We start from the raw sequence: 55,676 nt of genomic DNA, 5'->3' as shown, positions 1-55,676 counted from the left end.
CGGCTGATAGCGCCATTGCTTAATCGCCCCCATGGCCGCCCGCTCGAACTGACGCTTCGGCTTGGCCTCGACCACTTCCACATCCTGTACCCGGCCGTCGGCATCGACGCTGAAACGTAAGGTGACAGCCCCTTCGATGCCTGCCTGCTGGGCCCGATAGGGATAGACAGGCTCGATCCGCTGCAATGGAATCAGCATGTCACCGGCACCGATCCCGGCCCCCTGTTGCTGGCCATGGAAGTTGCCGCTCGCGACCGGGTTGGGGCTGGTCGCGACGCCGGGGGCATAGACCTGCACCGCGCTGAGGCTGGAGACCAGATCCAGGCTCGGCTGTACCGAGGGCAGCGGGGCCGCCGCCGGCATGGGCAGCGGCGTCGAGGCCAGGGCGGCAGGCGGCTCCGGCAGGGGTTCCGGCTCTTGGGGTACCGGGCGCTCGCGCACCTGTACCTCTGTCACCTCGTTCTGCATGTTGATGACGATGGACTTCTGCTCGGCGCTCGCCTTCTCCCCTCTGGGCGGCTCCACCAGGGTGGCCATGAACAACAGGATCCCCAGACTGAGGGCAATCCCCAGTCCCAGGCTCATCAGCTTGTATTTCATTTCGGTGCCACCGCCACGGCGATGTTGGCGATGCCCGCCGCCTTGGCCTCATCCATCACCCGCACCACCTTACCGTGGGGCACCCGCTCGTCGGCCTGGATCACCAGGCTGGCATCAGGCTGTTCCGCCAGCAGCCGGGCGACGCTGGTCTGTACTCGCTCCACGTCGATCTGCTTGCGGTCGAGGAATATCTGCCCCTGAGGACCGATCGCCAGCATGATGCTGGAGGACTTCTGCGCCTTGGCCTGGCTGGCCTGCGGCCTGTGCACCTCGAGCCCGGCTTCCCGCACGAAGGAGGTGGTGACAATAAAGAAGATCAGCATGATGAACACGATATCCAGCATGGGGGTCATGTCGATCTGCACTTCGTCGCGCTGGCGTTTGGATTGCCGTCTCATTGCATTACCTTCTCTTCTCGCAGGCCGTCCCGGGTCTTGGCCAGCGCACGCTTGGCCTGGCTCTCGAGCCGGCTGAGTAACAACACGCCGGAGAGCGCGACCACCATGCCAGCCATGGTGGGGATGGTGGCACGGGAGATCCCGCCCGCCATGCTCTCCGGGTTAAAGCGGTTGGCCGCAGCCAACGCATCGAATACCCCTATCATCCCGGTCACTGTACCCAGCAGCCCCAGCATGGGGCAGAGCACCACCAGGGTGCGGATGAAGATCAGATGACGATTGAGCTCAAGCTCGGCCTCGGCCAGCCAGCGTCCGCGAATCGCCCGAGCGTGCCAGCTGTGGCGCTCGCTGCGCGCCTGCCAGCGGTCGAGCAGCTGGCGCTGCAGCGGGGCAAACCCCAGGTTGAGGTAGAGCAGCCGCTCGATCATCAGAATCCACATCAGCACCAGCAGGGCCAGAATGACCCAGAGCACCGGGCCGCCACGGCCCATGAAGCTCTGCAGCTGTTGCCAGATGTCGAGCATCATGCCGCCCGCTCCATCCCGTCACGGTTGCTTTCGGCCCGCTCGGCCAGAATGCCGGCCACCTGCTGCTCCAGCACGTTGGAGAGCTCGGTGAAACGGGATTGCAGCAGGCTGTGGGCCAGGATCAGCGGAATGGCCGCCACCAGACCCTGTACCGTGGTGACCAGCGCCATGGAGATGCCGCCGGCCATGATCTTGGGATCGCCGGTGCCAAACTGGGTGATGGCCTGGAAGGTGCCGATCATCCCGGTCACGGTCCCGAGCAGCCCCAGCATGGGGGCGATGGCCGCGATCACCTTGACCATGCCGATGCCGCGCTCCATGCGAGGGGTCTCCTGCAGGATCGCCTCGTCGAGACGCAGCTCGAGGGTCTCCATGCTCAGCTCGGGATGCTTGTCGGCCACCGTCAGCACCCGACCGAGGGCGTTGTCGGCATGATACTCACCGCTCTTGAGCTGGCGGCGCACCAATGTCAGCTCACGAGAGAGGCTCCACAGCCGTACTCCAGCTATCCCCAGGCCGATGGCGGCCAGCAGCACTATGATGGCGCCGACCTGGCCGCCCTGCTGGACTTGCTGCCAGAAGGTGGGCGCCTGTGCCAGCATTGCCAGCAGGGTGCCATGGGAGGGATCCAGCGGCAGCGCTTCCCCTTCCTGGCCCTGATAGGCGGCCGCGGCGGAGAGCACGTTGCCGGGCAGGCCCAGCACAGGGCTCAGGCCTTCGACGGTTGGCTGCAGGAACCCCTGCTCGCCAAACAGGGCGAAGCTGCCGACCCGGGTCAGTGATTGCTCGCTGGCCGCACCCAGGGCATCCAGCACCTTGCCGTTGAACTGGGCAACCCGGCCCGACTCGCGGATCTCCTGCAACAAGGTGGCAGGCAGCAGGGCAAGGGCGGCACGATCCGGTACCTGCTTCTCCTGCGCCATCGCCTTGAGCGGCGCGAGGCGCTCGGGGTACTGGCCTTCGACCGAGGATTCGCTCAGCAGCTTGACCGCATCGCTGGCCCCCTGACGGGTCACCGCAAAGATCTCGTTCATGTCGCCGGAGGCTTGCTCCCACTGGGCATTGAGCTCCACCAGCTGCTTCTCATTGGTGGCGAACTGGCTGGCCAGCTCCTTGCTCAGGCGCTGGGCCTCGGCCAGCTTGGCGCGGGCACTGTTCAGCTCCTTGGAGACGGACGCCAGATCCTGCTGTGCCTGCTGTTCACGGGCCTGTTCCTGCTGCTGCCAGGCTTCCTCGGCCACGGCGGCAGTGGTGCCCAGAGTGAGGGCTAAGGCGAGGGGGAACCACTTCATGGTGACGCTCATGACTGGGCCTCCTGACTACGGCTGACGGAAAGGGGGACATTCAACAACTGGGGAACCTTCTTGTCGGCGGCCATCTCCAGCGCCTCGGCGATAGGGGAGAGCCACTGGCTGTCGAGGGACTGCCACTGCTTGCTCTGCGCAGACCAGCGCCACGCCTGGCTGCGATCGGCAGTCATGGCCAGCAGGGAGACGCGGCCCACCGCCAGCACGTCGACCCGGCGCGGTTCGCCGTCCAGTACAAGCTCGGCGACATAGCTGTCGAGCCGGCTGCCGTATTCGGCTTCGATCTGGTAGGCCTGCAGCAGCTGGCGGAATTTCTCCGCCTCGCTCACATCGGCCCTGGCCAGGGTGGCTTTCAGCTGTTCAACTCGCGCCATGCGATCTTCCTTGCGCAGCGGAATGTCGCTCTCCACCAGCTGTTCCAGGTCCGCCTGCATCTGCAGCATCAGCGGAACCAAACCCTGTCGAGTCTCCTGTACCGCCTCCAGTTGCTGGGTGAGCTTGCCCAACTCCTGCTGCTGATCGGCCACCAGCGTCTGCATGTAGCGGTTGTAGGCTTCCAGATCCCGCAGTTGCAGCTGCGCATTTTGCAGCTCCGCCCTGGCGGCAACGGCCGCATCGGCGGCTTTTTCAACACGCAATTGGGAAGACTTCCCGTCGGCTATGCTTTTTTTCAGTTCGGGCGCGACCATATCGTCGGCAGAGGCGACGAAATGAACGGCCAATGGCAACAAGGCCAGACCCCAAAACTTGTTCATGATATAAATCTTAACAATGATAACTATTCTCATTGTCTCAGAGAGTCGCGCCAGTGGCAATCAGATGATTTTCTTGGCCTGCGACCGAAAAAACAGGATACTTTTTAGACAAGTACGGGATTAACTGGCGTTGGAAGTCGCAACTCCATTCTAAATAACTAAAAAATGTCTTTTCGATCAGGATGATAAGTGGTCGAAAAAGGATATTTACATGTTTAACGATGCGATCTGGGAACACATAGATCGGTTCACGAAGGCCAAGAAGACTTGCGACATCCAGCAGCAACTGGAGCGTTTCAGTCACCAGATGGGTTTTGATTACTTCCGGCTGCTGATCATTTTTCCCATCAGCATGCAAAAGTCACATGTCGCCTTGTTCAACAACTGCCCCACCAGCTGGTTCGACGCCTACTCGGAGCGCCACTACCTGACCCAGGATCCCGTGGTCTTCCTGGGACTGAAGCAGACCCAGCCCATCTTCTGGAACAAGCTCGATTGCGACTCCCCCTGGTTGCCCAGTGCCAGCCAGGAAGTCATGAATCTGGCCGCCGACTTCGGAGTCAGAAACGGGGTCTCCTTCCCGCTCCACACCCCGCAGGGGGAGCACGGCATCCTCTCCTTCATCAGCAAGGAAAAATCCAGCTCCGACCTGATGTTTGAAAACGTTCCCTTGCTGTCGTTCTGCGCCAGCTACATCTTCAACTCGGCACTTCAGCTGATAAAAAGCAGGCCCGAGCTGATGAGGCACCTGACCGAGCTGTCGGATCGGGAGAAGGAGTGCCTGTTCTGGGCCAGCGAGGGCAAGACCTCCTGGGAGATCGCCACCATCCTCGGGATCAGCGAGCGCACCGTGAACTTCCACCTCAATCAGGTCACCAACAAGACGGATTCGAAGAATCGCAACCAGGCCATCGCCAAGAGCATCTCCAGCGGCATCATAGTGCCCTCCCTGGATGACGTGACCATCACCAACCTGCGGTTGTCGTGACGCCGGCCCGGCGGCACAGCCAATAAAAAAAGAGCCGCAATGCGGCTCTTTTTTCATTCATGACAATGGCTTATTCCACGGTCACGGATTTCGCCAGGTTGCGCGGCTGATCCACATCGGTGCCCTTGATGAGGGCGACGTGGTAGGAGAGCAGTTGCAGCGGCACGGTATAGACGATGGGGGCGATCACCTCTTCCACGTGGTTCAGGCACATCACTCGCATGGTCTCGTCGCTCTTGAAGCCGGTATCCGCATCGGCGAACACATAGAGGATGCCGCCGCGAGCACGCACCTCTTCCACGTTGGACTTGAGCTTCTCCAGCAGATCGTTGTTCGGCGCCACCACTATGATGGGCATCTCGGCATCGATCAGGGCCAGCGGACCATGCTTCAGCTCACCGGCAGCATAGGCCTCGGCGTGGATGTAGGAGATCTCTTTGAGCTTGAGCGCCCCTTCCATGGCAATGGGGTACTGGCTGCCACGGCCGAGGAACAGGCTGTGGTGCTTGTCGGCAAACTCTTCGGCCAGGGTCTCGATCTGCTTGGCCAGCGCCAGGCTCTCCTTGATGCGCAGCGGCAGGGCTTGCAGCGCCTTGACCAGCTCGGCCTCGGCGGCTGCGCTCAGGTTGCCACGGCAGTGGCCGACGGAGGCCACCAGCATCAGCAAACCCGCCAGCTGGGTGGTAAACGCCTTGGTGGAGGCTACCCCGATCTCGGCGCCGGCCCGGGTCATAAAGGCCAGGTCCGACTCGCGCACCAGAGAGGAGCCCGGCACGTTGCAGATAGCCAGGGAGCTCATGTAGCCGGACTCCTTGGCCAGGCGCAGCGCGGCCAGGGTATCGGCAGTCTCACCGCTCTGGGAGAGAGTCACCAGCAGGCTGTTGGGGCGCACCACGGACTTGCGGTAGCGAAACTCGGAGGCGATCTCCACGTCGCAGGAGACGCCGGCGATCTCCTCGAACCAGTAGCGGGCCACCATGCCGGAGTTGTAGGAGGTGCCACAGGCGACGATCTGCACGTGCTCGACCTTGTCGAAGATGGCGCGTGCGCCGTTGCCGAAGGACTCGACCACCACGTGATCACTGCCCAGACGCCCTTCCAGGGTGTTGGTGATGGCCTTGGGCTGCTCGTAGATCTCCTTGAGCATGTAGTGGCGGTATTCGCCCTTGTCACCGGCATCGTGGGAGAGCTCGGACTCCAGCTCCTCGCGCACCACGGCCTCGCCGTGGGTATCGAAGATATGCACGTCGCGGCGGGTCACCTCGGCCACGTCACCCTCTTCCAGGAAGATGAAGCGACGGGTCACCGGCAGCAGCGCCATCTGGTCGGAGGCGATGAAGTTCTCGCCGATGCCGCGACCGATCACCAGCGGGGAGCCGGAACGGGCCACCACCACACGGCTGTCGTCACGGCTGTCCATGACCACGGTGCCGTAGGCGCCGCGCAACTGCTTCACCGCGACCTGCATGGCCGCCAGCAGGCTGGGGGCGGATTTCAGTTCGTGGTGCACCAGGTGGGCGATCACCTCGGTGTCGGTGTCGGAGCTGAACACATAACCCAGCGCCTTGAGCTCTTCACGCAGCTCTTCGTGGTTCTCGATGATGCCGTTGTGCACCACCACGATATGCTCGGAGACGTGGGGGTGGGCATTGCGCTCGGACGGCTCGCCGTGGGTGGCCCAGCGGGTATGGGCGATGCCGGTACCGCCGTGTACGGACTGCTCTTCCAGCGCCTTGGCCAGCTCGGCCACCTTGCCCAGACGACGCACCCGCTGCAACGGACGATCGGCGCTGAACACGGCGACCCCGGCAGAGTCATAGCCACGGTATTCAAGACGGCGCAGGCCCTCTACCAGAATTTCAGCCACATCACGTTGGGCGACGGCCCCGACGATGCCACACATAGACTTCTCCTTGAGACGTAAGACGTTAATTCGATTGGATAATGGATTGTTCAGGTCAAACGGCCACGGGGGCGCAAATCAGCGTGATCCCCCTGGCCTGGATCTGTTCTCTGGCCTCACCAGCCAGCCCCTCATCGGTCACCAGGGTATGGATGCTGGACCAGGGCAGCTCGAGATTGGGGATCTTGCGGCCGATCTTCTCCGACTCCACCATGACGATGACCTCCCGCGACACCTCGGCCATGACCCGGGACAACCCCACCAGCTCGTTGAAGGTGGTGGTACCACGCTCAGGGTCGATGCCGTCGGCGCCGATGAAGAGCTGGTCGAAGTCATAGGATCGCAGCACCTGCTCCGCCACCTGGCCCTGGAAGGACTCGGAATGTGGGTCCCAAGTGCCTCCGGTCATTAACAGGGTAGGCTCATTTTCCAGCTCGCGCAGGGCGCCGGCCACATTGAGGGAGTTGGTCATTACGATGAGGCCGCGCTTGTTGCCCAGCATGGGGATCATGGCGCTGGTGGTGCTGCCGCTGTCGATGATGACGCGGTTGTGATCGCGGATCCGCTCGGCGGCGGCGCGGGCAATGGCCAGCTTTCGTTTCGAAACCTGATCTGGGTTGCTGTCCACCACCATCTCGCTAGGCAGGGGCACGGCACCACCGTAACGGCGCAGCAGCAGGCCACCGGTCTCCAGCACGGCCAGATCCTTGCGGATGGTCACTTCGGAAGTGGAGAAGTGCCTGGCCAGGGCGTCGACGCTCACTTCACCCTGTTCCTGTACCAGGCTGACGATGGTGTGGCGACGCTGTTGAGTGTTGCGTTTGGTCATCTTTAAGTTTCGATTCGAAAGAATGGCGAAATATTAATGCCTTTTCGGGAAAAATCAAACGGCAAATAGGATCCAATTTGGTTCGATGCCAGAATGGGCAAGCCGATTTGCGACGAGGACATCATGCAAAAACGACTCATCTGGCTGGTGGAAGACGAGGCCAGCATTGCCGACACCCTGATCTACGCCCTGCAGACCGACGGTTTCGAGGTGGAGTGGTTCCCTCTCGGCCAGCCGTTGCTGGCGCGACTGGAACAGACGCGACCGGACTTCCTCATTCTGGATGTGGGGCTGCCGGACATCAGCGGCTTCGAGCTGTGCAAGCAGATTAGGGCCCGTTGCGACGTTCCGCTGATGTTCCTCACCGCCCGCAGCGAGGAGATAGACCGCCTGATCGGGCTGGAGATCGGGGCCGACGACTATGTGGCCAAGCCCTTCTCTCCGCGGGAGGTGTGCGCCCGGGTGCGGGTCATCCTGCGCCGCAGCCAGCCGGTCGCCCCCCGGCAGGAGCACTTCCTGGTGCTGGACGAGGAGCGGGCCCGCATCTGCTTCCTGGGGCAGCCGCTGGCCCTCACCCGCTACGAATACCTGTTGCTCAAGACGCTCATGCAGTCCCCCGGCCGGGTCTACTCCCGCCAGCAGCTGATGGATCTGGTGTGGAGCGGGGCGGAGGAGAGCCTGGACCGCACCGTCGATACCCACATCAAGACCCTGCGCGCCAAGCTGAGGGATCGGGACCCGGAAGCCAACCTGATCCTGACCCACCGCGGGCTGGGCTACAGCCTGGAGCTGGCATGAACGCCCAGCTGCCGGGCACCTGCCGGAGGCTGACATGAGGATCGGACTGCAACTGCTGTGCGGGCTGGTGCTGATCTTTGCGCTGGCCGCCTGGTTCGTGCTGGAGATCTTCGTCGAGGAGATCAAACCCGGGGTGCGCAGCGCCACCGAAGACACCCTGGTGGACATGGCCCATATGCTGGCCCCCCTGGCCCTGGACGACATGCAGGAAGGGAAGATGGCGAATGGCCGGCTCGCCAGCGCCTTCGCCCGCCTCAACCAGAACCCCATCAACGCCCTCATCGACGGCCACCTCAAGCAGCAGGCGGAGTACCGCATCTATGTGGTCGACCGCTGGGGCAAGGTGGTTTACGACTCGGACGGGGTGGATCTGGGCAAGGACTACTCGCGCTGGAACGACGTCTACCTCACCCTGCGCGGCGAATACGGCGCCCGCAGCACCCGCAGCGATCCTGACGATCCCGCCAGCTCGGTGATGCACGTCGCCGCCCCGCTGCGGGAAGGGGACGACATCCTGGGCTCCCTCACCGTCGCCAAGCCCAACCGCACCCTGCTGCCCATGATAGCGCGCAGCGAGCACCAGTTGCTGCAGGGGGCGGCCCTGCTGCTGTGCATCTCCCTGCTCATCGGCGCCCTGCTGGTGTGGTGGCTCAACCGCGCCATCGGCAAGCTGGTGCACTATGCCGATGCGGTCAGCCAGGGCCAGCCCGCCACTCTGCCACGCCTCTACAGCCCGGAGCTGGATCGGCTCGGCCACTCCCTGGAGATCATGCGTCGCCAGCTGGACGGCAAGGCCTACATCGAAGCCTATGTGCACAGCCTGACCCACGAGCTCAAGAGCCCGCTGGCCGCCATCCGCGGGGCAGGGGAGATCCTGGCCGAGGCGCCGCCAGCCGAAATAGCGACGCGCTTTATCGGCAACATCAATCTGGAGACGGCCCGCATGCAGCAGCTGATCGAGCGGATGTTGCAGCTCGCCAGGCTGGAGTCGGGGCAGGGGCTGGACAGACAATCGGTGGAACCCGCCCGGCTGGGCAGGCGAGCGAGCGATGCCCGCCAGATCGCCGCCGAGCGTCGCCAGATCACCTTGTTGAGTGCGCTGGACGAAGCACAGAAACAGAAGTGGGATCCCCTGCTGGTGGAGCAGGCCCTCGGCAACCTGCTGGACAACGCCCTCGACTTCTCCCCCGTCGGCAGCACCCTCAGGCTGAGTGGCACCATGGAGGAGGGGGGTTACTGTTTCCGGGTACGGGATCAGGGGCCGGGTATCCCGGCCTACGCCCTGCCACGCATCTTCGAGCGCTTCTATTCGCTACCCAGACCCGACAAGGGCAAGAGCAGCGGCCTCGGGCTCAGCTTTGCCCTGGAAGTGGCGCGCCAGCACGGCGGCCGGCTGACCCTGACCAACCAGCCTGACGGCGGCGTGCTGGCAGAACTCTGGCTCCCCGCCAGCTAAGGCACTTCACACTGAACACACAGAGCCGGGCTAAGCTGCGCCCTCTCGATGCCGACCCTTCCCCGTCGATGCGCATTCCCATGAATCAAGGAGAGAGTGATGTCCCGTATTCTGTTGCCCGGCCTGTTTGCCGCCGGACTCTTCTGTGCCTTTCCCGCCAGCGCTGCCTCAGGCTGCACGCTGTTTGCCGATGGCACAGGCAAACCCCTCAGTGCCGAGGGAGAGTGTGCCGCCCAGCTGACCCCCGCCTCCACCTTCAAGATCCCGCTGGCCCTGATGGGTTATGACAGCGGCTTCCTGGTGGATGAACAGCTGCCCGCCCTGCCGTTCAAACCCGGCGATGCCGACTTTCTGCCCGAATGGCGTGAGACCGCCACCCCGAGCCGCTGGATGACCTATTCGGTGATCTGGTATTCCCAGCGCCTCACCGAATGGCTGGGGGAGGCGCGCTTCCAGCACTACGTCGACCGCTTCGACTATGGCAACCGGGATCTCTCGGGCAACCCGGGCAAGCACGACGGTCTGACCCAGGCCTGGCTCAGTTCGAGCCTGACCATCAGCCCCCAGGAGCAGGCCCGCTTCCTCGGCAGGATGGTGAGCGGCAAGCTGCCGGTCTCCGCCCAAACCCTGCAGTACACCGCCAATATCCTCAAGGTGAGCGAGATCGACGGCTGGCAGATCCACGGCAAGACCGGCATGGGCTACCCGAAAAAACTGGATGGCAGCCTCGACCGGGATCAGCAAATAGGCTGGTTCGTCGGCTGGGCCAGCAAACCGGGCAAACAGCTCATCTTCGTCCACACCCTGGTGCAGAAACCCGGCAAGCAGTTCGCCTCCCTCAAGGCCAAGGAAGAGGTGCTGGCCGCCCTGCCGGCCAAACTGAAATCCCTGTGATGCAAGACCGGCGCCCTGCGCCGGTTTTTTTATCCCCCTTCACCTCCACTTCACACAGCCCCATCCCCCCTTCACCCGCCCCAGTCACACTCGCGCCATCAACGAGGAGACGTGTCATGGTCAAACAGATATTCAGCCACAAGATCTTTCTGCTGCTGTTGCTCAGCCTGCTGCTGATGGTGCCGGTACATTCCATCATGGAGCTGAACCGGGAGCGCCAGGCCTATCGCAGCCAGGCCATCCACAGCATCATGGCCAGCAGTAGCGGGCCGCAGCGGCTGCTGGGGCCGGTCGTGGTGCAGCCTTATACCCGCACCGTCACGGTGGAACAGGATGGCAAGCGCTTCGAGCGCAAGCTACCGCTCTATCGCTACCTCTTGCCGGAGCAGCTGGATGTGCAGGCCAGCATGGAGGTGACCCCGCGCAAGCTCGGCATCTACCAGACCCAGGTCTATCACACCCGGCTCTCCCTCTCCGGGCGACTGCCTGCCGAGCTGAACGGTAAAACCCTGATCAGCAGTGAACCGGATCTGACCGTCGACGGGACCGATCCCGCGCTGGTGGCAGGCAAACCCTATCTGAGCCTGGTGCTGTCCGATGCCCGCGGCATCAACCGGGTACCCGAGCTGCAACTGGGGGAGCAGCGCATCCCGTTCGCCCCCGGCGCCTTGCTGGGTGACGGACTGGCCGGCATCCATGCGCCGCTCGCGGCCCTGCCGGGGGAGGGCGGCGCCTTTCACATCGAGCTGGATTTGCAGGGGATGAACCAGCTGGAAGTGGTGCCGCTCGGCCAGAACAGCAGGCTCAACCTCGCCAGCAATTGGCCCCACCCCAACTTCATCGGCGACTTTCTGCCGGGCAGCCGCACCCTTACCGCCAGCGGCTTCGAGGCCAGCTGGCAGAGCAGCTGGTTTGCCACCGACATGGAGAGCCGTTTCAACCGCATGATGCGGGGAGGGGACGAGCCGTTACCCAGCTTCAGCGTCAGCCTGGTGCAACCGGTGGATCACTACCAGCTGAACGAGCGGGCCGCCAAGTATGCGCTGCTGTTCATCGGCCTCACCTTCCTCAGCTTCTTCATGTTCGAGCTGCTCAGGGGGCTGCGGGTGCACCCGATCCAGTACGCCCTGGTGGGCATGGGGCTGGCCATCTTCTATCTGGTGCTGCTGGCGCTGACCGAGCATCTGGGCTTTGCCTGGGCCTATCTGGTTGCCGCCCAGGCCAGCGTGGCCCTCAACGGCTTCTACCTTAGCCATGTGCTGGGGGGGCCGAAACAGGGCATGGGATTCGCGGCCCTGCTGGGGCTGGTCTACGCCATCCTGTTCGGCTTGCTGCAGGCCGAGGAGATAGCCCTGCTGCTCGGCGCCCTGCTGTTGTTCGCCATCCTGGCGCTGGTCATGGTGCTGACCCGCAAGCTGGACTGGTATCGGGTGATGGGGAACGCCCCGACGCCCCCCGCCACCGGGCAGGAGAACTGAAAACAAAACCGGCGCCATCAGGCGCCGGTTTGCATTTCATTGATCGGGCATCACTTCTTTTTGACCGGGCGCGCCCAGTTCTGGATATGACGCTGGGGCACCCGGGTGATTACCAGCTCGTTTTCCGCCACGTCCTTGGTGATGGTGGAGCCGGCCCCCAGGGTCGCCCCCTTGCCGATCCGCACCGGCGCCACCAGCTGGGTGTCGGAGCCGACAAAGACGTCATCCTCAATGATGGTCTGGAACTTGTTCACCCCGTCGTAGTTGCAGGTGATGGTGCCGGCGCCGATGTTCACCTTGGCACCGATCTCCGCATCCCCCAGGTAGGTCAGATGACCGCACTTGGACCCCACTCCGAGCCGCGCCTTCTTCATCTCGACGAAATTGCCGACGTGGGCGTCCTGCTCCAGCACGGCGCCCGGGCGCAGACGGGTGAAGGGACCGACCGAGCACTGATCCGCGATCTGTGCCCCTTCAATGACAGAGTAGGGTTTCACCTCGGTGTGATCGCCGATCACGCAATCCTTCAGCACGGCTCCGGCCCCGATGCGCACGTGGTTGCCCAGTACCACCTTGCCTTCGATGATGACGTTGACGTCGATCACGACTTCTTCCCCGATCTCCAGGGTGCCGCGCAGATCGAAGCGGGCCGGGTCGATCAGGGTGGCGCCGGCGATCATCAGCTTCTCGGCCTGCATCTGCTGGTAGCTGCGCTCGAGTTGGGCCAACTGCACCCGGTTGTTGGCTCCTTCCACTTCCATGGCGCTGTCCGGATGAACCGCGGCGATGGGGCAGTTGTCGGCGTGGGCCATGGCAATGACGTCGGTCAGATAGAACTCGCCCTGGGCGTTCTTGTTGTCCAGACGCGACAGCCAGCTGCGCAGCTGGCCGCCGTTGGCCACCAGCACGCCGGTGTTCACCTCGCGGATGGCGAGCTGCTCGGCGTTGGCATCCTTCTGCTCGACGATGCCGACCACCTGGCCATTGCTGCGCACGATGCGGCCATAGCCGGTGGGGTTGTCCAGCACCACGGTCAGCAGGGCCATGCCATCGCTTGCCTTGGCCGCCAGCAGCCGCTGCAGGGTCTCGGGCTGGATCAGCGGGGTATCGCCGTACAGCACCAGCACGTCGTCTTCGTCGTTCCAGAACGGGATGGCCTGGGCCACCGCGTGGCCGGTTCCCAGCTGCTGGGCCTGCAGTACCCAGTTCACATCTTCCGCGACGATCCGCTCCTTGAGGAGCTCGGCACCGTGGCCATAGACCAGGTGCAACTGTTCGGCACCAATCTGGCGAGCGGTATCGATCACATGGGAGACCATGGGCTTGTTGGCCACGGGGTGCAGCACCTTGGGGAGAACAGAACGCATACGAGTACCTTTACCCGCAGCCAGGATCACGACATTGAGAGACATAGCTAGCCTTTGAAACAGGTGGAAATGCTGGGCGGAGTCTATCCAACGGGCAAAAAAAAAGCGACCCGAAGGTCGCTTTTTGCATCACCGTGATTAGCGGTAATTCTTTTTGACGATATCGATAACCCGCAGCTGGGCCATCGCTTTGGCCAGCTCGGCAGACGCCTGAGCATAGTCGATATCACCATGGGAGCTGTTGATCCGCTCTTCGGCACGACGCTTGGCTTCCTGGGCTTTCGCCTCATCCAGGTCATCGGCGCGAATGGCGGTATCGGCCAGCACGGTCACGGCTTCGGGTTGTACTTCCAGCATGCCGCCGGAGATGTACAGCACCTCTTCGCTACCATTTTGCTTGATCAAGCGGACCAGGCCCGGCTTGATGGCAGTCAGCAACGGAGCATGACCGTGGCGGAGACCCAGCTCACCTTCGGAGCCTGATACCTGGGCGGATTGCACGCGACCGGAAAACAGTTTTCCTTCGGCGCTCACCACATCCAGGTGAAAGGAGATCATCTCAGCCATGGGCCCTCCTATCGAGGCTTACAGTTTCTTGGACTTCTCGACGACTTCGTCGATGCCGCCAACCATGTAGAACGCCTGCTCCGGCAGATCGTCGTACTCGCCCTTCAGGATGCCCTGGAAGCCACGGATGGTTTCCTTCAGCGGCACGTATTTGCCCGGGGAACCGGTAAATACTTCGGCCACGAAGAACGGCTGGGACAGGAAACGCTCGATCTTACGGGCACGGGCTACGGTCAGTTTGTCTTCTTCTGACAGTTCATCCATACCCAGGATGGCGATGATGTCCTTCAGCTCCTTGTAGCGCTGCAGTACGGTCTGAACGCCACGAGCGGTCTCGTAGTGCTCCTTGCCTACCACCAGCGGATCCAGCTGACGGGAGGTGGAGTCCAGCGGGTCAACGGCCGGGTAGATACCCAGTGCCGCGATCTGACGGGACAGTACGACGGTCGCATCCAGGTGGGCGAAGGTGGTCGCCGGAGACGGGTCGGTCAAGTCATCCGCAGGCACGTAAACGGCCTGTACGGAGGTGATGGAACCAGTCTTGGTGGAGGTGATGCGCTCTTGCAGAACACCCATCTCCTCGGCCAGGGTCGGCTGGTAACCTACTGCGGAGGGCATACGGCCCAGCAGTGCGGATACTTCAGTACCGGCCAGGGTGTAACGGTAGATGTTGTCCACGAAGAACAGCACGTCACGACCTTCGTCACGGAACTTCTCGGCCATGGTCAGACCGGTCAGCGCCACGCGCAGACGGTTTCCGGGCGGCTCGTTCATCTGACCGTAAACCAGAGATACTTTGTCCAGTACGTTGGACTCCATCATCTCGTGGTAGAAGTCGTTACCCTCACGGGTACGCTCGCCTACACCGGCGAACACGGAGTAACCGCTGTGTTCGATCGCGATGTTACGGATCAGCTCCATCATGTTGACGGTCTTGCCTACACCGGCACCACCGAACAGACCAACCTTACCACCCTTGGCGAACGGACATACCAGGTCGATAACCTTGATGCCGGTCTCCAGCAGCTCGGTGCTGTTGGACTGATCTTCGTAGCTGGGGGCTTCGCGGTGGATGGACCAACGCTCTTCTTCGCCGATCGGACCCTTCTCATCGATGGGGTCGCCCAGTACGTTCATGATACGGCCCAGGGTCGAGGTACCGACCGGTACCTGGATGGCCTTGCCGCTGTTAACTACTTCCAACCCACGACGCAGACCGTCGGAGGAACCCATGGTGATGCAACGCACGACGCCGCCGCCGATCTGTTGCTGAACTTCCAGTACCAGACCCTGGCCTTGGCCTTCGCTGACAACCTTCAGTGCATCGTACACCTGGGGCACGGCATTCTGCGGGAACTCGATGTCCACCACAGCGCCGATGATTTGGACGATGAAACCGTTACTCATGTCAAATCCTCTAAACCTTTGATAACCCTTGCCTTACACCGCAGCAGCACCGGAAACGATCTCTGTCAGCTCCTGGGTAATACTGGCCTGACGGGCCTTGTTGTATACCAGTTGCAGATCGTTAATCAGGTTGCCGGCGTTGTCAGTCGCGGCTTGCATGGCAACCATTCGGGCTGCCTGTTCACTTGCCAAGTTTTCCACTACCCCCTGGTAGACCTGGGATTCGACGTAGCGAATCAGCAGGGTATCCAGCAGTTGCTTGGGATCCGGCTCATAGAGGTAGTCCCAGTGGTGCTTCTTGGCGAGCTTGCTGTCTTCTGTTACGGGCAAAGGCAGCAGTTGATCGACTTTTGGTTGCTGAACCATGGTGTTGACGAACTTGTTGTACACCAGATACAGCCTGTCAATCTCACCGTTGTCGTAAGCCTTCAGCATGACCTTCACTGAACCGATCAGGTCATTGACGCTCGGGTTGTCACCCAGTCCGGAGACGTGGGCTTTCACCTTGGCGCCGTGCCGTTCAAAGAAGTTGGAGGCCTTGTTACCGATCAATGCCAGGTCAACCTTGGCACCTTTCGCGCTCCATTGCTTCATATCATTGAGGGCAGCCTTGAACAGGTTGATGTTCAGACCACCACACAGGCCACGGTCGGTGGAGACGACGATGTAACCCACTCGCTTCACCTCACGTTCGATGAGGTAGGGGTGCTTGTATTCCAAGTTCCCCTGGGCGATATGGCCGATCACCTTGCGCATGGTTTCAGCGTACGGACGGCTGGCAGACATGCGTTCCTGCGCACGGCGCATCTTGCTTGCTGCCACCATTTCCATAGCGCTGGTGATCTTCTGAGTGTTCTTCACACTCCCGATCTTGTTACGTATCTCTTTTGCGCCGGCCATCTCTTCTCTCCATCAGGTGGCAGCTTGCGCTGCCACACACGCTTACCAGGTCTGGGTTGCCTTGAAGTCATCCAGCAACGCAGTCAGCTTGCCAACGATCGCGTCGTTGTAGTCGGCCTTGGCATTGATTTCAGCCATCAGCTCGGCATGCTGGGTATTGGCGTAAGAGAGCAGAGCGGCTTCGAAGTCGACGATTTTGCTCAGTTCGACATCGGCGAGATAACCCTTCTCGGCGGCGAACAGTACCAGGGACTGTTGTGCCACGCTCATCGGGGTGTACTGCTTCTGCTTCATCAGCTCGGTCACTTTCTGACCATGGTCCAGCTGCTTGCGGGTCGCATCATCCAGATCGGAAGAGAACTGGGCGAATGCGGCCAGTTCGCGGTACTGGGCCAGCGCGGTACGGATACCACCGGACAGCTTCTTGACGATCTTGGTCTGAGCAGCACCGCCCACACGGGAAACGGAGATACCCGGATCAACCGCCGGACGAATACCGGAGTTGAACAGCTGGGAGGTCAGGAAGATCTGGCCGTCGGTGATGGAAATCACGTTGGTCGGAACGAACGCGGACACGTCACCGGCCTGGGTTTCGATGATCGGCAGGGCGGTCAGGGAACCGGTCTGGCCTTTTACTTCACCCTTGGTGAACTTCTCGACGTACTCGGCGTTCACGCGAGCGGCACGCTCGAGCAGACGGGAGTGCAGATAGAAGACGTCACCCGGGTAGGCTTCACGTCCAGGCGGACGGCGCAGCAGCAGGGAGATCTGACGGTAGGCAACGGCCTGCTTGGACAGGTCATCATAGATGATCAGTGCGTCTTCGCCGCGGTCACGGAAGTACTCACCCATGGAGCAACCGGCGTAGGGAGCCAGGTACTGCAGGGCAGCCGCTTCGGAGGCAGAAGCCACGACCACGATGGTGTTGGCCAGGGCACCGTGCTCTTCCAGCTTGCGCACCACGTTGGCGATGGTGGAGGCCTTCTGGCCGATCGCAACGTAGACGCACTTAATGCCGGAGTCTTTCTGGTTGATGATGGTGTCGATCGCGATGGCGGTCTTACCTACCTGACGGTCACCGATGATCAGCTCACGCTGGCCACGACCGATGGGGATCATGGCATCGATGGCTTTCAGACCGGTCTGGACTGGCTGGTCAACAGACTTACGCTCGATAACGCCCGGGGCGATCACTTCGATCGGCGAGAAGCCGTCGTTGTCTACCGGACCCTTACCGTCGATCGGCTGACCCAGGGTGTTGACCACCCGGCCCAACAGACCACGACCGACCGGCACTTCCAGAATACGGCCGGTACCCTTTACTTTCATCCCTTCGGCCAGATCGGCGTAGGGACCCATTACTACGGCACCAACGGAGTCACGCTCCAGGTTCAATGCCAGAGCGAAGCGGTTGCCCGGCAGCTCGATCATCTCACCCTGCATGGCATCGGCCAGACCGTGGATACGAATGATGCCGTCGCTTACAGAAACGATGGTACCTTCGTTACGCGCTTCGCTTTTGACATCAAACTGCGCAATGCGCTGCTTGATCAGCTCGGCGATTTCAGTGGAATTCAGTTGCATGCTCTAATACCCCAATCAAGATTGCAGCGCATCGGCCATGCGATCCAGCTTACCGCGGACCGTGCCGTCGATAACCAGATCACCGGCCTTGATGAGCACCCCGGCCATCAAGGACGCATCTGTGCTGCAATTCAGCTTCACTTTGCGCGCGAGACGTTGTTCCAGAGAAGCCTGAATATTGGCTTTCTGCTGGTCGGTCAGTTCGATCGCCGAAATCACGTCAGCCTGAACCTCTTTGTCCAGTTCAGCCTTGAGCGCGACGAATTCGGCAACGACCGCCGGCAGCACACCCAAGCGACCATTCTCGGCCATCACCCGGATCAGGTTCTGACCGTGCTCGTTGAGCTGCTCACCGCAGACACCGACAAACAGCTTTGCCAGTTCTTCGGCAGCCACAGAGCCGTTTACCAGGCTGTGGATGGTCTCGTTTTCTGCCACCTGAGCGGCGAAATCGAGCATCTCCAGCCATTGGTCAACCGCCTTGTGCTCAACGGCAAACTCGAAAGCAGCCTTGGCGTAGGGGCGAGCGATTGTAGTCAGTTCAGACATAGCCCCGTTCCCGTTACAGTTCTGCTACCAGTTTGTCGACGATGTCGCTGTTGGCAGCCTGGTCGATTTGGCGTGCCAGGATCTTCTCTGCACCCGCGATGGCAAGAGCAGCAACCTGCTTGCGCAGTTCTTCTTTGGCACGATGACGTTCAGCTTCGATCTCTGCACGGCCCTGAGCCAGGATTTTCTCCCGCTCAGCTTGGGCTCCAACAGCAGCCTCATCAATGATCTGTGCCTTGCGTTTGTTGGCCTGATCGATGATTTCAGCAGCCTGAAGCTTGGCTTCTTTCAGCTGATCGGTGGCGTTGGCCTTGGCCAGCTCCAGATCTTTCTTGGCACGATCTGCAGAAGAGAGGCCGTCAGCGATTTCTTTCTGACGGGCTTCGATGGCAGCCATCAGCGGCGGCCATACGTACTTCATGCAAAACACTACGAAGATGAAAAAAGCAACTGCTTGGCCGAGGAGGGTGGCGTTGATATTCACAGCCGATGTCCTCTTTAGTTAGTTAATGGGTTCTGCGTGGGTCTTTACGACTTAGGCAACCGCAAACATCACATACAGACCCAGACCAACGGCGATCATCGGGATCGCATCCACCAGACCCATCACGATGAAGAACTGGGTACGCAGAACAGGGATCAGGTCAGGTTGACGAGCAGCACCTTCCAGGAACTTGCCACCCAGGATACCGATACCGATGGAGGCGCCGATAGCCGCCAGACCCATCATCATTGCAGCGGCGATGTACAGCAGGTCCATGTTCAAGTTTTCCATGAGGATCTCCATTTATTTAGATGTAATTGATTGTATAAAAAGGATTATTTGAGTTGCATCAACCATGGTCTTCCTGCGCCATCGACAGATAGACGATGGTCAGAACCATGAAGATAAACGCCTGCAGAGTGATGATCAGGATGTGGAAGATTGCCCAAGGCACGGACAGAATCCACTGTGACCACCAGGGTAACAAACCCGCAATCAGGATGAAGATCAGTTCGCCAGCATACATGTTGCCGAACAGTCGCAGACCCAATGAAACAGGCTTGGAAATCAACGTGACGGTTTCAAGGATGAAGTTAACCGGGATGGCAGCAGGGTGGTTGAAAGGCTGAAGCGTCAGCTCCTTCACGAACCCGCTGATACCCTTAACCTTGATGCTGTAATACAGGATCAAGAAGAACACGCCCAAAGCCATGGACATGGTGATGTTAACGTCAGCAGAGGGAACCACACGCAGATAGGGAACACCCATCAACTGTGCAGCGTGAGGGATAAAGTCAACGGGGATCAGATCCATCAGGTTCATCAGGAAGATCCACACGAACACCGTCAGGGCCAAAGGTGCGATGACCTTGTTGCGACCATGAAAGATGTCCTTGACGTTACCATTCACAAACTCGACCAGCATCTCCACAAAGCACTGAAGCTTACCGGGTACACCGCTGGTGGCCTTGACGGCAACCTTGCGGAACAACCAGATAAACAGGGCGCCTAGCACGACGGAAAATATCATGGAATCGATATTCACCGTCCAGAACCCGGACCCTACTTGCAGGTGGGTCAGGTGGTGGGAGATATATCCCTGAGGAGTCAGGACTTCTCCGGTTGCAGACATGAGTTTTCCTAATAGTGGTTGTTAAGCGTGAATGAAACTATCCACTGTACAACGAGGGCGAGGATATAAGTGGCGAAGAACGAAGCGGTGTCGACCTCGATCCCGGAGCCAAACATCAGGGCGAAAAGTCCTGTTGTAGTAATGAGCTTAATCCCTGCCCCACCATAAAAGTCCCGCAAGACCAGGCCCACGCTCTCTTTCGTCACCTTGCGGCGCAGAACCCAGAGAGTGAACAGGGCTTGAGGAACCCAGTACATCCCCCCTCCGTAGAGAGAGGATTGTCCGGCAAAGGCCCCCTTCTGGTAAAACCAGACGGAGCTGATTGCCAGGATCAGGACCAGCTGACAAACGAGCATAGCCAAGGCCAGCGTCAAACCTTCCAAGGCTATTTTCTGCTTCACCAACCTACCCCTGAACATTACAGAACTGTAAAAAATCGGGATCCGAAGACCCCAGGTTCACAGCTCAAAAAGCCGGTCAAATTATACCCGTGAAGACGGCTATTGCAACATGGCAAAAATCCTTAATTTTTGCGGCTTTCCGCGCGAAATTAAGGTTATGTTCATAACGAAAGGAATGGATGTTTTATTACTACAAAAAGCGTAAAAATCACGATTCTGACAGGCCAAAATAGCCCAATACTCGGTCCAAATCTGCCAAGTTATCGTAACTTATTACTAACTTGCCGCTATCCTTCTTGCCCGGCTGAAGTTGCACCTGATTGCCAATTTTTTCTGAAATCTGGCGCTCGAGGTAACCAAACTGCGGATCGCGGACGGGTTCACTCTTGGTTTTTGCCGGTTCCAGCGCTTTTTGCACCAGTTTCTCGGTATCTCGCACGGTCAGCCCCTTCTGGGCCACCAGTTTGGCCAGGTCGGACTGGGCCTGGCCGCTCAGGGCCAGCAGGGCACGAGCGTGGCCCATGTCGAGATCGCCGTGCTCCACGAAGCGCTTCACATCCTCGTTGAGCTGGTTCAGGCGCAGCAGGTTGGTGACAGTCGTGCGGGACTTGCCCACCGCTTCGGCCACCTGCTGGTGGGTCAGCTCGAACTCGGTCAGCAGCCGCTGCAGGGCCACCGCCTCCTCGATGGCGTTGAGGTCTTCTCGCTGGATGTTCTCGATGAGCGCGATGGCGACGGCAGCCTCGTCAGGCACGTCCTTGACCAGGCAGGGCACCACCTCGAGCCTGGCCAGCTGGGAGGCCCGCCAGCGCCGCTCACCGGCGATGATCTCGAAACGGTTCTCGCCGATGGAGCGTACCACTATGGGCTGAATCACACCTTGCGCACGAATGGAGTTGGCCAGCTCTTCCAGCGCATCCTGCGACATGTCCTTGCGCGGCTGGTACTTGCCGGACTGCAACCACTCCACCGGCAGCTTGCGCAGCTCCCCCTGGTTGGTGGGGGCCATGGCCTGCTCGGTGCGCTGGTCGCTCATCACCTGTTTCTGGCGGGCGGCCGTGCTGGTGCTGAGCAGGGCGTCCAGCCCCTTGCCCAGCCCACGTTTCTTCGGCGTCATATGCTCTCTCGGTCTGCGGTGATCGGCTGGGACTCCTGTTCCTGGCGACGCAGGATCTCGCCAGCCAGGGCCAGATAGGCCTTGGCCCCCACCGATGATTTGTCATAGTGCATGGCCGGCGCACCGAAGCTCGGTGCCTCGGCCAGTCTTACGTTGCGGGGGATGATGGTGCGATAGACCTTATCCCCGAAGTGCTGTTTCAGCTGATCGGACACATCATTGGCCAACCGGTTGCGATGATCGAACATGGTACGCAGCACCCCTTCGATCTTCAGCTCCGGGTTGACGACGGCCGCCAGCTTGCTGATGGTGTCCACCAGGGCGGTCAGCCCTTCCAGCGCGTAGTACTCGCACTGCATGGGCACCAGCACGGAGTCGGCGGCGGCCATGGCGTTGACGGTCAGCATGTTGAGAGAAGGCGGGCAGTCGATGAAGACGTAGTCGTACTTGTCCCGGACCGAGGCCAGGGCATTGCGCAGGCGGATCTCTCGGGCAAAAAATTCCATCAGGCGGATTTCTGCCGCGGTCACGTCGGCATTGGCGGCGATCAGGTGATAACCCCCGGTGGTTTCGGGGATGAGCACCTCGCCGATGGGGGTATCTTCGATCAGCAGTTCATAGGCCGTGCGCTCGACGTCGTACTTGTCGACACCGCTGCCCATGGTGGCATTGCCCTGCGGATCCAGATCGATCACCAGCACCTTGCGCCGGGTGGCGGCCATGGAGGCGGCCAGATTCACACAGGTGGTGGTTTTACCCACTCCACCCTTCTGGTTGGCTATGGCAATGACTTTTCCCACACTATCCCCTAAATGAATGCGGCGGCCCTATTCGGGCTGGATGGCTTTAAACTCCAGCAGATGGCGTTCGCCTTCCAGTTCCGGCACCACCAGTTTGTGGGTGGCGACCAGACGAATGCTGGCAGGCAGCTGTGCCAGTTCCTGCTCGGGGTATTGTCCCTTGAGCGCCAGGAAGCAGCCCTCGGGTGACGGCAGATGATGGCACCAGCTCAGCATGTCCTCCAGGGAGGCGAAGGCCCGGCTCAGTACACCATCAAATCCCGTCTCGGGTTGATACTCCTCCACCCGGGATTTGACGGGGGTCACATTGGTCAACCCCAGCTCCAGGATCACCTGGCGGATGAAGTTGATCCGCTTGCCCAGGCTGTCGAGCAGCACGAACTGTTTGTCCGGATTGATGATGGCCAGCGGCAGTCCGGGCAGACCCGGGCCTGTGCCCACATCGATGAAGCGCTCACCGTGCAGGTGAGGGCTCACCACCAGGCTGTCGAGGATATGCTTGACCAGCATGGCGTCCGGATCTCGCACCGAGGTGAGATTGTAAGCCTTGTTCCACTTGTGCAGCAACTCGACCAACTGCACCAACTGGGTCTTCTGGGTATCGGTGATAACAATTCCGGCCTGCATGAGCAGGCCGTTCAATCTTTCCAGCATGTTTTCCAACGGGGAATTCCTCAGGCGGTTTTACGCAGCAGGCCGTGTTTCTTCAGGTGCACCAGCAGAATGGAGATGGCCGCAGGGGTGATGCCGGAGATGCGGGACGCCTGGCCAATGGTCTCTGGCTTGGCATCGTTCAGCTTGGCGATCACCTCGTTGGAGAGACCGTTCACGTCGCGGTAGTTCATGTCCAGCGGCAACAGGGTGTTCTCGTTGCGCAGCTGCTTCTCCACTTCGTCGTGCTGACGCTCGATGTAGCCGGCGTACTTGATCTGGATCTCCACCTGATCCGCGGCGGCCGGATCGTTCAGGGCCGGACCGATCCCCTCGATGGCCATCAGGGCATCGTAAGTCACCTCGGGGCGGCGCAGCAGCTCTTCCAGGCTCTGTTCCCGGGTCAGCGGAGTGTTGACCAGGGCATTGACCGCTTCCAGGGAGGGATGTTGCGGGTGGATCCAGGTCGAACGCATGCGCTGGCGTTCCTGCTCCACCAGTTCCACCTTGGCATTGAACAGGCTCCAGCGGTGATCATCCACCAGACCCAGTTCGCGGCCGATAGCGGTCAGACGCAGATCCGCGTTGTCTTCCCGCAGCAGCAGGCGATATTCGGCGCGGCTGGTGAACATGCGATAGGGCTCGCGCGTTCCCAGGGTCGAGAGATCGTCCATCATCACGCCCATGTAGGCCTGATCCCGACGAGGGTGCCAGGCTTCCTTGCCCTGGGCGCGCAAGCCCGCGTTCAGACCGGCCATCAGCCCCTGGGCAGCGGCTTCTTCATAGCCTGTGGTGCCGTTGATCTGGCCGGCGAAGAACAGGTTTTCGATGCACTTGCTCTCCATGTTGGCCTTGAGATCCCGCGGATCGAAGAAGTCGTATTCGATGGCGTAGCCGGGGCGGGTGATGTGGGCGTTCTCGAAGCCACGGATCGAGCGGACGATCTGCACCTGCACGTCGAACGGCAGGCTGGTGGAGATCCCGTTCGGGTAGAGCTCGTGGGTAGTCAGCCCTTCCGGCTCGACGAAGATCTGGTGTGCCGTCTTGTCGGCGAAGCGGGTGATCTTGTCCTCGATCGACGGGCAGTAGCGCGGGCCAATCCCTTCGATCACCCCGGCGTACATGGGGCTGCGATCCAGGTTGTTGCGGATCACCTCGTGGGTCTGCTCGTTGGTATGGGTCACGTAGCAGGGCACCTGACGCGGGTGCTGACTGGCATTGCCGATGAAGGAGAAGACCGGACGAGGATCGTCACCGTGTTGTTGCTGCATCACGGAGAAGTCGACGGTGCGGGCATCGATGCGCGGCGGCGTGCCGGTCTTGAGGCGATCGATGCGCAGCGGCATTTCGCGCAGGCGCTGGGCCAGGGCGATCGAGGGAGGATCCCCGGCGCGACCGCCCTTGTAGTTTTCCATGCCGATGTGGATCAGGCCGTTCAGGAAGGTACCGACGGTCAGTACCACCGTCTTGCCGCTGATGCGGATCCCGCTCTGGGTAACGACACCCGCAACCCGATCCCCGTCCATGACGAGATCGTCGCAGGCTTGCTGGAAGATCTTCAGGTTCGGGTAGTTCTCCAGAGTCTGGCGAACCACGGCCTTGTAGAGCAGGCGATCCGCCTGGGCACGGGTAGCTCGTACTGCCGGGCCTTTGGAAGAGTTGAGCGTACGGAACTGGATCCCGCCGAGATCGATGGCCTGCGCCATGATCCCGCCAAGGGCATCCACTTCCTTGACCAGGTGTCCCTTGCCGATCCCGCCGATCGCCGGGTTGCAGGACATGTGTCCCAGCGTATCTATGTTGTGGGTCAGCAACAGGGTGTTGAGGCCCATCCGGGCTGCCGCTGTTGCTGCTTCGGTTCCTGCGTGACCGCCACCGACGACGATCACATCAAATTGTTCATGGTATTGCATTGGGGATCACCTTGATCTGCACGCCTGAAGATCTTTATTTGCCTGGTCTGAAGGGCGGATCATTCTATCTGTTTAGCATCCGGAGGGGAACGTCTACTTCAGGATCAGTATGGATCAGGGATCTCCTAAATAGATCTTAAGGATCTTTAGATCGATCTTTTACTGGATCTTTTATTAGGATCCGGAACTTCTGTTGATAAGCCATTTTTGATCATAAAGATCATTCGCTTAAAGGCGATCGCTGCTTGTGGAAAAGCTTGGATCCTGGGGCGGTGAACAGGGGGATAACCCGGGTTTTTATACACAGACCGGTCTTGGTTTGGATCTAATACATGAATAACTATAGGTTTTGCAGAGCTTTACACCGTAGTTATGCACATTTATCCGGAGGCGTCTGGGGAGCAGGCGGGAACAACTTCTGCGGATCTACCTGTTAATAACCTGGTGGATAGGGATCTGGGGATAAACGGGGGAGATCGGGGGCTGTGACCGGATCTCCCACCCTCTGATCAGGCGATCAAGGCCATCCAGTCGTGGATCCAGGCTTCGGCAGCATCTTCCGGGATCTCGTGCTGGGTGACATCTATCTCCAGACGGTCCCCGATCCTGGCGGCCCCGCACTCCGCCAGCAGACGATCCAGCGTCTTTCCACCCTGGCAGAAGGTGTCATAGCTGCGATCCCCCAATGCGATCACTCCATATTTCAATGTGTTGAGATCCGGGCGTTGGTCTGCAAGATCCCGGGCGAAGGGCTGCAGATTGTCGGGTACATCCCCTGCTCCATGGGTGGAGGTGATCACCAGCAGGATGGCCTGGGGCTCGGACAGGATCCTGGCCAGGCTGGCGGGGTTGTGGATCTCGGCTTGATGACCCGCCTGTTCCAGCAGGCTGGCCACATGATCTGCGACATATTCGGAGGCTCCCAGCATGGAGCCGACGACGAGGTTGAGTTTGGCCATCGAATGGATCCTGATGTTATCGAAAGGGTGAAGAGCCGGGATCTTACCGCCAAAGCATGTGGATAAATATGGATAAAGCTTGGGGATAAGGATCCTGCCCGACTTTTTCGGGTGAAACGGCCCCTGTGACCCTCATTTTCTCTCCTTCCTCTCCATCCCCATACGAATGAGTCCCTTCTTCGTGAAAACTCATCGTTGATATGACAGATAACAATACAGATGCAAATGATTAGCAATTATTGAATCGATTCGATCATGGCTCCTGTAGTAGCATGACGCTGCTTTATTCGCCTAAGGCGTCGGGCAGACCGGCAGCACAGGGCGCCAATAATAAGAAACCAAAACATAACTTGTTGATATTTGAGACACTTATATGATTGCGCAAAAAAATACCCCGAATGCAGTGATGCGAAAACGAGGTGCCCGGCTGTTGCCGCTCTCCTGCCTGCTGGCGACCCTGCCGGCGCTGGCTGCGGAGCAAGCGGATAAAGAGTTGCCCAAGGCCGGCGAGACCATGGTGGTGACCGGGACAGCGATGAAGGTCGAGGTGCCCATGGCCGAGACCCCGCGTGCCGTCTCCGTGGTCAATCGCGAAGACCTGGATCAACACGCCGTGCAGCAGCTGGACGAGTCCGTGCGTTACCGCTCCGGCATCCTCACCGGCCTCTATGGCTCCGACAACAACACCGACTGGTTCAAGGTGCGTGGCTTCGATGCTGCCTCCTATCTGGATGGCAACCGCCTGTTCGGCACCGGCTACTATGTCTGGACCCCGGAACCCTTCGGTCTGGAGAGTGTGGAAGTGCTGAAGGGCCCCGCCTCCATCCTCTATGGCGAAGCCCCTCCCGGCGGCGTGATCAATTCCATCAGCAAGCGTCCCACCGCGACTCCGCAGGGGCTGGTCAACCTGCAGTTGGGCAGCCGGGATCTGCGTCAGGTCGGGGTGGATGTCTCCGACGATCTGGCCGACAACAGCCGTTATCGCATGGTCGCACTCTATAAGGAGCGGGATGGCGTGCTGGACGGTACCTACAGCGAGCGCGCCTATCTGGCGCCCAGCGTGACCCTGGATATTTCGGATAGCACCAGCCTGACCCTGCTCTCCAGCTTCCTGCACGATGAAGGGGTGCCCACCAACGGCTTCTTCCCCGTCTACGGCACCCTGAATACCTCGGGTGGCCAGATCGATCCCAGCACCAACCTGAGCCAGCCGGGCTACGATCGCAACCGCAACACCCAGATCTCCGCGGGGTACGAGCTGACTCACCAGATCAACCAGACCTGGGAGTTCAAGCAGAACGTCCGCTTCAACTACAACGAGCTGCTGCTGCGCCAGACCTACATCTTCCCGACCTATCAGGGCACCACCGCCTATCGCGGTCTGGTCTACCGTGACGGCGACACCAAGAGTGCCACCATGGACAACCAGCTGGTGGGGTACTGGAACACGGATCGCACCGAGCAGACCCTGCTGATGGGGATCGATCTGCAGCGCCATGTGAATGAAGGGGACGAAGCCGACAACTACGGCATGGGCTCCATCAACACCATGAACCCGGATTACAGCGGCTTCCCCGGCTTCGACGAATCCACCGCCACCTATCAGAAAAACACCAAGGGTCAGAGCGGCCTCTATGCCCAGCACCAGATCCGCTGGGACGACCGCTGGTTGCTGACCGCCGGTGGCCGCTTCGACTATGTGGAGACCCATAACGTCAGCGAGGCCACCAGCAAGAACGAGAAGCAGTATGACGACAACCTCTCGCTCTCCGGCAGCCTGATGTACCTGGCCGACAACGGCCTCTCCCCGTACTTCGCCTATGCGGAGTCGTTCGAAGTGTTGCCGGGCATAGACCCGAACACCAAGAACTCCTACAAGCCGCTGGAAGGCAAGCTGTACGAGACGGGCATCAAGTACGCCCCCAGCTTCCTCGATGGCTACATCAACCTGGCACTGTTCGATCTGGAGCAGACCAACTCCCTCGTCTCCACCGGATCCGGCCAGCAGACCCAGGCGGGTGAAGTGACCTCCCAGGGCATCGAACTGGAAGGGAGCGTGCAGGCCACCGAGGCCCTGCGTCTGACCGCTGCCTATACCTACACCGATGCCAAGACCAACGACACCGGCAACGGCGATCGCCGTGCCAGCCTGATCCCGCGTCACCAGGCCTCCTTCTGGGGCAACTACAAGGTGCAGCAGGGTCCGGTCGCCGGGCTGGAAGTGGGCTCCGGGGTGCGTTACATCGGTTCCAGCGTCGGCATAGGTGCCGTGGATGCCAATTACAATCCCATTTATGGCTCCGCCGAAGTGCCGGCCCAGACCGTGTGGGATGCGATGATCGGGTATGACTTCGCCAAGAACTGGCGTGCCCAGATCAACGTGAACAACCTGCTGGACGACACCTATGTGGCGAGCTGTGACTACTACTGCTACTACGGCGAGCCGCGCAGCATAGTCGGCTCCGTCAACTACCGCTGGTAAGATCCAGGCCGGGCGGGGGCATCAGGCTCCCGCCCTCCTTCTTTCTGTCTACAGGCCTGTCATGGAACTCTTGTCACTGGTTTACCGCCAATACCGTTGGCCCTTCATCGCCATCGTCCTGCTCAGCCTGCTCAGTGCGGTGAGCGGCATAGGCGTCATTGCCTTTATCAATCAATCTCTTATCGAATCTTCTGGCGATCCGCTGCCGATCCTCGGCCAGCTGCTCGGCCTCATTGTCCTGCTGCTTGTTGTCACCCTGGGCGCCCAGCTGGCCCTGACCACCCTGGGTCATCACTTCGTTTATCAGCTGCGCGGTCGCCTGCTCAAGCAGCTGCTGGATACCGACGTCGCCCGCATTCGCCAGATAGGGCAGGGGCCGCTCCTGGCCTCCCTCTCCAGCGACATCGGCCAGATCACCATCGCCTTCGTGCGCCTGCCGGAGCTGGTGCAGGGGCTGGTGCTGACCCTGGGATCCGTCATCTACCTCGGCTGGCTCTCTCCCTCCCTGCTCACCGTCACAGCGCTCTGGGTCACCGTCACCATGGTGGTGGGCTGGCTGCTGGTGAACCATGTCTATCGCCATCTGTCGCGCATGCGGCTCGCGGAAGACAAGCTCTACCAGAATTACCAGTCCATCATCGCCGGCAGCAAGGAGCTGGCCCTCAATCGCGAGCGGGCGCATTTCGTCTACCACCAGCTCTATGAACAGAATGCCCGGGACTACCGCCAGGAGATCATCCGCGCCGACACCTACCACCTAAGCGCGGTGAACTGGTCGAACATCATGATGCTGGGGGCCATCGGCCTGGTCTTCTTCCTGGCGAACGGCCTGGGCTGGGCCAACACCAATGTGGCCGCCACCTTTGCCCTGACCCTGCTGTTTCTGCGCACCCCCTTGCTGCAGGGGATCGGCGCCCTGCCGACCCTGATTGCCGCCCAGGTGGCGTTTGACAAGATTGCGGCCCTGACGCTGGCCGAGCCCAGATCCGAGTTCCCGCTGCCGCCGGCCCCCCGCGCCTGGCGGCGCATCGAGCTGGAGCAGGTGAGCTTTCACTATCCGGGGGAGGGCGGCTTCGCCGTGGGCCCCGTCAATCTGGCCATCGAGAAGGGAGAGCAGATCTTCATCATCGGGGGCAACGGCTCCGGCAAGTCGACCCTGGCCATGCTGCTGACCGGGCTCTACCAGCCGGTCTCTGGCCGGATCCTGCTGGACGGGGAGCCCATCGCGGATCGCAACGCCTACCTGGCGCTCTTCTCCGCCATCTTCACCGACTACCACCTGTTCCAGCACCTGCTGGGGCCCGAGCCCAAGGACGCGCTGATAGCCGAGTGGCTGGAGCGTCTGCAGATGGGGAGCAAGTTGCGCATCGAGGATGACTTCATCACCGACATCGACCTCTCCCAGGGACAGCGCAAGCGGGTTGCCCTGCTGCTGGCTCTGGCGGAGCAGCGCGAGGTGATGCTGTTCGACGAATGGGCTGCGGATCAGGATCCCCAGTTCCGCCGCATCTTCTATCAGGTGCTGCTGCCGCGTCTCAAGGAGATGGGCAAGACGGTGATCGCCATCAGCCACGACGATCTCTACTTCTCCCAGGCCGATCGCCTGCTGGAGATGCGCCAGGGCCGGCTCACCGAGCTGCTCGGCGAGCGGCGCGAGCAGGTGAGCCGGGATGCGGTCGCCCACCTGGATAGCGAAGTGCCGGCCTGAGCCGGTCACGAGGGGCGGGCAGACCTGCCCCTGTAGTACAGGAACAGATTATGTTTGAGATGAAAGCGGCCAGCTTTGTGGTGAACGATCGCCCATTGCTCCACCCCACCGACCTGCGCTTCGAACAGGGCCAGGTCTATGGCCTCATCGGCCACAACGGTTCGGGCAAGTCGACCCTGCTCAAGCTGCTGGCCCGCCAGCAGCCCCTGAGCGGCGGCGAGATCCGGTTCGACGACAAGCCGCTGTCCGAGTGGGGCAACCGGGACTTCGCCCGTCAGGTAGCCTATCTGCCCCAGCACCTGCCAAGCGCCGAGAACCTGCTCGGCCGCGAGCTGGTGGAGATGGGACGCTACCCCTGGCGCGGCCTGCTGGGACGCATGGGGGCTGAGGATCACCGCCAGGTGGATCGGGCCATCGCCCTGACCCACACCGAGACTTTCGCCGATCGGCTGGTGGATACCCTCTCCGGCGGCGAGCGGGGCCGGGTCTGGCTCGCCATGCTGCTGGCCCAGGAGAGCCGCTTCATCCTGCTGGACGAGCCCCTAGCCGCCCTGGACGTGGCTCATCAGGTGGAGGTACTCACCCTCGTCAGGCAGTTGAGTCGCCAGCTCAACCTCGGGGTCATCATCGTCATCCACGACATCAACATGGCGTCCCGCTTCTGCGATCGGCTGGTGGCGCTGCACAGCGGCCGCCTGCTGACCCACGGCGAGCCCGAGCGGATCATGACCCGCGAGACCCTGCACGACATCTACGGCATCCCCATGGAGGTCATTCGCCATCCGGCCCATGACCACGCCATCGCCATCGTCTGACCGGGGGGATCTCTTGAACCGTTTATTGAAGATGGCGCCCTGCCTTGTCAGCCTGTTGTTGCCGCTTGCGGCACTGGCCGAGTCACAACCTGTGGCGACCGAACAACACGCCCAATCCATCCCCCGCATCGCGACCGTCGACTGGACGGTGGCGGAAACCCTGCTGGCCCTCGGCGTCACGCCTCTGGCCATGGGGGACGTGGCTTCCTACCGCGCCTGGGTAGGGGAGCCGGCACTGCCGGCAAAGGTGGTGGACATCGGCCTGCGGATGCAGCCCAATCGCGAGTTGCTGGCGGAGCTCAAGCCCGATCTCATCCTCATCTCGCCCCTGATGGCGTCGCTGGAACCCAGCCTCTCTCGCATCGCCCCGGTGCAGTCCATCGCCCTCTATGAACCCGATGCGGATCTCTGGCAACGGCTGCACGAGGCGACCCGGACCATAGCCGCCCTGGTGGGCAAGAGCGCCGAGGCCGAGCAACTGCTCACCGCGTTGGAGCGGGATCTGGCACGGATGAAGGAGCAGGTGCCCGCCGACACGCAACCCCTGCTGGTGGTGCAGTTCATCGACGAGCGCCACGTGCGGGTGTTTGGTCGCCACAGCCTGTTCGAGGCGGTGATGCAAAGGCTGGGACTGCGCAACGCCTGGCAGGGGGAGACCAATGCCTGGGGCTTCTCTGTGGTCAGCCTGGAACAGTTCCTGGACTTGCCAGACGCCCGGCTGGTGGTGGTCGACCCCATCCCCGTGGGGGTGGGTGAACGGCTGCAGGAGCCGGGTCTCTGGCAGCACCTGCCCCTGGTGAAGCAGGGCAAGGTCGTGCACCTGCCCGCCGTCTGGAGTTTCGGCGGCCTGCTCGCCGCCCGCCGTTTCGCCGATCTGCTGAGCGGGGCCCTGCAAGGGGAGCCTTCTCTCGCACCGGCAACCCATGTGACCGCCAAGGGGGCCACCCGATGAACCCGTTGCTTCCCGTCAGCCTGCTGCGCCCCGGCCTGGCCCTGCTGTTGCTGACCCTCGCCCTGGCCGGCTGGGATCTGGCCCACCAGCTGCCGGATGGGGCCTGGTGGCAGGCGATCTTCGCGCCGCAGCTGGAGGATGCCCGCCAGGCGGTGATCCATTTCAGCTGGCTGCCGCGGCTCGCCCTCTGCCTGCTGGCTGGCGCCGCCCTCGGCCTGGCCGGCACCCTGATGCAGCAGGTGCTGCGCAATCCGCTCGCCTCGCCCACCACCCTGGGGGTCGCCTCCGGCGCCCAGCTGGCACTGATGGTGGTGACCCTGTTCGTCCCCTCCTGGCTGCTGATCGGGCGAGAGTGGATCGCCATGGCGGGGGGCGGCCTCGCCATGGGGCTGGTGTTCGCCCTGGCCTGGCGCCGTCAGATCAATCCCGTGGTCATCGTCTTCGCTGGCCTGGTGATCAACCTCTACCTCGCGGCCATCAGCCTGGGGCTGCTGTTGTTCTTCCAGGAGGAGCTCAAGGGGCTGCTGGTGTGGGGCAGCGGCTCCCTGGCCCAGACCAGCTGGAGCGGGGTGAGTTACCTGCTGCCACGGCTGCTGGCAGCCGGTGTGCTGGCGGCGCTGCTGGCCCGTCCCCTGACGGTATTGGAGCTGGATGACGCCAGCGCGCGCAGCCTGGGAGTCTCCCTCAAGCACCTGCGTTTCGCCGGCCTCGGCCTCGCGGTCTTCATCACCGCCTGCGTGGTGAGCGTGGTGGGGCTCATCGGTTTCATCGGGCTGGCGGCGCCGGTCATGGTGCGCATGCTGGGGGTGAGGCGGCTTGGGCTGCGCCTGCTGTGGGTGCCCGTGCTGGGCGCTCTGCTGCTGGCGGCCACCGACCTGCTGCTGCAATCCCTGACCCGTTTCTGGCCCGTGCTGATCCCGACCGGCGCCATGACGGCCCTGCTGGGGGCACCACTGCTGCTCTGGCTGATCCCGCGCCTCAGTGTGAAGTCGTCGACCCCCAGATCCGCCGCCGGGCTGGTGGTGGCACGGCATCCCGCGCCACCCCGCCTGCTTGGCCTCATGTTCTTGGGACTGGTAGCCGCGGTGGTCGCCTCCCTGCTGTTCGGGCAGGGGATGGATGGGTGGAGCTGGCCGAGCTGGCTGCGGTGGCAGGCCCAGCTGGAGTGGCGCCTGCCGCGCACTCTGGCAGCCGGTGCGGCCGGTGTGCTGCTGGCCCTGGCGGGGACCCTGCTGCAGCGGGTCAGCAACAACCCCATGGCGAGCCCCGAACTGCTGGGGGTGAGTGGTGGCACCTTTATGGGGGTCATTGCCACCGCAGTCTTGCTGCCGGCCCTGCCGCTGCCCATGATGCTGCTGGGGGGCGTGCTGGGCGCCTTCACCTGCCTGCTGCTGCTGGTATTGATCAACCGCAGGAACGGGTTCCAGCCTGAGCGGATCCTGCTCTCCGGCATCGCCATCACGGCGCTGTTCGAGCCGTTGCAGGCCATCGCCCTGGCCAACGGTGACATGCGGGTGCAGCAGCTGCTCTCCTGGATGTCCGGCTCCACCTACTATGTCACCCAGCCGGTGGCCCTTGGCCTGACCGCATTGGCGCTGCTGATGCTGGCCGGCTGCCTGCTGGTGAGCCGCTGGCTGGATCTGATGCCCATGGGGCCGGCGGTGGCCACTGCGCTGGGCATTCGCCTCAGCCGGGCCCAGCTTGTCATCCTGCTGCTGGTGGCCGTGCTCACCGCCAGTGCGACCATGGTGATTGGCCCGCTCTCCTTCGCCGGTCTGCTGGCGCCGCACCTGGCCAGGATGATGGGACTGGTGCGGGCGCGCTGGCACCTGCTGGGTGCGGCGGGCTGCGGAGCCCTCTTGATGGTGTCGGCGGACTGGGTCGGCCAGCAGATCCTCTTCCCCCAGGAGGTGCCGGTCGGTCTGGTTTCCACCCTGTTAGGGGGCGCTTACTTCATGTGGTGCCTGCGCCGCATCTAGGTTTTTGGATGAAAAATGCACAAAAGAAGCCCGGGATGAACCCGGGCTTTTTATTGCCTGCCGTGAGGCGTTATTTGCCGATGCAGAAGCTGGAGAAGATCCGGCCCAGCAAATCGTCCGAGCTGAATTCGCCGGTGATCTCGGAGAGGGACTCCTGCGCCAGGCGCAGCTCCTCGGCCACCAGCTCGCCGGCGACGAACACCTCCAGCTGCTCCCTGGCCACCAGCAGCCGCTCGGCGGCACGCTCCAGGGCGTCCAGGTGGCGGCGGCGGGCCATGAAGCCCCCCTCGGTGTTGCCCTGGAAGCCCATGCAGGCCTTCAGATGCTCGCGCAAGGCGGGCAGCCCCAGCTCGGTCTTGGCGGAGATGCGGTAGACGGCGTGGCCCAGCTCTTCGCTCGGGGACAGATCCTCGCCGGTCAGGTCCGCCTTGTTGCGCACCACTGTGAGGCCGATGTTCTTCGGCAGGCGATCGACAAATTCCGGCCAGATTTCGTGGGGGTCGACCGCATCCGTGGTGGTGCCATCCACCATGAACAGCACCCGGTCAGCCTGCTCGATCTCAGCCCAGGCGCGCTCGATACCGATCTGCTCCACCTTGTCCTGGGTGTCACGCAGGCCGGCGGTGTCGATGATGTGCAGCGGCATGCCGTCCAGGTGGATGTGCTCGCGCAGCACGTCGCGGGTGGTGCCGGCGATCTCGGTGACGATGGCGGACTCGCGGCCCGCGAGGGCGTTGAGCAGGCTCGATTTGCCAGCGTTGGGACGACCGGCGATCACCACCTTCATCCCTTCCCGCAGCAGGGCGCCCTGCTTGGCCTCGCCGCGCACGTCGTCCAGCTCTGCCATGATGGCTCGGAGATCCCCGGCCACCTTGCCATCGGAGAGAAAGTCGATCTCCTCGTCCGGGAAGTCTATGGCGGCCTCCACATAGATACGCAGCCGGGTGAGGCTCTCCACCAGCTGCTGTACCTTGCCGGAGAACTGCCCCTGGAGGGAGTGCATGGCGCTGCGGGCAGCCTGCTCGCTGGAAGCCTCGATGAGGTCGGCGATGGCCTCTGCCTGGGCCAGGTCCAGTTTGTCGTTGAGGAAGGCGCGCTCGCTGAACTCACCGGGACGGGCGGGGCGAACACCCTCGATCTGCAGGATGCGGCGCACCAGCATGTCCAGGATGACGGGGCCACCGTGACCTTGCAGCTCCAGCACGTCTTCCCCGGTGAAGCTGTTGGGGGCCTTGAACAGCAGGGCGATGCCCTGATCCAGCGGTTGCCCCTGCTCGTCCTTGAACGGCAGGTATTCGGCGTAACGCACGCGGGGGAGCCTGCCGAGCACTATCTCGGCGACCCGCTCGGCGGCGGGGCCGGAGACGCGGACTATGCCGACGCCGCCACGGCCGGGGGCGGTGGCCTGGGCCACTATGGTCTCTGTTGTCATCTTGCTTGACTCGTCTGTTCGGTAATTGCGGACATTGTAATAAAAAAGGCGGCCCGAAGGCCGCCTCTTTTGTCATCAGGGAAGATTAGCTGCGGGAATGCAGACCTTTCTTCTCCAGCTGACGATAGATGATGGTCTGCTGGATGATGGAGATGACGTTGCTCACCAGCCAGTACAGGGTCAGACCTGCCGGGAACCAGAGGAACATGAAGGTGAAGATGATCGGCATGAACTGCATCACCTTCTGCTGCATCGGGTCCGTGATGGTGGTCGGGCTCATCTTCTGCAGGTACCACATGGAAGCACCCATGAGGATCGGCAGCACGAAGAAGGGGTCCTTCACCGACAGGTCGGTGATCCACAGGGCGAACGGCGCGTGGCGCAGTTCAACGGACTCCATCAGAGCCCAGTACAGGGCGATGAAGATGGGCATCTGCACCAGGATGGGCAGACAGCCGCCCAGCGGGTTGACCTTCTCCTTCTTGTACAGCTCCATCATGCCCTGGGACATCTTCTGGCGATCGTCGCCGAAGCGTTCCTTGAGCGCCGCCAGCTTGGGCTGGAGCATGCGCATCTTGGCCATGGAGGTGTACTGGGCCTTGGTCAGCGGGAACATGATGCCGCGGACCAGCAGGGTCAGCATGATGATGGCCAGACCCCAGTTCTGGACGAAGCCGTGGAACACGGTCAGCAGCCAGTGCAGCGGCTGGGCGATGAACCAGAGCCAGCCGTAGTCGACGGTCAGATCCAGGTGGTTGGCCACCTTGGCCATCTGATCCTGCAGCTTGGGACCGATCCACAGCTTGCCGCTCACCTCGGCCTGCTGGCCGGCAGCGACGTCAACCAGCGGCGCCTTGTAGCCGATGATGGCCTGGTCTTTGCCCGGGATCACGCGGCTGTAGAAGCTGTTGCTGTCGTTGGCATTCGGGGCCCAGGCGGAGACGAAGTAGTGTTGCAGCATGGCGACCCAACCACCCTGGGTGGTCTTGTTCAGGTCGGCATCCTTCATCTCGTCGAAGGTGTACTTCTTGTAGCGGCTGTCGTCGCTGGAGAAGGCACCACCACGGTAGGCGCTGGCCACCATGGCATGACCTTCCTGATCCTTCGGCGTGGTCATGGTCTGCTTCAGCTGACCGTAGAACTGTACCTGGACCGGCTCGGCAGACTTGTTGTCGATCTTGTAGTCGACGCCCACGGCGTAGTCACCGCGCTTGAGCACGAATTCCTTGGTGAAGACAACGCCCTTGCTGTCGGTCCAGGTCATCGGGACGACGACCTGATCCTGACCGTCTGCCAGCTGGTAGCTGGTCTGGGCGGCTTCATAGGTCGGACGGCCTTCTGGCTGGCTGTCCGGACCGTTACGGCCCACCAGGCCACTCTGTGCAACGTAGATATGCGCAGGTTGGCTGGTCAGCAGGGTGAACGGCTGTTCCTTGCCTTCTTCCAGCTTGTGGGCCAGCAGTTCGGCAGAGACGATGTCACCGCCCTGGGTATCCAGGGTCAGCTTGAGCACGTCGGAGGAGACGGTGATCAGCTTGCGCGCGGCGTTACCATTTGCTTGCTCGGAAACCTGAGGAATATCACCGGTCTGACCGGCTTCAGGTACGAAATGTTCGGTTTGGGCCACGGTAGTCGGGGCCGGCTTCGGAGCCTTGTCGGACTCCCACTGTTGCCAGAGCAAGAAGCTCACGAACAGCAAACCGATCAGGAGTAAATTGCGTTGTGATTCCATAGTCTTCAGTTTCTTCGCTTTGGTTGCGGAACCGGGTCATAACCACCCTCGGATAAGGGATGGCATTTTAATAGACGTTTGCTGGCTAACCAAACGCCTTTTATGAAACCGTGAAGTCGGATTGCTTCTATCGCAAATTGGGAACAAGTCGGGGTGAAACGGCAGCGCGGCCCGAGCAGGGGACTAATGATTAGCTGATACAGGCGTATCAGTTTGATGGCTACCCATTGCAACGGCGTGACAGAGTGCGCCATAGCTTTTCCAGTAACTTGAACAGCGCTTCGTTGTCCATCTCCTTCACGCCACCCTTGGCGATCACGACGATGTCGATAGCGGGCAGATTGGCTTGATTGAGGCGGAAGCTCTCCCGAACGACTCGTTTTACACGGTTGCGCCAGACGGCACGCTTGAGCGCCTTTTTGGGCACGGCGAGACCAAGACGGGGGTGTTCGAGGGAATTGGGGCAAGCGAGAAGCGTAATTTGCGGAGAAGCGGCCCGGACAGGCTCGGCGAAAACGCGTTTGAAGTGTTCGGGAGTTAACAGACGTAACTCCCGAGAGAAGGTGTGCTGGGTAGGCATTAGACTACCAGGCGGGCACGACCCTTGGCACGACGAGCGGCCAGAACTTTGCGGCCGTTGGCAGTAGCCATGCGAGCGCGGAAACCGTGAGAGCGCTTGCGCTTCAGGTTGGACGGTTGAAAAGTACGTTTCATGATTCGATTCCGTATTTCTGTACAGTTTTGATTGTCACACTTAGCCGACGCGCCAGCTATAGCGTGTGACGACTAGCAAAAGAGGCCGAATTCTAAACAGAGTTCAGCTTCTCGTCAATCCGCCGTTCCTTCCCGTCTCGCCCTGCTCGTCATACAAGCAGGAAAAGCTGGCAGGATCCGGAGGATCAAGGGCCCCGAATTATACTGGCAACCCGGGGTTAAACAAGGATCCCTCAAGAAAAAAGGCGGCAGAGCCGCCAAAGAGAGAGCTATTTAAGTACTTTGCGCAGGAATTCCCGGGTACGGGGATCCTGCGGATCGACCAATATCTGGCTCGGCGGACCCTGCTCCACGATCCGTCCTCCCTCCATGAAGATCACCCGATCGGCGACATCACGGGCGAACTCAATCTCGTGGGTCACCACCACCATGGTCTGGTGCTGGCGGGCGAGCTGCTTCATCAGGCCCAGTACCTCGTCGACCCACTCGGGATCGAGGGCGGAAGTGGGCTCGTCAAACAGGATCACCTTGGAGTGTGCTGCCATGGCGCGGCCGATGCCGACCCGCTGCTGCTGGCCACCGGAGAGGGAGGCCGGATAGGCATCCTTTTTCTCGGCGAGGCCGATGTCCTTGAGGATGCCAAGGGCGGTGGCACGGGCCTCCGCCTTCGGCTGCTTCCAGACGGTGATCAGCCCCTCGGCGATGTTGTCCAGCGCCGTCTTGTTGGCAAACAGGGCGTAATTCTGGAACACGAAGGAGGCACGCTTGCGCAGCTCGATGGCCTGCTGGTCGCTGGCCCTGGCCAGATCCAGCTGCAGATCGTCGATGGCGAGTCGGCCGGCATCCGGGGTTTCCAGCAGGTTGAGGCAGCGCAGCAGGGTCGACTTGCCGGTGCCGGATGGACCGATGATGACGACAATCTCACCCTTTTTAACCTCAAGATCGATGCCGTTGAGCACCTGATTCCCGTCATAAGCCTTGGAGAGGCCGGTTAGCTTGATCATGATGGCCCTCCTTTAATAGGCGCGGTTGAGTCGCACTTCCAGCAGGTGCTGCAAGCGGGTGAAGAAGATGACCACGACCCAGTAGACCAGGGCCACCGCCATGAAGCTCTCGAAGAACTTGAAGGAGGAGGAGGCCTCCATCTGCGCCTTGCCCATGATCTCGGCGACACCCAGGGTAAACGCCAGGGAAGTGCTCTTGATCATGTCGATGAAGTAGTTCATCAGCGACGGCGTCGCGATGCGTGCGGCCTGGGGCAGGATGATCCGCTGCATCGCCTGCAGCCGGCTCATGCCGATGCTGAGGGCGGCCTCCATCTGGCTCTTGTGGATGCCGAGGATGGCGGCCCGGATCGACTCGGCCATGTAGGCGGCAAAGTGCAGGGTCAGGCCGATGATGGCGGCGGTGAAGGCATCCATTCCCACGAAGATGGGGAAGAGTTGCGGTAGCCCGTAGTAGAGCAGGAACAGCTGGACGAGCAGGGGGGTACCTCGGAAGAACGAGATATAGAGCATCGCCAGCCAGTGAATTGCGGGAACGCGAAAGACCCGTACTATCGCCAGGATCAGCGACAGTACGAGTGCCAATACGAATCCCCACAGGGCCATTTCCATCGTGGTGCCCAGGTATTTGAGCAGGATGGGGAACAGCCCTAGTGTGTACTCGAGATCAAATTCCATCATTTATTTGCTGGTGATGTCCGCAGAGAACCATTTTTCGGAGATCTTGGTCAGGGAGCCGTCTTTGCGCATGGCGGTGAGGGCGTCATCGACCTTCTTCAGCAGTGCCTGCTTCTCCGGAGTCTTCAGGAAGGGCAGGGCGTTCTCGATGGTTTCGAACGGCGCGCCAGCCTGTTGCAGCGGCAGCTTGGACTCCTTGATCAGCTGGGCGGTGGAGACGCGGTCCATCACGAAGGCATCGATACGGCCCAGGGCGACGTCCTGTTCGAAGGCGGAGTCATAGGTACGGATGTCGATCTTCTTGTTCGGGTCGTTCTTGCGCAGCAGCTCTTCGAAGTTGGAACCCAGGTTCACCGCCACAGTCTTGCCTTCCAGATCCTTGAGACCGTGGATGGTGTTGTTGCCCTTGCGCACCACGATCTGGGCGCCGTCATAGACATAGGGCTGGGAGAAGTCGTACTTGGCCTTGCGCTCGTCGGTGATGGTGATCTGGTTGGAGATGGTGTCGACGCGGCCGGTTTCCAGCATGCCGAACAGGCCGGAGAAGCTGGCGGTCACGAATTCGACCTTGTAGCCGGTGCGCTCACCGATCTGGTTCCACATGTCCACCTCGAAGCCTTGCAGCTTGTCCTGCTTGACGAAGGTGAACGGGAAATACTTGCCGGACATGCCGACCTTGATGGTTTCCTGAGCGATGGCCTGACCGGACAGGCTGGCCAACAGAATGGCGGCGCCGGAAATCAGCTTGATGGTGGATTTCATGGGGATTCCTCTCTCTGTAGTGCAGTATTTTTAGTTGTATTCACGGAATGGCGCTGATGTTATTGGAATAAAGTATAAAAAATAAATGATATTTGGTTATATAAAATAACTGTGGTCGCAGAGTTCCATTCTGTCCACATTGCCGGTTGGCGGCTGTGGGTAACTTTGGGGATGAAATCAGATCCTGGGGCGTTGGATCCTTGAAAGTCAAGGATCTTATTTGCTGGATCCGTGCGGCGGCAACTGGAGATCCGGCCACTAAAAACGTAGAATAGCCGGTCTTTACTTAATCAATTGACGGGAGTCTAGAGTGACTGCTTCGCTATGGCAGCAGTGCCTTAACCGGCTGCAAGATGAGTTGCCCTCGGCAGAATTCAGCATGTGGATCCGGCCGCTTCAAGCGGAGTTGAGTGACAATACTCTGACCCTGTATGCACCGAACCGCTTCGTTCTGGACTGGGTACGCGACAAGTACCTGCTCCGGGTCAACGGCATCATCAACGAGCTGTGCGGAGCGGATGCGCCTACCCTGCGTTTCGACATCGGCAATCGTCCCCATCCCGTCGCGGCCGCAAGGGCCCCGGCGCGCGGTGTCGATCCTGTGAATAACTCTCCCAAGAGCTGGGAAAACAAGGCCGAAACCAAGCCCGAGCCGAACCACAAGAGCAATACCAATGTGAACTATACCTTCGAGAATTTCGTCGAGGGTAAGTCCAACCAGCTGGCTCGTGCGGCCGCCCGTCAGGTGGCCGACAATCCGGGCGGGGCCTACAACCCGCTGTTCCTCTACGGTGGCACCGGCCTGGGCAAGACCCACCTGCTGCACGCTGTCGGCAACGCCATCAAGGATCGCAAGAAAGACGCCAAAGTCATCTACATGCACTCCGAACGGTTCGTGCAGGACATGGTGAAGGCGCTGCAGAATAACGCCATTGAAGAGTTCAAGCGTTATTACCGTAGCGTCGATGCCCTGCTCATCGATGACATCCAGTTTTTTGCGAACAAGGAGCGCTCCCAGGAGGAGTTCTTCCACACCTTCAACGCGCTGCTCGAAGGTAACCAGCAGATCATCCTGACCTCGGATCGCTATCCGAAGGAGATCAACGGTGTCGAGGATCGTCTCAAGTCCCGCTTTGGCTGGGGCCTGACCGTGGCGATCGAGCCGCCGGAGCTGGAGACGCGGGTCGCGATCCTGATGCGCAAGGCGGACGAGAACCAGATCCACCTGCCGGACGAAGTGGCCTTCTTCATCGCCAAGCGACTGAGATCCAACGTCCGTGAGCTGGAAGGAGCCCTCAACCGGGTCATCGCCAACGCCAACTTCACCGGTCGCGCCATCAACATCGACTTCGTTCGCGAGGCGCTGCGCGACCTGCTGGCCTTGCAGGAGAAGCTGGTCACCATCGACAACATCCAGAAGACGGTGGCGGAGTACTACAAGATCAAACTGGCGGATCTGCTGTCCAAGCGCCGTTCCCGCTCCGTTGCCCGTCCGCGCCAGCTGGCGATGGCCCTGGCCAAGGAGCTGACCAACCACAGTTTGCCGGAGATCGGGGATGCCTTCGGTGGCCGTGACCATACAACCGTTCTTCATGCCTGCCGCAAGATCGAGCAGCTGAAGGAGGAGAGTCACGACATCAAGGAAGACTATTCCAACCTGATCCGTACTCTTTCGTCCTGATAACGGAACGGAGCGCACCGATGCAGCCCGGGATCCGAACCCTTTCCTCCCAATAACAACGGAGAGCACAGATGCAGCTCGAAATTAGCCGTGAGGCCCTGTTACGTCCTCTGCAACTGGTGTCCGGTGCCCTGGGTGGCCGGCCGACCCTGCCGATCCTCGGCAACGTCCTGCTCGATGTCAGCAATGGTCTGTTGTCGCTGACCGGGACCGATCTCGAAGTGGAGATGATCGGACAGGTTTATCTCAACAGCGACAGCCAGGATGGCCGCACCACAGTGCCGGCGCGCAAGCTGCTGGACATCTGCCGCGGCCTGCCGGAAGGGGCGGACATTCGTCTCAATACCGAGGGCGAGCGGCTGATCATCCGGTCCGGTCGTTCCCGCTTCAACCTGTCGACCCTGCCGGCGACCGAATACCCGAATATCGAGGACTGGGAGTCCGTGCTCGAGTTCGACATCAGCCAGCTGGAGCTGAAGAAGCTCATCGACGCCACCCAGTTCTCCATGGCCAGCCAGGACGTGCGTTACTACCTGAATGGCATGCTGTTCGAGAGCGAGGGCCACGGCCTGCGCACGGTCGCGACCGACGGTCACCGTCTGGCCACCTGCCGCCGCGAGGTGGTGGGGGAATCGCTGCCCGATCATCAGGTCATCCTGCCGCGCAAGGGGGTACTGGAACTGGTGCGCCTGCTGGAGGCGGAAGACAAGCCGGTTCGCCTGCAAGTCGGTCGCAGCAACCTGCGTGCCGCCCTCGACGGCTTCATCTTCACCTCCAAGCTGGTGGATGGCCGCTTCCCGGACTGGCGTCGCGTGATCCCCAGAGGGAGCGACAAGGCGCTGATCGCCGGTCGTGAGGACATGCGCCAGGCCTTCGCCCGCGCCGCCATCCTCTCCAACGAAAAATTCCGTGGGGTGCGTCTCAATCTGCAGGAAAACCTGCTGCGCATCACCGCCAACAACCCGGAACAGGAAGAAGCGGAAGAGCTGCTTGACGTACAATACGCCGCTGGCGAGATGGAGATCGGCTTCAACGTCTCCTATGTGCTGGACGTGTTGAATACGTTAAAATGTGACCAGATCCGGATCAGCCTGAGCGATTCCATCAGCAGCGCCATTATTGAGGATTTTGACAGCCAAGATGCCCAGTATGTGGTGATGCCGATGCGGATCTAGTCGTGTCTCTGGTCAAACTCCAGCTCAGCGACTTTCGCAACATCCAGCACGCCAGTCTCGCGCTGTCGCCCGGCCTCAACATCCTGGTCGGCAGCAACGGCAGCGGCAAGACCAGCGTGCTGGAAGCCATTCATTACCTTGGTCTCGGCCGATCTTTTCGCACGCACCTGACCGGGCGGGTCATCCGCCAGGGCGAGCGGGCCTTCACCCTGTTTGCCCAGTGCGAGCTGGAGGGGCGTCAGGTGCCCATCGGGCTTGCCAAGGACAAGGGGGGCGAGACCCAGCTCAAGATTGCCGGTGCCCAGGCTCAGCGTCTGGCCGATCTGGCCGAGCTGTTGCCGGTGCAGCTGATCCACCCCGATGGTTTCAGCCTGCTGACCGGCGGGCCCCAGGCACGCCGGGCCTGGCTGGATTGGGGCGTCTTCCATCAGGAGCCGACCTTCTTCTCCCTGTGGGGGCGGGTACGTCGGCTGTTGAAGCAGCGCAATGCCCTGCTGCGCCAGAGTACTCAGTATCGCCAACTGGCGTTCTGGGATCAGGAGCTGGTACGTCTGGGTGGTGAACTGGCGGGCTTTCGCGCCAGTTATTGTCAGGCCATTACCCCCCTGATCAAGGAGATGACGGCAGATTTCCTGCCGGAATTCGACATCAGTCTTGGATTCTATCGAGGCTGGGAAAAAGACACGCCTCTCAATGAGTTGCTGGAGGCGGGGTTCGAACGGGATCGTGCCATGGGGTACACTGGGGTAGGTCCGCAGAAGGCGGATGTGCGGCTCAAGGCGAACGGCGTTCCCGCTCAAGATATTTTGTCCAGGGGTCAGTTGAAGTTGCTGGTCTGTGCCATGCGGCTGGCCCAAGGGCTCTATTTGAATCAACATAGCAGCCGCGGCTGTATTTTTTTAATTGATGATTTTGCCTCTGAACTGGATGTCGACAAGCGTCGTCTGCTGGCCGCAAGGCTGAAGCAGTGTGCGTCTCAGGTGTTCATTACCGCCATCGATACCGGCCAGCTCGCAGACATGATGGATGCGAGTGACTGCAAGCTGTTCCACGTGGAACAAGGCAAGATCTCCGAAACGTTAGAGAAGGCAGAGAGTAAGCTATGAGTGAAAATACTTACGACTCCTCGAATATCAAGGTGCTGAAGGGCCTGGATGCGGTCCGCAAGCGCCCGGGGATGTATATCGGCGATACGGACGATGGATCGGGTCTGCACCACATGGTGTTCGAGGTCGTCGACAACTCCATTGACGAGGCGCTCGCTGGCTACTGCTCCGATATCCAGGTCAAGATCCACTCCGACGGCTCCGTCTCCGTGCGCGACAACGGTCGTGGCATTCCGGTGGACATCCACCCGGAAGAGGGCCGCTCCGCCGCCGAAGTCATCATGACGGTGCTGCACGCGGGCGGCAAGTTCGACGACAACTCCTACAAGGTGTCCGGCGGCCTGCACGGCGTGGGCGTCTCCGTGGTGAACGCGCTCTCCGACAAGCTGCTGCTGACCATCCGCCGCAACGGTCACGTCTACGAGCAGACCTATCACCTGGGCGAGCCGCAGGCGCCGCTCAAGCAGATCGGTGACAGCACAGGCACCGGGACCGAAGTGCGCTTCTGGCCGAGCCCTACCATCTTCAGCGACACCCTGTTCCACTACGAGATCCTGGCCAAGCGTCTGCGCGAGCTCTCCTTCCTCAACTCCGGCGTCTCCATCCGTCTGATGGACGAGCGCGATGGCCGCGAGGCGCACTTCTGCTACGAAGGGGGCATCAAGGCCTTCGTCGAGTACCTGAACCAGAACAAGACTCCGATCCATCCCAAGGTGTTCCACTTCACCACTGAGCAGGACGGCATCGGCGTCGAAGTCGCCATGCAGTGGAACGACGCCTATCAGGAAGGGGTCTACTGCTTCACCAACAACATCCCGCAGCGGGATGGTGGTACCCACCTGGTGGGCTTCCGTACCGCACTGACCCGTACTCTGAACTCCTACATGGACAAAGAGGACTACAGCAAGAAGGCCAAGTCTGCCGCCAGCGGCGACGACGTCCGTGAAGGCCTGATTGCCGTCATCTCCGTCAAGGTGCCGGATCCCAAGTTCTCCTCCCAGACCAAGGACAAGCTGGTCTCGTCCGAAGTGAAGACCGCCGTGGAACAGGCGATGGGTGAGAAGCTGGCGGACTTCCTGCTGGAAAACCCGGGCGACGCCAAGATCGTGGTCAACAAGATCATCGATGCGGCCCGTGCCCGAGAGGCGGCCCGCAAGGCCCGCGAATTGACCCGCCGCAAGGGGGCGCTGGACATCGCCGGTCTGCCCGGCAAGCTGGCGGACTGCCAGGAGAAAGACCCGGCCCTCTCCGAACTCTACATAGTGGAAGGGGACTCTGCAGGCGGCTCCGCCAAGCAGGGTCGCAACCGGAAGAACCAGGCCATTCTGCCGCTCAAGGGCAAGATCCTGAACGTGGAGAAGGCCCGCTTCGACAAGATGATCTCTTCCCAGGAGGTGGGCACCCTGATCACCGCCCTGGGCTGCGGCATCGGCCGTGACGAGTACAACCCGGACAAGCTGCGCTATCACAACATCATCATTATGACGGATGCGGACGTCGATGGTGCGCACATCCGTACCCTGCTGCTGACCTTCTTCTATCGTCAGATGCCGGAAATCATCGAGCGTGGCTATGTCTTCATCGCCCAGCCGCCGCTCTACAAGGTGAAGAAGGGCAAGCAGGAGCAGTACCTGAAAGACGAGGACGCGCTGCTGCAGTACCAGACCGCCATGGCGCTGGACGGTGCTACCCTGCACGTCAACGAGTCTGCCCCGGCCATCGGTGGCGAGGCGCTGGAGCGTCTGGTCAACCAGCACCGTGCCGTCTCTCACCTCATCACCCGCATGTCCCGCCGTGCGCCGGAAGCCGTGCTGACCCAGCTGATCTATCAGCCCGAGCTGAACGAAACCCTGCTGGCCAGCGAGAGCGAGTTGCAGGCCTGGTGCCAGAGCATGGAAGCCGTGCTCAACGAGAGCAACCACGGCATCCAGTACCAGATGCAGGTACGCCGCGACGAAGAGCGCAGCCTGTTCGTGCCGCACGCCGTGGTACGCCAGCACGGGGTCGACCGTGAATACCCGCTCAGCTACGACTTCCTGCAATCCGGCGAGTACCGTCAACTGGTCTCCCTGGGCAAGGAGATCGCCAACCTGATCGAGGAAGGCGGTTACATCAAGCGTGGCGAGAAGGTCAAACCGGTCGCGAACTTCGTGGAAGCGGTCGAGTGGCTGATGGGCGAAGGCAAGCGTGGCATCTACATCCAGCGCTATAAAGGGCTGGGCGAGATGAACCCGGACCAGCTGTGGGAAACCACCATGGATCCGGAAGCCCGCCGCATGCTGCGCGTCACCATCGACGATGCCGTCGGTGCCGACCAGCTCTTCTCCACCCTGATGGGGGACGCCGTAGAGCCGCGTCGCGACTTCATCGAGACCAACGCCCTGCGCGTGGCCAACCTCGACGTCTGATGCGACGCCCCTGATACAATTAAAAAGCCGCTCCCTGTGAGCGGCTTTTTTGTTTTTGGCGTCAGGAGTTATCTGGCTCGTTCCACGTGGAACATCTTATCCATACCCAATGACAGAGCGGGGAGGCGCTAGATCTGATCACCCCGGAAGGTGCGGCGCCACTCCCGCGGCGAGACACCGAAGCGGGTGCGAAAGTGCTGGCGCAGGCTGGCGGCCGTTCTGAGCCCGACCAGCTCGGCGATGCGCTCCATGGAGTGGTTGCCGGACTCCAGCAACTCCTGGCTGCGGCGCAGGCGCTCTGCCAGCAACCACTCGCCGAGGGAGAGGCCGGTGGCCCGCTGGAAGCGGCGGGTGAAGGTGCGCCGGCTCATCAGACAGTGCTCCGCCAGGCTGTCCAGGGTATGGGGTTCGGCCAGATGGGCGCGCAGGTGATCGAACAGCTGGTTGATCCTGGCGTCCCGGGTGGAGGCGGGGACAGGCTGCTCGATGAACTGGGCCTGGCCACCCTCCCGGTGGGGAGGCACCACCAGCCTCCTGGCCAGCTTGTTGGCGATGCGGCTGCCATGGTGCTGGCGTACCAGATAGAGACAGCAGTCCAGCCCTGCGGCGGTGCCGGCCGAGGTGATGAGGCCCTGGTCATCCACATAGAGGGCATTGGTGTCGAGCCGAACCTTGGGGAAGCGGTGGATGAAGTCCTGCTCGTATTCCCAGTGGGTGGAGGCCCTGTGCCCGTCCAGCAGGCCGGCGTAGGCCAGCACATAGGTGCCGAGGCAGAGTCCGACCACCTGCGCTCCCCGCCGATGGGCAGCCACCAGGGCGTCGAGCAGGGGTTGAGCCGGTCGCTCGGCCGGGTCGCGCCAGAAGGGAATGATGATGATGTCTGCCTCGGCCAGCCCCTCCAGCCCGTGGTCGGGATCGATGCGAAAGCCCTGGGAGGAGGCGGGGTGACGGATGCTGTCCCCGGCGCAGAGCCTGAGCTCGAACAGGGGCTGCCCCGGCATCATGGTGTCGCCAAAGATGAGGCAGGGCACGGCGCAGTGGAAGGGGCTGAAGTGATCGAAGGTGATGACGGCGACGACGGGGGTAGGCATGATGGCTGCTTCCTTTGCACTCAGGCCCCCATCATAAGGGGCCACCACAGAAAGTCGAAGGGCCATGCATCGCGCATGGCCCGGCCATCACAGGGAGAGTGTCTCGCCATCCTCGGGTATCAGGACGCTGTCCTGCATGTTGTGCTCGCGAAGGAAATCGCGCAGCTCGCCGCGTGACAGCAGCGCATGGTTGACGGCCTCCATATGGCTGGCGATCAGGGTGGCTTCAGGCGCTGCCTGATAGACGGCGCGCACGTCCTCCTTGCCCATGATGATGGAGCCCAGCCCGGGGATCTGGGCATCGCCGCAGTTGAGGATGATCACCTCGGGTTTGTGCTGGTGAAGTGCTTGCGCCACCTGTTCGTTCCAGACGGTGTCACCCGCCAGATAGAGGCGCTTCTCGTCCGGGTGGGAGAAGACCACTCCCGACACCTCGCCGAGGCGTTCACTCAGTGCCGCCATGACCTGATCGCTGCCGTGCTGGCCACCTGTCCGCTGCAGGCGGATGCCGGTGAATTCGCTCCCTTCGTCCAGCAGACGCACATCCTTGAAGCCACAGGCCCGAATGGCATCGGCATCCTTCTGATGCTGTACAAACAGCGGAAGGTGTTTGGGGATCTGCGCTCTCGCGACATCGTCCCAGTGATCGGGATGGTCGTGGGTGACGATGACGGCATCCACCTCGAGCAGGTCGGCGATTGGAAATGGCAGCGCGACCCGTGGATTGCGCAGGTGACTGTTGGCGGTGCCCTCGAAGCCAGGGAGGCTCTCCTTGGCTGCGAGCATGGGGTCGATCAGAAATCGGCTGCCGGCATAGTCGATCAGCAGGGTGGCGTTGCGAACCTGGGTTATCTGCATAGGATAGTTCCGTGATGGTGGATGTGCAGCCAGTATGCCGGGGAAGCAGGAGGGCCATCAGTGGCCCGCGGGTCGAGTTTCGTCATGATCGGGCCAGATGGGGATCCCGTTGCCGAGAAGGGAGGTGATCGCAATTTCTTCAGGGGTCGCCCTTGAAAGCCAAAAGCTGGGCCCTATATAGATAACAAGGCCGGAACGCTCGACAGAGGTTTCGACCAGCCGCCCGTCCATGAGGAGGGCAAACAATCCGTTATCGCTCACAAGAGGGTAATTCTATGCGTTCTATCGACTTTTCTCCGCTCTATCGTTCTGCCATCGGTTTCGATCGCCTGGCCAATCTCATCGAATCTGCGGCCAGCAATGGCAATGCCGGTTATCCCCCCTACAACATCGAGCAGCTGGGTGACAACGACTACCGCATCAGCATGGCGGTGGCGGGCTTCATCCAGGAAGAGCTGGAGTTGAGCTTTCAGGAAAACCTGCTGACGGTGAAGGGCAACAAGCAGGCCGAGGCCGGGCGCAACTATCTCTATCAGGGCATAGCCGAACGTGGCTTCGAGCGCCGCTTCCAGTTGGCCGACTATGTGCGGGTGAAAGGCGCCGATCTCAAGAACGGTCTGCTGCACATCGAACTGGTGCGTGAAGTGCCCGAGGCGATGAAGCCGCGCAAGATCGAGATCAACGGCTAAGCCGGATCCCTCAATCGCGTATTACCCCATTTCCCGGGTGCCGATGACGGGCCTGTGGAGAGTCAAACCTGTTGCTTATTAGAAGGATAGGATCATGCGTAACCTCGATTTTTCTCATCTCTATTCCAATGCCGTCGGCTTCGAGCGGATGGCCCGTGAGCTGGAAGGCCTGTTCGATCAGAAGACTGCGGCCTATCCCCCTTACAACATCGAGAAGCGGGATCCCGACCGCTACCTCATCACGGTGGCCGTGGCCGGCTTCGAGCACGACGAGCTGGAGCTGGAAACCGAAGAGGGCACCCTCAAGGTGAAGGGGCGCAAGGCTGCCGCAGCTGGCGAACGCCAGTTCCTCCATCAGGGCATTGCCGAGCGCGACTTCGAGCTTGCGTTCCGGCTGAGTCAGCACGTGGAAGTGCAGGGGGCCAGGCTGGAGCATGGCCTGCTGACTATAGAGCTGGCCCGTGAACTGCCCGAGGCACTCAAGCCCCGCGCCATTCCCATCGGCAAGGCCGAGTCGCTGGCCCTGCCCGGTTAATCCGGTCGCCCAGGTACAGAAGACAAGCGTGAAAATGAAGAAGGCCTGCAATTGCAGGCCTTCTTGTTTTGGCTCGCCGTTTAGCCGGCGGCGTAGAGGGCGTTGATCTCGTCGGCCAGGATGGCGATGCCGCGGCGTACCAGCTCCTCGCTCTGGGAGTAGTTGAGGCGGATACACTCCTGGCTGTGACGCCATTCCGAGTCGTCGATGCCGGGGAAGAAGTAGTGGCCCGGCACGATCAGCAGGTTCTTCGCCTTCAGCCGCTCGTAGAGTGCCTGGCAGTGGATCGGCAGGTCTTCAAACCAGAGCCAGAGGAAGAGGGCGCCTTCCGGCTTGTGGATGTGGAAGCGGGGATCCGGGATGGCGTCCCGCAACAGGCGCACCGCGAGATCGGCCTTCTGGCGATAGAAGGGTTTCACCACCTGTTCGCTCAGGGTGATGATGTCGCCGCTCTCGATCATCGGAATGGTGACGGCGGGTCCCAGACTGCCCGGTGCCAGATTGATGATGCCGCTCAGGTTGGTGATGGCCCGGATGATCTTCTCGTCGGCGATGACGATGCCGCAACGGGTACCCGGCAACCCCAACTTGGAGAGGCTCATGCAGAGGATGGTGTTGGCGTTCCAGAACGGCTTGGCCTCGCTGAAGATGATGCCGGGGAAGGGCACGCCGTAGGCGTTGTCGATGAGCAGCGGAATGCCCTTGTCACGGGCGATCTGATCCAGATGTTCTATCTCGTCATCGGTCAGCACATTGCCGGTGGGGTTGGTCGGGCGGGAGACGCAGATCACCCCGATGTCGTCACCCACCTGCAGGCTTTCGAAGTCCACGTGGTATTTGAACTGGCCGTCTGGCAGCTTCTCTATGGTCGGCTTGTAGGCCACGAAGTGATCGTCGGAGAGCGCCGAATCGGCATAACCGATGTATTCCGGGGCGAGCGGGAACAGCACCTTCTTCTTGCGGCCGTCGGCGAATTCGCCTGCCAGCAGGTTGAACAGATAGAAGAAGGCGTTCTGGCTGCCGTTGGTCAGGGCGATGTTGCGGGCCGAGATCTCCCAGCCCAGCTCCTTGCTGAGCAGTCCTGCCAGCGCCCTGGTAAACCTGTCCTTGCCTTGCGGGCCGTCGTAGTTGGCCATGGCCTTGATCAGTTCGCCGTTGTCCAGCAGGGTCTTTGCCTCGGCCTGGAAGCGCTCAAGCATGGCGGGGATGGGGGCAGGATTGCCGCCTCCCAGCATGATGGCGTCGGGGTTGAGCAGTCCCTGATTGAGGTCGTCCATGAGTTGGGTAATACCGGCGTGGCGAGTGAACTTCTCGCCGAACAAGGAGAATTCCATTCGGTGGCAAATCCAGAGTCAGTTGTTAGGGGGGAGCTAGCACCATAGCTCACTTCAAAAGCGGGTGTCGATCAAAAAAATGGAACGTTCCACGTGAAACAGGGCTGGCGCCCCGGGTGTGGTAAAAACAACCACTTGTTGGTTTTAAAATAACCAATAGACATGGTCTGGGTGCTATCAATAGCATCGAAAAAATACTTATATCAGCAAAATCATCAGCTTATAAATCTGGCACAACTATTGGAATACCTATCTGGTCATCTCAACCACACCGGAGCACGCCAGATGAAAACCCTGATCGCGACCCTGATTGCAATTGCAAGCAGTCTGAGCCTGAACGTCATGGCCAACGAGAACCCCAGACCCGAGCTGGATAGCGCCGGGTTGCAGCAGGAGGTGCTGACCCTGCAACAGCAGGCCTCCCGTGAGGTGGTCGAGCATGCCATCCACAACCTCAAGCCCCTGGCGCTGGAGACCCTGGTGGTGGAGGCGAGCTCGGCCGACGAGACTCATCCAGAGAGCTGAGATAGCGCAAGGGGGTCTGCCCCGTGTGCTGCCTGAAGAAGGCGATGAAGGCGCTGTCGCTGGCGAACTCCAGCGCAGCCGCCACCCGGCTGATGGGCCCGGCTTCGGCCAGCAGCTCCAGCGCCCGCAGCAGTCGCCACTGCTGACGCCAGGCCTGGTAGCTCATGCCGGTCTCCCGCATGAAGATGCGGCCTATGGTCTTGTCACTGGCACCCACCCGTTCGGCCAGCCGGTTGAGCCGATCGGGCAGGGCGCCACTCTGTTTCACCTCCTGCAGCCAGCCGGCCAGACGTACGTCTGACGGCAGCGGCAACTGCCAGGATTCCCGCGGCGCTTGCGCCAGCTCCTCTTTCAATAATGCCAGCGTGCAGGTCTGCTCTGCCTCCGGCTTGTCCCACGGCCAAAGCGCCATCCGTTCGATGATCTCCCGCAGCAGCGGGTTGACCGCCAGCACCGCCATCTCGGCCGGCAAGCCGGGTTCGGGTTTGAAATAGAGGGAACGATAGGCCACCACCCCGCGCATCAGCACCCGATGGGGCAGACCCGCCGGCAACCAGGCCGCCCGCGTCGGCGGCAGCAGGCAGACCCGATCGTCCAGTTCTATGGTCATGCAGCCGGTCTGGGCGAACAGCAGCTGATGGCGCCTGTGCTGATGACGGCCGGAGTCGTGCCAGCCGAGGGCGGCGGCGATCCCGATGGCACTGCCGTCGTGCTGGTCCGGATCAAAAGGGTGATCGGGAAGAATAAAGACCATGTGTCCGATTCTTGATGTTTATAGTCCTGCTTATTGTAATCGGACAATCGGTGTCACTCTAGAATGACGGCCTCTAGTGAAGGAGGTTTGTCATGAACAACAAGTTGCCACCGCTCTGGCTGGTGGTCGGACTGATGATGTTTCCGCAGATAGTGGAGACCATCTACAGCCCGGTACTGACCCATATCACCAGCCAGTTTTGGGTGAGCGAGGGGCAGGCGTCCCAGACCCTGTCGGTCTATTTTATGGCGTTTGCGGCGGGCGTGGTCTGCTGGGGCCGGTTGTGCGATCTCATCGGTCGGCGTCCCGCCATGCTGGCGGGGTTGCTGACCTATGGCGCCGGCACCCTGCTGGCGTTGCTGACCACTGAGTTTGAAACCCTGCTGCTGGCCCGGGTCATTGCGGCCTTCGGTGCCGCCGTGGGATCCGTGGTGACCCAGACCATGCTGCGCGACAGCTATCAGGGCAGCGATCTGGCGCGGGTCTTCTCGGTGATGGGCATAGCGCTCTCCCTGAGCCCAGTGCTGGGGCTGGTGAGCGGCGGCCTGCTGGCCGATGGTTTTGGTTATCTCGGGGTATTTGGCGCCCTGCTGGCGCTGGCAATCGGCTTGTTGCTGATGGCCTGCCGGCAGTTGCCGGAAACCCGGCCGATCACCACCCAGCGAGTGGCACTCTGGCCGCTGGCATGCCGGATGGTGCGTGATAGCGGCTTGTGGCGCCGCGCCGCTCTGGTGGCCCTGTTCAACACCATGCTGTTTGGCTACTACAGTCTGGCGCCCTTTCTGTTTGCCGGGCTGGGGCTGAGCGCGGGTGAGTTTGGTTACTCCGGTATCGTGCTGGCACTGGCGACCCTGGGGGGCAGCCTGCTCAACAAGCGTCTGCTGGGGCTTGGCTGGTCGCCTGCCTCCCTGATCCGGCTCGCCGCCGTGTTGGCTCTGGGCTCGGGTTGGCTGGTGTGGGCCAGCCAGGCGTCGCTCTGGTTTCTGCTGCCCATGATGGGGGTGGTAGTGGCATTCGGGCTGGCGATCCCCAATGTGCTGAGCCAGGCGCTGCTGGCCTATCGGGAGGTGGCAGGCAGTGCCGGCGCCCTGTTCGGGCTCGGCTACTACCTGCTGCTCAGCCTGGGGTTGGCGGTTGCTGCCAGCTTGCAGGATCTCGGTCTGCTGCTCGGTGGCTGCGGTCTGTTGGCCCTGTGTTGTTGCTGGCGACGTTCCACGTGAAACATCAGCTGCCGATAAAGCGGTAGCCGATGCCGGATTCAGTCTCGATAAGGGCGGGGTCTTGAGGGTTATCCCCCAGCTTCTTGCGTAGGCTGGCGATGACGATGCGCAGGTAGTGGGTGTCCTCCTTGTGGCTCGGCCCCCAGATGTCGTTGAGCAGCTGGGTCTGCAACACCAGCTTGCCGGGGTGGCACACCAGGGCCTGCAGCAGGGCGAACTCCTTGCGGGAGAGGGCCACCTCTTCCTCCCCCAGGGTGACCCTGTGGCTGCTGCTGTCCAGGGTCAGCCCGCACTGGGGGAAGTGGCGGCACTCACCGCTGCTGACCCCGGCCCGCTGGCGCAGCAGCACCCGGATACGGGCCATCATCTCGCCGACGCCGAACGGCTTGCTCATGTAGTCATTGGCTCCCGCATCCAGCAGGCGCACCTTCTCCTGCTCCGAGTCCCGCGCCGACAGCACCAGTACCGGATGCTGATGGTGCTCGCGAATGGCCTGCAACACCTGAAGGCCATCCCCATCCGGCAGACCCAGATCCAGGATCACCAGGTCGGGGTTGAGGTGGCGATACTGCGCCAGCCCCTCGTTGACGCCGACCGCCTCGCTGACCTGATGGCCTTCGGCGATCAGGCTGATCCGCAAAAAACGGCGGATGGCCGCCTCGTCGTCGATGACCAGTATGTGAGCCATTCAACCTCCAGCTCGCAGATGAAAAAGGGCGGCGACCATCAGGCCGCCGGAGCGTTGAGTGCCAGCGGCAGTGAGATGCGCATGCAGGTGCCGTTGCCGTTGGGGCCGGAAAAGGCCCAGATGCGGCCCCCGTGGACCTCTATCATAGCGCGGGAAATGGCGAGGCCAAGCCCGGTACCACGGCTGCCGCAGTCACCGACCGGCTGGGTGTAGAAGAGGTTGAAGATCTTGTCGCGGTCCGACTCGGCGATGCCGACCCCGATATCGATGATGTCGATGATGAGGTCTGGGTCCGCCAGCATCACCTTGAACTCGATGGGAGTGCCGGCCGGCGAGTAGCGGGAGGCGTTGTCGAGGATGTTGACCAGCACCTGCTCGATCAGGGCACCGTGCACATAGAGACGGGGGATCTGCTGATCGAAGTGCACCAGCAACTTGTGCTGGCGCCAGGAGGAGTCGAGCCGGCGGCGGGCATTCTCCACCAGATACACCAGATCGACCCAGTCCCGTTTCAGCTGGAAGTCCGGCGAACCGATCCGGGTCATGTCCAGCAGGTTCTGCACATAGCTGTGCAGGCGGCGCGCCTCCTCCTGCACCGAGTGCAACAGCTCGCTGCGGTCTTCGCTGCTGATCCGGTCACCATATTCCAGCAGGGTGCTGCCGGCCCCCATGATGGTGGCGAGCGGCGTCTTCAAATCGTGGGAGACAGAGGAGAGCAGGGCGGCGCGCATCCGGTCGGTCTCCGCCTGCAGCTGGCTGTCGGCCAGCCGCTCGTTGAGGTCGATCCGTGCCAGGGCGGCGCGGATGTCGGTGAGCAGCGCCTGCAGCTGATGCTCGGCCGAGGAGGCGAGCGGATTGGCCAGCAATATGCCCAGCACCAGGTCATCGCTGAGGTGATGGTACTGGGCCTCGGCCGCGTTGAGGGTGGCGGTGTGGGCGCCGGCGCTCTGCTTCTGGGCCAGACACCAGTCGATGGCGGCCTTGTCGGTCTGTCCCGGCTTGTGTTCGGTCGAGCCCGCCCAGTACTGGTAGTGGTGGTCGAGGGCGAACACCGGCTGGCCCAGCGCCAGCGAGATGGCCTGGCAGCCTTGCCTGAGCACCTCGACCGGGCTGCTGGCGGTGGCCAGCCCCTGGCTCAGGGAGAGCAGGGCGTTGCCCAGCTGCTGGGTCTCGCGCAGACTGACCAGCTGCTGGCGCTGACGGGAGGCGAGGCGTCCGGCCGTGATGCCGACGATGAGCAGCACGAACAGGGTGAGCAGGTCGCTGTGGCTGGCCACGCTCAACGAGAAATAGGGGACGGTGAACAACAGGTTGTGTCCGACGAAGCCCAGCACGGCGGCCAGGATGGCGGGCACCAGGCTGGTGGTGAGCGCGGTGGCCAGCACCCCCAGCACGAACAGCATGGGCAGGGAGGCGGGGGGCAGCCAGTGGGAGAGGCCCCAGACGGCGGCCGAGGTGGTCCCCATGATGACCACCGCCAGCAGGCTCTGGCGAACGTCCTTGGGGTGGGGCGGCTGCAACCTCGGTCCGGTTTTTCGCTGCTCCGTGTCCACCAGGGTGATCTCGAGTCCCTCAGCTTTCTTGAGCAGA

Annotated in this window: 54 protein-coding genes (2 of these 54 cut by a window edge); 18 read left to right on the top strand and 36 right to left on the bottom strand. The window is 61.5% G+C overall.

The genetic code is table 11. The features are described 5' to 3' along the window. The 5 genes in view from I6L45_RS06515 to I6L45_RS06495 are tightly spaced (each overlapping or abutting the next) and all read right to left on the bottom strand, a layout consistent with a single transcriptional unit that may run on beyond the window. Positions 1-600, bottom strand: the 5' portion of a protein-coding gene (locus tag I6L45_RS06515) for an energy transducer TonB (RefSeq protein WP_216983750.1). The gene continues 63 nt to the left of window position 1, outside the view; 600 of the gene's 663 nt are visible here — the first part of the coding sequence; its start codon is at positions 598-600; its stop codon lies beyond the left edge, outside the window. Next, the gene (locus tag I6L45_RS06510; RefSeq protein ID WP_139725612.1) at positions 597-998 is read right to left on the bottom strand and encodes a biopolymer transporter ExbD; all 402 of its coding nucleotides are present in this window, start codon (positions 996-998) and stop codon (positions 597-599) included. Before I6L45_RS06510 ends, I6L45_RS06515 begins: the two co-directional genes overlap by 4 nt. After that, positions 995-1,525 carry a MotA/TolQ/ExbB proton channel family protein gene (locus I6L45_RS06505; protein ID WP_042079095.1) on the bottom strand — a complete coding sequence of 177 codons (531 nt, stop codon included), beginning with the start codon at positions 1,523-1,525 and terminating at the stop codon, positions 995-997. Before I6L45_RS06505 ends, I6L45_RS06510 begins: the two co-directional genes overlap by 4 nt. Then, on the bottom strand, positions 1,522-2,829 hold the full coding sequence (locus I6L45_RS06500; protein ID WP_216983749.1) for a MotA/TolQ/ExbB proton channel family protein: 1,308 nt from the start codon (positions 2,827-2,829) through the stop codon (positions 1,522-1,524). The genes I6L45_RS06505 and I6L45_RS06500 overlap by 4 nt, the downstream gene beginning before the upstream one ends. After that, the gene (locus I6L45_RS06495; protein WP_216983748.1) at positions 2,826-3,587 is read right to left on the bottom strand and encodes a DUF3450 domain-containing protein; all 762 of its coding nucleotides are present in this window, start codon (positions 3,585-3,587) and stop codon (positions 2,826-2,828) included. The genes I6L45_RS06500 and I6L45_RS06495 overlap by 4 nt, the downstream gene beginning before the upstream one ends. Before the next feature lie 211 nt (positions 3,588-3,798). Between I6L45_RS06495 and I6L45_RS06490 the strand changes: the two genes are divergently transcribed. Beyond that, positions 3,799-4,575, top strand: a complete 777-nt coding sequence (locus I6L45_RS06490; protein ID WP_043763855.1) for a LuxR family transcriptional regulator — start codon at positions 3,799-3,801, stop codon at positions 4,573-4,575. 70 nt (positions 4,576-4,645) lie between these two features. On the opposite strand, the gene glmS is transcribed toward I6L45_RS06490, so the two are convergent. Both glmS and I6L45_RS06480 read right to left on the bottom strand, forming a co-directional pair. Further along, a complete protein-coding gene (gene glmS / locus I6L45_RS06485) occupies positions 4,646-6,478 on the bottom strand; it encodes a glutamine--fructose-6-phosphate transaminase (isomerizing) (protein ID WP_160839296.1) in 1,833 nt (610 codons plus the stop codon). Between the two features lie 55 nt (positions 6,479-6,533). Next, the gene (locus tag I6L45_RS06480; protein ID WP_043763850.1) at positions 6,534-7,307 is read right to left on the bottom strand and encodes a DeoR/GlpR family DNA-binding transcription regulator; all 774 of its coding nucleotides are present in this window, start codon (positions 7,305-7,307) and stop codon (positions 6,534-6,536) included. A 123-nt stretch (positions 7,308-7,430) separates the two neighbouring features. On the opposite strand from I6L45_RS06480, the gene blrA reads away from it, so the two are divergent. The 4 genes from blrA to creD all read left to right on the top strand — a co-directional run bounded on the left by blrA (position 7,431) and on the right by creD (position 11,933). Beyond that, positions 7,431-8,105: a beta-lactam response regulator transcription factor BlrA gene (gene blrA, locus I6L45_RS06475; protein WP_216983747.1), complete on the top strand. Its 675-nt coding sequence runs from the start codon at positions 7,431-7,433 to the stop codon at positions 8,103-8,105. A gap of 34 nt (positions 8,106-8,139) precedes the next feature. Continuing rightward, positions 8,140-9,561: a beta-lactam sensor histidine kinase BlrB gene (gene blrB / locus I6L45_RS06470; RefSeq protein ID WP_216983746.1), complete on the top strand. Its 1,422-nt coding sequence runs from the start codon at positions 8,140-8,142 to the stop codon at positions 9,559-9,561. A 99-nt stretch (positions 9,562-9,660) separates the two neighbouring features. After that, on the top strand, positions 9,661-10,455 hold the full coding sequence (gene blaOXA, locus I6L45_RS06465; protein WP_216983745.1) for a class D beta-lactamase: 795 nt from the start codon (positions 9,661-9,663) through the stop codon (positions 10,453-10,455). A gap of 116 nt (positions 10,456-10,571) precedes the next feature. Continuing rightward, a complete protein-coding gene (gene creD / locus I6L45_RS06460; protein WP_216983744.1) occupies positions 10,572-11,933 on the top strand; it encodes a cell envelope integrity protein CreD in 1,362 nt (453 codons plus the stop codon). A 50-nt stretch (positions 11,934-11,983) separates the two neighbouring features. On the opposite strand, the gene glmU is transcribed toward creD, so the two are convergent. From glmU to mioC, 15 genes are all read right to left on the bottom strand, one after another. Further along, entirely contained in the window at positions 11,984-13,345 is a 1,362-nt protein-coding gene (glmU, locus tag I6L45_RS06455) for a bifunctional UDP-N-acetylglucosamine diphosphorylase/glucosamine-1-phosphate N-acetyltransferase GlmU (RefSeq protein ID WP_216983743.1), read from the bottom strand. 93 nt (positions 13,346-13,438) lie between these two features. After that, positions 13,439-13,867: a F0F1 ATP synthase subunit epsilon gene (locus I6L45_RS06450; RefSeq protein ID WP_010672259.1), complete on the bottom strand. Its 429-nt coding sequence runs from the start codon at positions 13,865-13,867 to the stop codon at positions 13,439-13,441. A gap of 18 nt (positions 13,868-13,885) precedes the next feature. Beyond that, entirely contained in the window at positions 13,886-15,274 is a 1,389-nt protein-coding gene (gene atpD / locus I6L45_RS06445) for a F0F1 ATP synthase subunit beta (RefSeq protein WP_010672260.1), read from the bottom strand. 33 nt (positions 15,275-15,307) lie between these two features. Further along, on the bottom strand, positions 15,308-16,174 hold the full coding sequence (atpG, locus tag I6L45_RS06440; RefSeq protein ID WP_010672261.1) for a F0F1 ATP synthase subunit gamma: 867 nt from the start codon (positions 16,172-16,174) through the stop codon (positions 15,308-15,310). A gap of 42 nt (positions 16,175-16,216) precedes the next feature. Next, positions 16,217-17,758, bottom strand: a complete 1,542-nt coding sequence (gene atpA / locus I6L45_RS06435) for a F0F1 ATP synthase subunit alpha (protein WP_216983742.1) — start codon at positions 17,756-17,758, stop codon at positions 16,217-16,219. Between the two features lie 15 nt (positions 17,759-17,773). Beyond that, positions 17,774-18,307 (bottom strand): F0F1 ATP synthase subunit delta, encoded by a 534-nt coding sequence (gene atpH / locus I6L45_RS06430; RefSeq protein WP_043763833.1) that lies wholly within the window; start codon positions 18,305-18,307, stop codon positions 17,774-17,776. 13 nt (positions 18,308-18,320) lie between these two features. Then, positions 18,321-18,791, bottom strand: coding sequence for a F0F1 ATP synthase subunit B (atpF, locus tag I6L45_RS06425; RefSeq protein ID WP_043763829.1), 471 nt, complete (start codon positions 18,789-18,791; stop codon positions 18,321-18,323). A 51-nt stretch (positions 18,792-18,842) separates the two neighbouring features. Continuing rightward, positions 18,843-19,082, bottom strand: a complete 240-nt coding sequence (gene atpE, locus I6L45_RS06420) for a F0F1 ATP synthase subunit C (protein WP_010672265.1) — start codon at positions 19,080-19,082, stop codon at positions 18,843-18,845. Positions 19,083-19,140: 58 nt separating this feature from the next. Beyond that, entirely contained in the window at positions 19,141-19,923 is a 783-nt protein-coding gene (atpB, locus tag I6L45_RS06415; protein WP_043763825.1) for a F0F1 ATP synthase subunit A, read from the bottom strand. Positions 19,924-19,931: 8 nt separating this feature from the next. Then, complete coding sequence (locus I6L45_RS06410; RefSeq protein ID WP_043763823.1) at positions 19,932-20,342, bottom strand: ATP synthase subunit I; 411 nt, start codon at positions 20,340-20,342, stop codon at positions 19,932-19,934. A gap of 190 nt (positions 20,343-20,532) precedes the next feature. Then, a complete protein-coding gene (locus tag I6L45_RS06405) occupies positions 20,533-21,441 on the bottom strand; it encodes a ParB/RepB/Spo0J family partition protein (RefSeq protein WP_043763820.1) in 909 nt (302 codons plus the stop codon). Beyond that, complete coding sequence (locus I6L45_RS06400; protein ID WP_216983741.1) at positions 21,438-22,241, bottom strand: ParA family protein; 804 nt, start codon at positions 22,239-22,241, stop codon at positions 21,438-21,440. Before I6L45_RS06400 ends, I6L45_RS06405 begins: the two co-directional genes overlap by 4 nt. 27 nt (positions 22,242-22,268) lie before the next feature. Further along, complete coding sequence (rsmG, locus tag I6L45_RS06395) at positions 22,269-22,895, bottom strand: 16S rRNA (guanine(527)-N(7))-methyltransferase RsmG (protein WP_043763882.1); 627 nt, start codon at positions 22,893-22,895, stop codon at positions 22,269-22,271. Between the two features lie 20 nt (positions 22,896-22,915). Beyond that, the gene (mnmG, locus tag I6L45_RS06390) at positions 22,916-24,805 is read right to left on the bottom strand and encodes a tRNA uridine-5-carboxymethylaminomethyl(34) synthesis enzyme MnmG (protein WP_043763816.1); all 1,890 of its coding nucleotides are present in this window, start codon (positions 24,803-24,805) and stop codon (positions 22,916-22,918) included. A gap of 509 nt (positions 24,806-25,314) precedes the next feature. Next, complete coding sequence (mioC, locus tag I6L45_RS06385; RefSeq protein WP_167576882.1) at positions 25,315-25,764, bottom strand: FMN-binding protein MioC; 450 nt, start codon at positions 25,762-25,764, stop codon at positions 25,315-25,317. Between the two features lie 373 nt (positions 25,765-26,137). On the opposite strand from mioC, the gene I6L45_RS06380 reads away from it, so the two are divergent. From I6L45_RS06380 to fhuB, 5 genes are all read left to right on the top strand, one after another. Continuing rightward, positions 26,138-28,246 carry a TonB-dependent siderophore receptor gene (locus I6L45_RS06380; RefSeq protein WP_216983740.1) on the top strand — a complete coding sequence of 703 codons (2,109 nt, stop codon included), beginning with the start codon at positions 26,138-26,140 and terminating at the stop codon, positions 28,244-28,246. Positions 28,247-28,307: 61 nt separating this feature from the next. Further along, positions 28,308-29,954, top strand: a complete 1,647-nt coding sequence (locus I6L45_RS06375) for a multidrug ABC transporter permease/ATP-binding protein (protein ID WP_134696929.1) — start codon at positions 28,308-28,310, stop codon at positions 29,952-29,954. Between the two features lie 50 nt (positions 29,955-30,004). Beyond that, entirely contained in the window at positions 30,005-30,769 is a 765-nt protein-coding gene (locus tag I6L45_RS06370; RefSeq protein WP_216983739.1) for an ABC transporter ATP-binding protein, read from the top strand. A 31-nt stretch (positions 30,770-30,800) separates the two neighbouring features. After that, positions 30,801-31,721 carry an ABC transporter substrate-binding protein gene (locus tag I6L45_RS06365; protein WP_216984183.1) on the top strand — a complete coding sequence of 307 codons (921 nt, stop codon included), beginning with the start codon at positions 30,801-30,803 and terminating at the stop codon, positions 31,719-31,721. Beyond that, positions 31,718-33,700 carry a Fe(3+)-hydroxamate ABC transporter permease FhuB gene (gene fhuB / locus I6L45_RS06360; RefSeq protein ID WP_216983738.1) on the top strand — a complete coding sequence of 661 codons (1,983 nt, stop codon included), beginning with the start codon at positions 31,718-31,720 and terminating at the stop codon, positions 33,698-33,700. The genes I6L45_RS06365 and fhuB overlap by 4 nt, the downstream gene beginning before the upstream one ends. 70 nt (positions 33,701-33,770) lie before the next feature. On the opposite strand, the gene mnmE is transcribed toward fhuB, so the two are convergent. The 8 genes from mnmE to I6L45_RS06320 form a co-directional block, all read right to left on the bottom strand. Next, the gene (mnmE, locus tag I6L45_RS06355; protein ID WP_214454519.1) at positions 33,771-35,132 is read right to left on the bottom strand and encodes a tRNA uridine-5-carboxymethylaminomethyl(34) synthesis GTPase MnmE; all 1,362 of its coding nucleotides are present in this window, start codon (positions 35,130-35,132) and stop codon (positions 33,771-33,773) included. 85 nt (positions 35,133-35,217) lie between these two features. Continuing rightward, positions 35,218-36,864: a membrane protein insertase YidC gene (gene yidC / locus I6L45_RS06350; protein ID WP_043763794.1), complete on the bottom strand. Its 1,647-nt coding sequence runs from the start codon at positions 36,862-36,864 to the stop codon at positions 35,218-35,220. Positions 36,865-36,869: 5 nt separating this feature from the next. Continuing rightward, complete coding sequence (yidD, locus tag I6L45_RS06345; RefSeq protein WP_010672280.1) at positions 36,870-37,118, bottom strand: membrane protein insertion efficiency factor YidD; 249 nt, start codon at positions 37,116-37,118, stop codon at positions 36,870-36,872. Continuing rightward, positions 37,085-37,444 carry a ribonuclease P protein component gene (gene rnpA / locus I6L45_RS06340; RefSeq protein WP_010672281.1) on the bottom strand — a complete coding sequence of 120 codons (360 nt, stop codon included), beginning with the start codon at positions 37,442-37,444 and terminating at the stop codon, positions 37,085-37,087. The genes yidD and rnpA overlap by 34 nt, the downstream gene beginning before the upstream one ends. Continuing rightward, complete coding sequence (rpmH, locus tag I6L45_RS06335) at positions 37,444-37,578, bottom strand: 50S ribosomal protein L34 (RefSeq protein ID WP_005307156.1); 135 nt, start codon at positions 37,576-37,578, stop codon at positions 37,444-37,446. Before rpmH ends, rnpA begins: the two co-directional genes overlap by 1 nt. Before the next feature lie 269 nt (positions 37,579-37,847). Next, positions 37,848-38,582, bottom strand: coding sequence for an amino acid ABC transporter ATP-binding protein (locus I6L45_RS06330; protein ID WP_216983737.1), 735 nt, complete (start codon positions 38,580-38,582; stop codon positions 37,848-37,850). Positions 38,583-38,594: 12 nt separating this feature from the next. After that, the gene (locus I6L45_RS06325) at positions 38,595-39,263 is read right to left on the bottom strand and encodes an amino acid ABC transporter permease (RefSeq protein ID WP_081843891.1); all 669 of its coding nucleotides are present in this window, start codon (positions 39,261-39,263) and stop codon (positions 38,595-38,597) included. Then, on the bottom strand, positions 39,264-40,022 hold the full coding sequence (locus tag I6L45_RS06320; protein WP_134695584.1) for an amino acid ABC transporter substrate-binding protein: 759 nt from the start codon (positions 40,020-40,022) through the stop codon (positions 39,264-39,266). A 310-nt stretch (positions 40,023-40,332) separates the two neighbouring features. Between I6L45_RS06320 and dnaA the strand changes: the two genes are divergently transcribed. From dnaA to gyrB, 4 genes are all read left to right on the top strand, one after another. Further along, entirely contained in the window at positions 40,333-41,703 is a 1,371-nt protein-coding gene (dnaA, locus tag I6L45_RS06315) for a chromosomal replication initiator protein DnaA (protein ID WP_043763786.1), read from the top strand. A gap of 71 nt (positions 41,704-41,774) precedes the next feature. Further along, complete coding sequence (gene dnaN / locus I6L45_RS06310) at positions 41,775-42,878, top strand: DNA polymerase III subunit beta (protein ID WP_216983736.1); 1,104 nt, start codon at positions 41,775-41,777, stop codon at positions 42,876-42,878. 2 nt (positions 42,879-42,880) lie between these two features. After that, on the top strand, positions 42,881-43,984 hold the full coding sequence (gene recF / locus I6L45_RS06305; RefSeq protein WP_134695585.1) for a DNA replication/repair protein RecF: 1,104 nt from the start codon (positions 42,881-42,883) through the stop codon (positions 43,982-43,984). Continuing rightward, on the top strand, positions 43,981-46,392 hold the full coding sequence (gyrB, locus tag I6L45_RS06300; protein WP_216983735.1) for a DNA topoisomerase (ATP-hydrolyzing) subunit B: 2,412 nt from the start codon (positions 43,981-43,983) through the stop codon (positions 46,390-46,392). The genes recF and gyrB overlap by 4 nt, the downstream gene beginning before the upstream one ends. 128 nt (positions 46,393-46,520) lie before the next feature. Here the strand turns inward: gyrB and I6L45_RS06295 are convergent, their stop codons facing one another. Both I6L45_RS06295 and I6L45_RS06290 read right to left on the bottom strand, forming a co-directional pair. Next, entirely contained in the window at positions 46,521-47,483 is a 963-nt protein-coding gene (locus tag I6L45_RS06295) for a GlxA family transcriptional regulator (protein WP_216983734.1), read from the bottom strand. An 87-nt stretch (positions 47,484-47,570) separates the two neighbouring features. Then, a complete protein-coding gene (locus I6L45_RS06290; protein ID WP_216983733.1) occupies positions 47,571-48,341 on the bottom strand; it encodes an MBL fold metallo-hydrolase in 771 nt (256 codons plus the stop codon). Positions 48,342-48,616: 275 nt separating this feature from the next. Between I6L45_RS06290 and I6L45_RS06285 the strand changes: the two genes are divergently transcribed. Beyond that, positions 48,617-49,030, top strand: coding sequence for an Hsp20 family protein (locus I6L45_RS06285; protein WP_216983732.1), 414 nt, complete (start codon positions 48,617-48,619; stop codon positions 49,028-49,030). Between the two features lie 94 nt (positions 49,031-49,124). Then, complete coding sequence (locus I6L45_RS06280; RefSeq protein WP_216983731.1) at positions 49,125-49,565, top strand: Hsp20 family protein; 441 nt, start codon at positions 49,125-49,127, stop codon at positions 49,563-49,565. Positions 49,566-49,645: 80 nt separating this feature from the next. Here the strand turns inward: I6L45_RS06280 and I6L45_RS06275 are convergent, their stop codons facing one another. Continuing rightward, positions 49,646-50,899 carry a valine--pyruvate transaminase gene (locus tag I6L45_RS06275; protein WP_216983730.1) on the bottom strand — a complete coding sequence of 418 codons (1,254 nt, stop codon included), beginning with the start codon at positions 50,897-50,899 and terminating at the stop codon, positions 49,646-49,648. A gap of 285 nt (positions 50,900-51,184) precedes the next feature. Between I6L45_RS06275 and I6L45_RS06270 the strand changes: the two genes are divergently transcribed. Beyond that, positions 51,185-51,424: a hypothetical protein gene (locus I6L45_RS06270; protein WP_216983729.1), complete on the top strand. Its 240-nt coding sequence runs from the start codon at positions 51,185-51,187 to the stop codon at positions 51,422-51,424. On the opposite strand, the gene I6L45_RS06265 is transcribed toward I6L45_RS06270, so the two are convergent. Then, entirely contained in the window at positions 51,354-52,178 is an 825-nt protein-coding gene (locus I6L45_RS06265; protein WP_216983728.1) for a helix-turn-helix domain-containing protein, read from the bottom strand. The two genes, I6L45_RS06270 and I6L45_RS06265, sit on opposite strands and share 71 nt — an antisense overlap. A 92-nt stretch (positions 52,179-52,270) precedes the next feature. Here I6L45_RS06265 and I6L45_RS06260 point away from each other — a divergent pair, with 92 nt between their 5' ends. Then, on the top strand, positions 52,271-53,398 hold the full coding sequence (locus I6L45_RS06260) for an MFS transporter (protein ID WP_216983727.1): 1,128 nt from the start codon (positions 52,271-52,273) through the stop codon (positions 53,396-53,398). A gap of 4 nt (positions 53,399-53,402) precedes the next feature. On the opposite strand, the gene I6L45_RS06255 is transcribed toward I6L45_RS06260, so the two are convergent. Then, a complete protein-coding gene (locus I6L45_RS06255; protein ID WP_005307112.1) occupies positions 53,403-54,086 on the bottom strand; it encodes a response regulator in 684 nt (227 codons plus the stop codon). A gap of 38 nt (positions 54,087-54,124) precedes the next feature. Further along, on the bottom strand, positions 54,125-55,676 hold the 3' portion of the coding sequence (locus I6L45_RS06250; RefSeq protein WP_216983726.1) for a sensor histidine kinase KdpD. It continues 1,037 nt past the right edge of the window; 1,552 of the gene's 2,589 nt are visible here — the last part of the coding sequence; its start codon lies off the right edge, out of view — the gene reads right to left on this strand; its stop codon occupies positions 54,125-54,127.

The organism is Aeromonas sp. FDAARGOS 1415 (genome assembly GCF_019048365.1).
Lineage (GTDB): Bacteria > Pseudomonadota > Gammaproteobacteria > Enterobacterales > Aeromonadaceae > Aeromonas > Aeromonas taiwanensis.
This window is presented reverse-complemented; position numbering and strand designations above follow the sequence as displayed.

Coding starts and splice junctions, on each gene's coding strand:
- I6L45_RS06510 (WP_139725612.1), bottom strand. CDS start 998: ATGAGACGGCAATCCAAACGCCAGCGCGACGAAGTGCAGATCGACATG.
- I6L45_RS06505 (WP_042079095.1), bottom strand. CDS start 1,525: ATGATGCTCGACATCTGGCAACAGCTGCAGAGCTTCATGGGCCGTGGC.
- I6L45_RS06500 (WP_216983749.1), bottom strand. CDS start 2,829: ATGAGCGTCACCATGAAGTGGTTCCCCCTCGCCTTAGCCCTCACTCTG.
- I6L45_RS06495 (WP_216983748.1), bottom strand. CDS start 3,587: ATGAACAAGTTTTGGGGTCTGGCCTTGTTGCCATTGGCCGTTCATTTC.
- I6L45_RS06490 (WP_043763855.1), top strand. CDS start 3,799: ATGTTTAACGATGCGATCTGGGAACACATAGATCGGTTCACGAAGGCC.
- glmS (WP_160839296.1), bottom strand. CDS start 6,478: ATGTGTGGCATCGTCGGGGCCGTCGCCCAACGTGATGTGGCTGAAATT.
- I6L45_RS06480 (WP_043763850.1), bottom strand. CDS start 7,307: ATGACCAAACGCAACACTCAACAGCGTCGCCACACCATCGTCAGCCTG.
- blrA (WP_216983747.1), top strand. CDS start 7,431: ATGCAAAAACGACTCATCTGGCTGGTGGAAGACGAGGCCAGCATTGCC.
- blrB (WP_216983746.1), top strand. CDS start 8,140: ATGAGGATCGGACTGCAACTGCTGTGCGGGCTGGTGCTGATCTTTGCG.
- blaOXA (WP_216983745.1), top strand. CDS start 9,661: ATGTCCCGTATTCTGTTGCCCGGCCTGTTTGCCGCCGGACTCTTCTGT.
- creD (WP_216983744.1), top strand. CDS start 10,572: ATGGTCAAACAGATATTCAGCCACAAGATCTTTCTGCTGCTGTTGCTC.
- glmU (WP_216983743.1), bottom strand. CDS start 13,345: ATGTCTCTCAATGTCGTGATCCTGGCTGCGGGTAAAGGTACTCGTATG.
- I6L45_RS06450 (WP_010672259.1), bottom strand. CDS start 13,867: ATGGCTGAGATGATCTCCTTTCACCTGGATGTGGTGAGCGCCGAAGGA.
- atpD (WP_010672260.1), bottom strand. CDS start 15,274: ATGAGTAACGGTTTCATCGTCCAAATCATCGGCGCTGTGGTGGACATC.
- atpG (WP_010672261.1), bottom strand. CDS start 16,174: ATGGCCGGCGCAAAAGAGATACGTAACAAGATCGGGAGTGTGAAGAAC.
- atpA (WP_216983742.1), bottom strand. CDS start 17,758: ATGCAACTGAATTCCACTGAAATCGCCGAGCTGATCAAGCAGCGCATT.
- atpH (WP_043763833.1), bottom strand. CDS start 18,307: ATGTCTGAACTGACTACAATCGCTCGCCCCTACGCCAAGGCTGCTTTC.
- atpE (WP_010672265.1), bottom strand. CDS start 19,082: ATGGAAAACTTGAACATGGACCTGCTGTACATCGCCGCTGCAATGATG.
- atpB (WP_043763825.1), bottom strand. CDS start 19,923: ATGTCTGCAACCGGAGAAGTCCTGACTCCTCAGGGATATATCTCCCAC.
- I6L45_RS06410 (WP_043763823.1), bottom strand. CDS start 20,342: ATGTTCAGGGGTAGGTTGGTGAAGCAGAAAATAGCCTTGGAAGGTTTG.
- I6L45_RS06405 (WP_043763820.1), bottom strand. CDS start 21,441: ATGACGCCGAAGAAACGTGGGCTGGGCAAGGGGCTGGACGCCCTGCTC.
- rsmG (WP_043763882.1), bottom strand. CDS start 22,895: ATGCTGGAAAGATTGAACGGCCTGCTCATGCAGGCCGGAATTGTTATC.
- mnmG (WP_043763816.1), bottom strand. CDS start 24,805: ATGCAATACCATGAACAATTTGATGTGATCGTCGTCGGTGGCGGTCAC.
- mioC (WP_167576882.1), bottom strand. CDS start 25,764: ATGGCCAAACTCAACCTCGTCGTCGGCTCCATGCTGGGAGCCTCCGAA.
- I6L45_RS06380 (WP_216983740.1), top strand. CDS start 26,138: ATGATTGCGCAAAAAAATACCCCGAATGCAGTGATGCGAAAACGAGGT.
- I6L45_RS06375 (WP_134696929.1), top strand. CDS start 28,308: ATGGAACTCTTGTCACTGGTTTACCGCCAATACCGTTGGCCCTTCATC.
- I6L45_RS06370 (WP_216983739.1), top strand. CDS start 30,005: ATGTTTGAGATGAAAGCGGCCAGCTTTGTGGTGAACGATCGCCCATTG.
- I6L45_RS06365 (WP_216984183.1), top strand. CDS start 30,801: ATGGCGCCCTGCCTTGTCAGCCTGTTGTTGCCGCTTGCGGCACTGGCC.
- fhuB (WP_216983738.1), top strand. CDS start 31,718: ATGAACCCGTTGCTTCCCGTCAGCCTGCTGCGCCCCGGCCTGGCCCTG.
- mnmE (WP_214454519.1), bottom strand. CDS start 35,132: ATGACAACAGAGACCATAGTGGCCCAGGCCACCGCCCCCGGCCGTGGC.
- yidC (WP_043763794.1), bottom strand. CDS start 36,864: ATGGAATCACAACGCAATTTACTCCTGATCGGTTTGCTGTTCGTGAGC.
- yidD (WP_010672280.1), bottom strand. CDS start 37,118: ATGGCGCACTCTGTCACGCCGTTGCAATGGGTAGCCATCAAACTGATA.
- rnpA (WP_010672281.1), bottom strand. CDS start 37,444: ATGCCTACCCAGCACACCTTCTCTCGGGAGTTACGTCTGTTAACTCCC.
- rpmH (WP_005307156.1), bottom strand. CDS start 37,578: ATGAAACGTACTTTTCAACCGTCCAACCTGAAGCGCAAGCGCTCTCAC.
- I6L45_RS06330 (WP_216983737.1), bottom strand. CDS start 38,582: ATGATCAAGCTAACCGGCCTCTCCAAGGCTTATGACGGGAATCAGGTG.
- I6L45_RS06325 (WP_081843891.1), bottom strand. CDS start 39,263: ATGATGGAATTTGATCTCGAGTACACACTAGGGCTGTTCCCCATCCTG.
- I6L45_RS06320 (WP_134695584.1), bottom strand. CDS start 40,022: ATGAAATCCACCATCAAGCTGATTTCCGGCGCCGCCATTCTGTTGGCC.
- dnaN (WP_216983736.1), top strand. CDS start 41,775: ATGCAGCTCGAAATTAGCCGTGAGGCCCTGTTACGTCCTCTGCAACTG.
- gyrB (WP_216983735.1), top strand. CDS start 43,981: ATGAGTGAAAATACTTACGACTCCTCGAATATCAAGGTGCTGAAGGGC.
- I6L45_RS06295 (WP_216983734.1), bottom strand. CDS start 47,483: ATGCCTACCCCCGTCGTCGCCGTCATCACCTTCGATCACTTCAGCCCC.
- I6L45_RS06290 (WP_216983733.1), bottom strand. CDS start 48,341: ATGCAGATAACCCAGGTTCGCAACGCCACCCTGCTGATCGACTATGCC.
- I6L45_RS06285 (WP_216983732.1), top strand. CDS start 48,617: ATGCGTTCTATCGACTTTTCTCCGCTCTATCGTTCTGCCATCGGTTTC.
- I6L45_RS06280 (WP_216983731.1), top strand. CDS start 49,125: ATGCGTAACCTCGATTTTTCTCATCTCTATTCCAATGCCGTCGGCTTC.
- I6L45_RS06275 (WP_216983730.1), bottom strand. CDS start 50,899: ATGGAATTCTCCTTGTTCGGCGAGAAGTTCACTCGCCACGCCGGTATT.
- I6L45_RS06270 (WP_216983729.1), top strand. CDS start 51,185: ATGAAAACCCTGATCGCGACCCTGATTGCAATTGCAAGCAGTCTGAGC.
- I6L45_RS06265 (WP_216983728.1), bottom strand. CDS start 52,178: ATGGTCTTTATTCTTCCCGATCACCCTTTTGATCCGGACCAGCACGAC.
- I6L45_RS06260 (WP_216983727.1), top strand. CDS start 52,271: ATGAACAACAAGTTGCCACCGCTCTGGCTGGTGGTCGGACTGATGATG.
- I6L45_RS06255 (WP_005307112.1), bottom strand. CDS start 54,086: ATGGCTCACATACTGGTCATCGACGACGAGGCGGCCATCCGCCGTTTT.